Annotated in this window: 55 protein-coding genes, 2 tRNA genes and 3 pseudogenes (1 of these 60 running past the window's edge); 22 read left to right on the forward strand and 38 right to left on the reverse strand. The window is 66.8% G+C overall.

The features are described 5' to 3' along the window. Window positions 1-510 (reverse strand): helix-turn-helix domain-containing protein (locus VL15_RS24910; RefSeq protein WP_048249405.1); only part of this gene is annotated, 510 nt, incomplete at its 3' end. 210 nt (window positions 511-720) lie between these two features. Between VL15_RS24910 and VL15_RS24915 the strand changes: the two genes are divergently transcribed. Continuing rightward, a complete protein-coding gene (locus VL15_RS24915; RefSeq protein ID WP_048249173.1) occupies window positions 721-1473 on the forward strand; it encodes a class I SAM-dependent methyltransferase in 753 nt (250 codons plus the stop codon). A gap of 130 nt (window positions 1474-1603) precedes the next feature. Here VL15_RS24915 and ppc read toward each other — a convergent pair whose 3' ends face one another. Further along, a complete protein-coding gene (gene ppc / locus VL15_RS24920; protein ID WP_048249174.1) occupies window positions 1604-4618 on the reverse strand; it encodes a phosphoenolpyruvate carboxylase in 3015 nt (1004 codons plus the stop codon). A gap of 208 nt (window positions 4619-4826) precedes the next feature. Between ppc and hemC the strand changes: the two genes are divergently transcribed. Genes hemC through VL15_RS24935 form a run of 3 tightly spaced genes read left to right on the forward strand, consistent with a single transcriptional unit; the run spans window position 4827 to window position 8991 of the window. After that, window positions 4827-5831, forward strand: a complete 1005-nt coding sequence (gene hemC / locus VL15_RS24925; protein WP_048249175.1) for a hydroxymethylbilane synthase — start codon at window positions 4827-4829, stop codon at window positions 5829-5831. Next, window positions 5831-7801 (forward strand): fused uroporphyrinogen-III synthase HemD/membrane protein HemX, encoded by a 1971-nt coding sequence (gene hemDX, locus VL15_RS24930; RefSeq protein ID WP_048249176.1) that lies wholly within the window; start codon window positions 5831-5833, stop codon window positions 7799-7801. The genes hemC and hemDX overlap by 1 nt, the downstream gene beginning before the upstream one ends. 2 nt (window positions 7802-7803) lie before the next feature. Continuing rightward, window positions 7804-8991, forward strand: a complete 1188-nt coding sequence (locus VL15_RS24935) for a heme biosynthesis protein HemY (protein WP_048249177.1) — start codon at window positions 7804-7806, stop codon at window positions 8989-8991. Window positions 8992-9123: 132 nt separating this feature from the next. On the opposite strand, the gene VL15_RS24940 is transcribed toward VL15_RS24935, so the two are convergent. The 4 genes from VL15_RS24940 to VL15_RS24955 all read right to left on the reverse strand — a co-directional run bounded on the left by VL15_RS24940 (window position 9124) and on the right by VL15_RS24955 (window position 13246). Next, window positions 9124-9489 carry a DUF4180 domain-containing protein gene (locus tag VL15_RS24940; RefSeq protein WP_048249178.1) on the reverse strand — a complete coding sequence of 122 codons (366 nt, stop codon included), beginning with the start codon at window positions 9487-9489 and terminating at the stop codon, window positions 9124-9126. A 40-nt stretch (window positions 9490-9529) separates the two neighbouring features. Next, on the reverse strand, window positions 9530-10834 hold the full coding sequence (locus VL15_RS24945) for an MFS transporter (protein ID WP_048249179.1): 1305 nt from the start codon (window positions 10832-10834) through the stop codon (window positions 9530-9532). 128 nt (window positions 10835-10962) lie between these two features. Then, on the reverse strand, window positions 10963-11721 hold the full coding sequence (locus VL15_RS24950) for an SDR family oxidoreductase (protein ID WP_048249180.1): 759 nt from the start codon (window positions 11719-11721) through the stop codon (window positions 10963-10965). Between the two features lie 85 nt (window positions 11722-11806). Further along, entirely contained in the window at window positions 11807-13246 is a 1440-nt protein-coding gene (locus tag VL15_RS24955; protein ID WP_048249181.1) for an aldehyde dehydrogenase family protein, read from the reverse strand. A gap of 374 nt (window positions 13247-13620) precedes the next feature. Between VL15_RS24955 and ppa the strand changes: the two genes are divergently transcribed. Next, window positions 13621-14148, forward strand: a complete 528-nt coding sequence (gene ppa / locus VL15_RS24960; protein WP_011352863.1) for an inorganic diphosphatase — start codon at window positions 13621-13623, stop codon at window positions 14146-14148. 55 nt (window positions 14149-14203) lie between these two features. Here ppa and VL15_RS24965 read toward each other — a convergent pair whose 3' ends face one another. Both VL15_RS24965 and VL15_RS24970 read right to left on the reverse strand, forming a co-directional pair. Beyond that, window positions 14204-15037 carry a GIY-YIG nuclease family protein gene (locus VL15_RS24965; protein ID WP_048249182.1) on the reverse strand — a complete coding sequence of 278 codons (834 nt, stop codon included), beginning with the start codon at window positions 15035-15037 and terminating at the stop codon, window positions 14204-14206. Between the two features lie 124 nt (window positions 15038-15161). Continuing rightward, a complete protein-coding gene (locus tag VL15_RS24970) occupies window positions 15162-16340 on the reverse strand; it encodes a GNAT family N-acetyltransferase (protein ID WP_048249183.1) in 1179 nt (392 codons plus the stop codon). A gap of 108 nt (window positions 16341-16448) precedes the next feature. On the opposite strand from VL15_RS24970, the gene VL15_RS24975 reads away from it, so the two are divergent. Both VL15_RS24975 and VL15_RS24980 read left to right on the forward strand, forming a co-directional pair. Then, window positions 16449-18170 carry an NAD+ synthase gene (locus tag VL15_RS24975; RefSeq protein WP_048249407.1) on the forward strand — a complete coding sequence of 574 codons (1722 nt, stop codon included), beginning with the start codon at window positions 16449-16451 and terminating at the stop codon, window positions 18168-18170. 83 nt (window positions 18171-18253) lie between these two features. After that, window positions 18254-18592: a P-II family nitrogen regulator gene (locus tag VL15_RS24980; protein WP_006398637.1), complete on the forward strand. Its 339-nt coding sequence runs from the start codon at window positions 18254-18256 to the stop codon at window positions 18590-18592. 143 nt (window positions 18593-18735) lie between these two features. Here the strand turns inward: VL15_RS24980 and VL15_RS24985 are convergent, their stop codons facing one another. Further along, a complete protein-coding gene (locus VL15_RS24985) occupies window positions 18736-19812 on the reverse strand; it encodes a porin (protein WP_048249184.1) in 1077 nt (358 codons plus the stop codon). Window positions 19813-20365: 553 nt separating this feature from the next. Next, window positions 20366-21292 (reverse strand): LysR family transcriptional regulator, encoded by a 927-nt coding sequence (locus VL15_RS24990; protein WP_048249185.1) that lies wholly within the window; start codon window positions 21290-21292, stop codon window positions 20366-20368. Window positions 21293-21425: 133 nt separating this feature from the next. Between VL15_RS24990 and VL15_RS24995 the strand changes: the two genes are divergently transcribed. After that, entirely contained in the window at window positions 21426-21923 is a 498-nt protein-coding gene (locus tag VL15_RS24995) for a GNAT family N-acetyltransferase (RefSeq protein ID WP_048249186.1), read from the forward strand. Window positions 21924-21975: 52 nt separating this feature from the next. On the opposite strand, the gene VL15_RS25000 is transcribed toward VL15_RS24995, so the two are convergent. The 4 genes from VL15_RS25000 to VL15_RS25015 all read right to left on the reverse strand — a co-directional run bounded on the left by VL15_RS25000 (window position 21976) and on the right by VL15_RS25015 (window position 25167). Then, window positions 21976-22755, reverse strand: coding sequence for an ABC transporter ATP-binding protein (locus VL15_RS25000; RefSeq protein ID WP_048249187.1), 780 nt, complete (start codon window positions 22753-22755; stop codon window positions 21976-21978). An 18-nt stretch (window positions 22756-22773) separates the two neighbouring features. Continuing rightward, complete coding sequence (locus VL15_RS25005) at window positions 22774-23487, reverse strand: ABC transporter permease (protein ID WP_048249188.1); 714 nt, start codon at window positions 23485-23487, stop codon at window positions 22774-22776. Further along, window positions 23484-24173: an ABC transporter permease gene (locus VL15_RS25010; RefSeq protein ID WP_048249189.1), complete on the reverse strand. Its 690-nt coding sequence runs from the start codon at window positions 24171-24173 to the stop codon at window positions 23484-23486. The genes VL15_RS25005 and VL15_RS25010 overlap by 4 nt, the downstream gene beginning before the upstream one ends. 217 nt (window positions 24174-24390) lie before the next feature. Continuing rightward, complete coding sequence (locus VL15_RS25015; RefSeq protein ID WP_048249409.1) at window positions 24391-25167, reverse strand: ABC transporter substrate-binding protein; 777 nt, start codon at window positions 25165-25167, stop codon at window positions 24391-24393. Between the two features lie 372 nt (window positions 25168-25539). Between VL15_RS25015 and VL15_RS25020 the strand changes: the two genes are divergently transcribed. Beyond that, window positions 25540-26238 carry a pirin family protein gene (locus tag VL15_RS25020; RefSeq protein WP_048249190.1) on the forward strand — a complete coding sequence of 233 codons (699 nt, stop codon included), beginning with the start codon at window positions 25540-25542 and terminating at the stop codon, window positions 26236-26238. A 70-nt stretch (window positions 26239-26308) separates the two neighbouring features. Here VL15_RS25020 and VL15_RS25025 read toward each other — a convergent pair whose 3' ends face one another. Further along, window positions 26309-26857 (reverse strand): periplasmic heavy metal sensor, encoded by a 549-nt coding sequence (locus tag VL15_RS25025; protein ID WP_048249191.1) that lies wholly within the window; start codon window positions 26855-26857, stop codon window positions 26309-26311. Between the two features lie 224 nt (window positions 26858-27081). Here VL15_RS25025 and VL15_RS25030 point away from each other — a divergent pair, with 224 nt between their 5' ends. Together VL15_RS25030 and VL15_RS25035 are read left to right on the forward strand one after the other, a co-directional pair. Further along, entirely contained in the window at window positions 27082-27807 is a 726-nt protein-coding gene (locus VL15_RS25030; protein ID WP_009693256.1) for a response regulator, read from the forward strand. Further along, window positions 27791-29107 carry an ATP-binding protein gene (locus tag VL15_RS25035; protein ID WP_048249192.1) on the forward strand — a complete coding sequence of 439 codons (1317 nt, stop codon included), beginning with the start codon at window positions 27791-27793 and terminating at the stop codon, window positions 29105-29107. Before VL15_RS25030 ends, VL15_RS25035 begins: the two co-directional genes overlap by 17 nt. A gap of 45 nt (window positions 29108-29152) precedes the next feature. Here VL15_RS25035 and VL15_RS25040 read toward each other — a convergent pair whose 3' ends face one another. After that, window positions 29153-29419: a hypothetical protein gene (locus VL15_RS25040; protein ID WP_011545926.1), complete on the reverse strand. Its 267-nt coding sequence runs from the start codon at window positions 29417-29419 to the stop codon at window positions 29153-29155. A gap of 453 nt (window positions 29420-29872) precedes the next feature. On the opposite strand from VL15_RS25040, the gene VL15_RS25045 reads away from it, so the two are divergent. Together VL15_RS25045 and VL15_RS25050 are read left to right on the forward strand one after the other, a co-directional pair. Then, window positions 29873-31630: an ABC transporter permease gene (locus VL15_RS25045; protein WP_048249193.1), complete on the forward strand. Its 1758-nt coding sequence runs from the start codon at window positions 29873-29875 to the stop codon at window positions 31628-31630. A 22-nt stretch (window positions 31631-31652) separates the two neighbouring features. After that, complete coding sequence (locus VL15_RS25050; RefSeq protein WP_048249194.1) at window positions 31653-32990, forward strand: AAA-associated domain-containing protein; 1338 nt, start codon at window positions 31653-31655, stop codon at window positions 32988-32990. Window positions 32991-33048: 58 nt separating this feature from the next. Here the strand turns inward: VL15_RS25050 and VL15_RS25055 are convergent, their stop codons facing one another. Together VL15_RS25055 and VL15_RS25060 are read right to left on the reverse strand one after the other, a co-directional pair. Continuing rightward, on the reverse strand, window positions 33049-33543 hold the full coding sequence (locus VL15_RS25055) for a hypothetical protein (RefSeq protein ID WP_048249195.1): 495 nt from the start codon (window positions 33541-33543) through the stop codon (window positions 33049-33051). After that, window positions 33540-34091 (reverse strand): hypothetical protein, encoded by a 552-nt coding sequence (locus tag VL15_RS25060; protein ID WP_048249196.1) that lies wholly within the window; start codon window positions 34089-34091, stop codon window positions 33540-33542. Before VL15_RS25060 ends, VL15_RS25055 begins: the two co-directional genes overlap by 4 nt. A 286-nt stretch (window positions 34092-34377) precedes the next feature. Between VL15_RS25060 and VL15_RS40545 the strand changes: the two genes are divergently transcribed. From VL15_RS40545 to VL15_RS25075, 3 genes are all read left to right on the forward strand, one after another. After that, on the forward strand, window positions 34378-34575 hold the full coding sequence (locus tag VL15_RS40545) for a hypothetical protein (RefSeq protein WP_080970937.1): 198 nt from the start codon (window positions 34378-34380) through the stop codon (window positions 34573-34575). 138 nt (window positions 34576-34713) lie between these two features. Continuing rightward, on the forward strand, window positions 34714-36135 hold the full coding sequence (otsA, locus tag VL15_RS25070; protein WP_048249198.1) for an alpha,alpha-trehalose-phosphate synthase (UDP-forming): 1422 nt from the start codon (window positions 34714-34716) through the stop codon (window positions 36133-36135). After that, window positions 36128-36727: an AAA family ATPase gene (locus tag VL15_RS25075; protein WP_048249199.1), complete on the forward strand. Its 600-nt coding sequence runs from the start codon at window positions 36128-36130 to the stop codon at window positions 36725-36727. Before otsA ends, VL15_RS25075 begins: the two co-directional genes overlap by 8 nt. A 19-nt stretch (window positions 36728-36746) precedes the next feature. Here VL15_RS25075 and VL15_RS25080 read toward each other — a convergent pair whose 3' ends face one another. Together VL15_RS25080 and VL15_RS25085 are read right to left on the reverse strand one after the other, a co-directional pair. After that, the gene (locus tag VL15_RS25080) at window positions 36747-38114 is read right to left on the reverse strand and encodes an MFS transporter (protein ID WP_048249200.1); all 1368 of its coding nucleotides are present in this window, start codon (window positions 38112-38114) and stop codon (window positions 36747-36749) included. Between the two features lie 185 nt (window positions 38115-38299). Further along, window positions 38300-38680 (reverse strand): DUF5594 family protein, encoded by a 381-nt coding sequence (locus tag VL15_RS25085; RefSeq protein ID WP_048249201.1) that lies wholly within the window; start codon window positions 38678-38680, stop codon window positions 38300-38302. A 117-nt stretch (window positions 38681-38797) separates the two neighbouring features. On the opposite strand from VL15_RS25085, the gene VL15_RS25090 reads away from it, so the two are divergent. Further along, window positions 38798-39199: a hypothetical protein gene (locus tag VL15_RS25090; RefSeq protein WP_048249202.1), complete on the forward strand. Its 402-nt coding sequence runs from the start codon at window positions 38798-38800 to the stop codon at window positions 39197-39199. A gap of 201 nt (window positions 39200-39400) precedes the next feature. On the opposite strand, the gene VL15_RS25095 is transcribed toward VL15_RS25090, so the two are convergent. Further along, complete coding sequence (locus tag VL15_RS25095; protein WP_048249203.1) at window positions 39401-39718, reverse strand: hypothetical protein; 318 nt, start codon at window positions 39716-39718, stop codon at window positions 39401-39403. A 143-nt stretch (window positions 39719-39861) separates the two neighbouring features. Here VL15_RS25095 and eco point away from each other — a divergent pair, with 143 nt between their 5' ends. Further along, window positions 39862-40362, forward strand: a complete 501-nt coding sequence (eco, locus tag VL15_RS25100) for a serine protease inhibitor ecotin (protein ID WP_048249204.1) — start codon at window positions 39862-39864, stop codon at window positions 40360-40362. Between the two features lie 36 nt (window positions 40363-40398). On the opposite strand, the gene VL15_RS25105 is transcribed toward eco, so the two are convergent. Continuing rightward, the gene (locus VL15_RS25105) at window positions 40399-41013 is read right to left on the reverse strand and encodes a TetR/AcrR family transcriptional regulator (RefSeq protein ID WP_048249205.1); all 615 of its coding nucleotides are present in this window, start codon (window positions 41011-41013) and stop codon (window positions 40399-40401) included. Window positions 41014-41128: 115 nt separating this feature from the next. Here VL15_RS25105 and VL15_RS25110 point away from each other — a divergent pair, with 115 nt between their 5' ends. Next, window positions 41129-41869, forward strand: a complete 741-nt coding sequence (locus tag VL15_RS25110) for an SDR family NAD(P)-dependent oxidoreductase (RefSeq protein ID WP_048249206.1) — start codon at window positions 41129-41131, stop codon at window positions 41867-41869. A 46-nt stretch (window positions 41870-41915) separates the two neighbouring features. On the opposite strand, the gene VL15_RS25115 is transcribed toward VL15_RS25110, so the two are convergent. The 16 genes and pseudogenes from VL15_RS25115 to VL15_RS25185 all read right to left on the reverse strand — a co-directional run bounded on the left by VL15_RS25115 (window position 41916) and on the right by VL15_RS25185 (window position 50633). Then, window positions 41916-42248 (reverse strand): hypothetical protein, encoded by a 333-nt coding sequence (locus VL15_RS25115; RefSeq protein ID WP_048249207.1) that lies wholly within the window; start codon window positions 42246-42248, stop codon window positions 41916-41918. A 201-nt stretch (window positions 42249-42449) separates the two neighbouring features. Further along, window positions 42450-42526, reverse strand: a tRNA-Met gene (locus tag VL15_RS25120). A 420-nt stretch (window positions 42527-42946) separates the two neighbouring features. Then, window positions 42947-43183 (reverse strand): annotated as a pseudogene (locus VL15_RS25125) (IS30 family transposase); the annotation flags it as partial. 560 nt (window positions 43184-43743) lie between these two features. Beyond that, on the reverse strand, window positions 43744-44118 hold the full coding sequence (locus VL15_RS25130; protein ID WP_048249208.1) for a copper resistance CopC family protein: 375 nt from the start codon (window positions 44116-44118) through the stop codon (window positions 43744-43746). A gap of 2 nt (window positions 44119-44120) precedes the next feature. After that, window positions 44121-45029, reverse strand: a complete 909-nt coding sequence (locus tag VL15_RS25135; RefSeq protein ID WP_419188692.1) for a hypothetical protein — start codon at window positions 45027-45029, stop codon at window positions 44121-44123. A gap of 103 nt (window positions 45030-45132) precedes the next feature. Then, a complete protein-coding gene (locus VL15_RS43830; RefSeq protein ID WP_080970938.1) occupies window positions 45133-45543 on the reverse strand; it encodes a DUF2946 domain-containing protein in 411 nt (136 codons plus the stop codon). Between the two features lie 174 nt (window positions 45544-45717). Next, a complete protein-coding gene (locus VL15_RS40555; RefSeq protein ID WP_080970939.1) occupies window positions 45718-46173 on the reverse strand; it encodes a four-helix bundle copper-binding protein in 456 nt (151 codons plus the stop codon). Window positions 46174-46401: 228 nt separating this feature from the next. Continuing rightward, a complete protein-coding gene (locus VL15_RS25145) occupies window positions 46402-47271 on the reverse strand; it encodes a DNA-binding domain-containing protein (RefSeq protein ID WP_053077703.1) in 870 nt (289 codons plus the stop codon). After that, complete coding sequence (locus tag VL15_RS25150; protein ID WP_080970940.1) at window positions 47255-48151, reverse strand: DUF692 domain-containing protein; 897 nt, start codon at window positions 48149-48151, stop codon at window positions 47255-47257. Before VL15_RS25150 ends, VL15_RS25145 begins: the two co-directional genes overlap by 17 nt. Before the next feature lie 37 nt (window positions 48152-48188). After that, window positions 48189-48443, reverse strand: coding sequence for a DUF2282 domain-containing protein (locus VL15_RS25155; protein ID WP_048249211.1), 255 nt, complete (start codon window positions 48441-48443; stop codon window positions 48189-48191). Window positions 48444-48659: 216 nt separating this feature from the next. Continuing rightward, window positions 48660-48833: a hypothetical protein gene (locus VL15_RS42790; RefSeq protein WP_196319623.1), complete on the reverse strand. Its 174-nt coding sequence runs from the start codon at window positions 48831-48833 to the stop codon at window positions 48660-48662. A 31-nt stretch (window positions 48834-48864) separates the two neighbouring features. Next, on the reverse strand, window positions 48865-49026 hold the full coding sequence (locus VL15_RS43250) for a hypothetical protein (protein ID WP_048249417.1): 162 nt from the start codon (window positions 49024-49026) through the stop codon (window positions 48865-48867). A gap of 2 nt (window positions 49027-49028) precedes the next feature. Next, a pseudogene (locus tag VL15_RS25170) lies at window positions 49029-49466 on the reverse strand (hypothetical protein); the annotation flags it as partial. Next, window positions 49457-50094 (reverse strand): annotated as a pseudogene (locus VL15_RS25175) (tyrosine-type recombinase/integrase); the annotation flags it as partial. The pseudogenes VL15_RS25170 and VL15_RS25175, both read right to left, overlap by 10 nt. A 148-nt stretch (window positions 50095-50242) precedes the next feature. Continuing rightward, window positions 50243-50317: transfer RNA gene (locus VL15_RS25180), tRNA-Arg, on the reverse strand. A 133-nt stretch (window positions 50318-50450) separates the two neighbouring features. Further along, window positions 50451-50633 (reverse strand): rubredoxin, encoded by a 183-nt coding sequence (locus VL15_RS25185; RefSeq protein WP_034190709.1) that lies wholly within the window; start codon window positions 50631-50633, stop codon window positions 50451-50453. Between the two features lie 199 nt (window positions 50634-50832). Between VL15_RS25185 and VL15_RS25190 the strand changes: the two genes are divergently transcribed. The 3 genes from VL15_RS25190 to VL15_RS25200 all read left to right on the forward strand — a co-directional run. Beyond that, window positions 50833-51237 carry a DUF4399 domain-containing protein gene (locus tag VL15_RS25190; protein WP_048249213.1) on the forward strand — a complete coding sequence of 135 codons (405 nt, stop codon included), beginning with the start codon at window positions 50833-50835 and terminating at the stop codon, window positions 51235-51237. A 166-nt stretch (window positions 51238-51403) separates the two neighbouring features. Further along, a complete protein-coding gene (locus VL15_RS25195) occupies window positions 51404-53389 on the forward strand; it encodes an ATP-binding cassette domain-containing protein (protein ID WP_419188693.1) in 1986 nt (661 codons plus the stop codon). A 234-nt stretch (window positions 53390-53623) separates the two neighbouring features. After that, window positions 53624-55544, forward strand: partial view of a DNA topoisomerase IV subunit B gene (locus tag VL15_RS25200; RefSeq protein WP_048249215.1) — the 5' portion only. The gene runs 62 nt beyond the window's last position; the window shows 1921 of its 1983 coding nt (coding positions 1-1921); it begins with the start codon at window positions 53624-53626; its stop codon lies beyond the right edge, outside the window.

Genomic DNA, 55544 nt, shown 5'->3' on the forward strand with positions numbered 1-55544 from the left:
CATGAACGTGAAGCGCAGCAGGTTGCGGTCGTGCTCGCCGTCGAGCCAGCCGGAAAACAGCGCGGCGGCCGGCGCGTTCCACGCGAGCGCGTTCCATTGCCGGTCGAGCACGTACGCGGGCGTCGCGATCGCCGCGACGGTCGCGGCGAGCGTCGGCGGCAGGTCGCCGCCCGCGACGTCGGGCTCGGCCGGGTCGCGCTGCGCGGCCAGCTCGAACAGGTACGCGCGCTCGGCCTTCGACAGTTGCAGCGCGACGGCGATCCGCGCGAGCGCGTCGGCCGACGCCGACACGGGGCGGCCCTGTTCGATCCACGTGTACCAGGTCGGGCTGACGCCGCACAGTTGCGCGACTTCCTCGCGCCGCAGCCCCGGCGTGCGGCGGCGCGGGCCGGGCGGCAGGCCGACGGCCTGCGGCGACAGCCGCTCGCGATGGGCACGGATGAATTCGCCGAGCGCGCGGGCGGGCGTGGCGTCGAGCGGCGGGACGGGGGCGGAGGACGGGTGGTTCATGCGGAAACGGCGAAGTGGAAGCGAGGACGCGGCAAAAATCAGACAGGTGTATCGAATACCAGAATAACTGCTTAACTTGTACTGGTACAAACGCAGGCCTATTGTAGCGGCTCGCGCGCTGGCAGGCAGCGGGCGTCCCACAAAACGCGTGCATGGGGCCGGAGCGGCGCTGAAGCGCTTACTCCGGTCGACTGCACAAAGGAGCGAACGATGAAACACCACGACCAGGTCGCCGACGCATTCGGCACGACGGCCGCCGCCTATCTGACGAGCACGGTCCACGCGACGGGTGCCGATCTGCAGACGCTCGCCGACGCGGTGCGCGCGACGCCCGATGCCGCGGTGCTCGACCTCGGCTGCGGTGCCGGTCACGCGAGCTTCGCGGTCGCGCCGCACGTGCGCGACGTGGTCGCATACGATCTCGCCGCGCCGATGCTCGCGACCGTCGACGCGGCCGCGCGCGAGCGCGGGCTCGCGAACATCCGCACGCAGCAGGGCCCGGCGGAACGGCTGCCGTTCGACACCGCGACGTTCGACTGGGTCGTGAGCCGGATGAGCGCGCACCACTGGCACGACATGCACGCGGCGCTCGCCGAGGTGCGCCGCGTGCTGAAACCGGGCGGCCGCGTGCTGATGATCGACATCGCGGGCAACGATCATCCGCTGCTCGACACGTACCTGCAGGCCGCGGAAGTGCTGCGCGACGCATCGCACGTGCGCGATTACCGCGCCGACGAGTGGCTCACAATGTTCCGCGACGCGGGCTTCGACGCACAGGTGCACAGCCGCTGGCGGTTGCCGATCGATTTCGACACGTGGGTCGAGCGCATCCGCACGCCGGCCGACAGCGTCGCCGGCATTCGCGCGCTGTGGGCGCATGCGCCCGACGAGGTGCGCGGTTATTACGCGGTGCGGCCCGACGGTTCGTTCGAGCACGACGCGCTGCTGATCGACGCGCGCTGACCGGGCGACGCGGCTCGCCGGCGCGTTTCACGTCCGATGAAAAAAGCCGCGATACGCACCGTAGGCACGGTGGCGTATCGCGGCTTTCGCGATGCCGGTTGGCGCGGTGCAGGCCCGCGCCGCATGCGGATCAGCCCGTGTTGCGCAGGCCGGCCGCGATCCCGTTGATCGTCAGGTGAATCCCGCGGCGCAGCCGCGCGTTCGTGTCGCCCGCGCGGTGACGCTTGATCAGCTCGACCTGCAGGTGATTCAGCGGATCGAGATACGGGAAGCGGTTCGTGATCGAGCGCGCGAGCAGCGGGTTGGTCGCGAGACGGCCTTCGTGTCCCGTGATTTCCGCGAGGGCCTGCGACGTGCGCTCCCATTCCGCGACGATCCGCTCGAACACGTGCTTGCGCAGCTTGCGGTCGGCGACGAGTTGCGCGTAGCGCGACGCGACCGCGAGATCGGTCTTCGCGAGCACCATGTCCATGTTCGACAGCAGGTTCGCGAAGAACGGCCAGGTCTTGTTCATCTTCTTCAGCAGCGCGACGCGCTTCGTGCGCTCGGCGTCGTCCGGCGCGCCGTCGAGATACGCGCTCACGGCGCTGCCGAAGCCGTACCAGCCCGTCAGCAGCAGCCGGCACTGGCCCCACGAGAAGCCCCACGGAATCGCGCGCAGATCCTCGATCTTGCGCTGCTTCGGATCCTGCAGTTTGCGCGAGGCCGGACGGCTGCCGATGTTCAGCTCGGCGATCTCGGTGATCGGCGTCGACGAGAAGAAGTAGTCGGTGAAGCCCGGCGTTTCGTAGACGAGCGCGCGGTACGCGGCCATCGCCGAGTCGGACAGCGTCTGCATTGCGGCCTCGAACGCGGGCAGTTGCGCGGGGGCGTTCGATTGCGGCAGCAGCGATGCCTCGAGCGTCGCGGCGACGACCGTCTCGAGGTTGCGCCGGCCGATCTCGGGGTTCGCGAACTTGCTCGCGATCACCTCGCCCTGTTCGGTCAGGCGGATCTGGCCGTTCACGGTGCCCGGCGGCTGCGACAGGATCGCCTGGTAGGTCGGGCCGCCGCCGCGGCCGACCGTGCCGCCGCGGCCGTGGAACAGCCGCAGCGTGATCTTGCGGTCGCGGAACAGGTCGACGAGCGCGAGTTCCGCGCGATACAGCTCCCAGTTCGACGTGAGGAAGCCGCCGTCCTTGTTGCTGTCCGAGTAGCCGAGCATCACTTCCTGCTCGGCACCCTGGTGCGCGATCAGCGCATCGATGCCCGGCAGCGCGAAGTATTCGCGCATGATGCGCGACGCATCGCGCAGGTCGGGGATCGTCTCGAACAGCGGGATCACCATCAGGCTGTTCCTCGCATGGCTGCCCGGTACGCCGAGCGTGCCTTCGAGCAGCCCCGTCTCCTTCTGCAGCAGCAGCACCTCGACGAGGTCGCTGACGGTTTCCGTATGCGAAATGATGTAGTTGCGCACGGCGCGGGCGCCGAATTGCGCGCGCACGTCGCGCGCCTTTTCGAACACGCCGAGTTCGCTCTGCGCGAGCGCCGAGTATTCGATGTACGGCGAGCGCAGCGGGCGCGGATCGGCGAGCGCGGCGAGCAGCACGCGCAGCTTGTCTTCCTCGGCGAGCGCCGCGTAGTCGGCCTCGACGCCCGCGCGCGCGAACAGCTCGGCGACCACGGCTTCATGGATGTCGGAGCTCTGGCGCAGGTCGATGCTCGCGAGATGGAAGCCGAATACTTCGGCCGCACGCACGAGCGGCGCGAGGCGCGGCGCGGCGAGCGACGTGCCGTGGTGTTCGTCGAGCGACGCGGTCAGCACCTTCAGGTCGGCGACGAACGCTTCGGAATCCGCATACGGGATCGCGCGCACGGGCGGCGCGCCGCGGCCCGCGCTGCGCACGGGCACCGTGCCTTCGCCCACACGCACGCGCGCGCTCGCGGCGAGCCGCGTGTAGATGCCGATCAGCGCGCGGCGATACGGTTCGTCGACACGGTGCGGCGACTGGTCGGGCGATGCCGCCGCGAGCGCCTTCACGGCGTCGTTCGCGCCGACGAGCAGGTTCGACACCGACAGCTCGGCGCCCAGCTTGTGCACCTGTTCCAGATAGTGCTCGAGGATCACCGCGGCCTGGCGGTTGATCGCCTCGTCGAGCGTCGGCGCGGTCACGTTCGGGTTGCCGTCGCGATCGCCGCCGATCCAGCTGCCCATCTGGAAAAACGCGGGCACCCGCGCGGACAGGCCGTGCTCGGCGAGCGCGGCCTCGATGTCGCCGTACAGCGCGGGCAGCTCGTCGAGGAAGGTCGCGCGGTAGTACGACAGCGCGTTCTCGATCTCGTCGCCGACCGTCAGGCGCGCGTCGCGCAGCATGCGCGTCTGCCACAGCGCGGTCACGCGCGCGCGCAGCATCGATTCGTTGTACTGGCGCTCGCGCGCGGTCAGCTCCTGGTCGCGTTCGGCGAGCAGGCGCGCGATGTCGTGCTGCGCGTCGAGGATGCTCTTGCGCTGCACTTCGGTCGGGTGCGCGGTCAGCACCGGCACGATCAGCGCATCGTCGAAGAAGCGCTGCAGCAGGCGCTTCGACGCGTTGCCGGTCGTCTTCAACTGCTCGAGCGCGTACGCGACCGTGCCGGGCTGCGGCGCGGAGCCGGCCAGCGCGTGGATGCGGCGGCGGCGGTTGTGGTGGCGGTCTTCCGCGATGTTCGCGAGATGCGAGAAATAGCTGAACGCGCGCACGACGCTCACTGTCTGCTCGGGCGTCAGCTTGCGCAGTTTCTTCTCGAGCGTCTGCGCGGCTTCGCTGTCGTCCTCGCGGCGGAACTTGACCGCGGTCTGGCGGATCGTCTCGACGACGTCGAACACGGTGTCGCCTTCCTGTTCGCGCACGACGTCGCCGAGCAGGCGGCCGAGGAAGCGGATGTCCTCGAACAGCGGGCCGTCCTTGTCCTCGCGCGTGCGCGTGCCGGACTTCGGCGCGCCGGCCGTGCGGGCAGCGGGGCCGGCGGTTTTCGTCACGCGTTTTGTCTGACGTATCGGGTCTTTCGGTTTCGTTGCCGTTTTCGCACGGCCGTTCGCGGCGGTGGCGACAGTGCCCGTCGGGGCGTCGGAGGAGGACTGGGCAGCATTGCGGCGCGCCGTACGCGCCGATCCGGAAGACTTCACGATGGGTTTCCTTGGGAAAGCTCGAGTCAAAAGGAACTGCGAAAACTGCGGGAACTGCGGTCAAGCAACCAGCTACGTGCGGCACATCCGCACATCGGCGCCGCGACCCGCGCAGGGGCCGGTCGGGCGCAGGCTCCGGGCCCGGGCGGGCCGGGGCGTGCGTGCTACCATTGTTCGATCTTCAATCCCGTCCTTCGATGTTCCAGCAATGAATTCCGAGACCCTTGCGGCCGGGCCGCAACAGGCACAGCCGCCCGCGACGTTGACGATTGCTTCGCGCGAGAGCCGCCTGGCGATGTGGCAAGCCGAACATGTGCGTGATGCGCTGCGCGAATTATATCCAGCTTGTGACGTGAAAATCCTCGGGATGACGACCCGGGGCGATCAGATTCTCGATCGCACGCTGTCGAAGGTCGGCGGCAAGGGCCTGTTCGTGAAGGAACTGGAGAGCGCGCTGGCCGACGGCCGCGCCGATCTCGCCGTGCATTCGCTGAAGGATGTGCCGATGTCGCTGCCCGACGGCTTCTCGCTCGCCGCGATCATGGAGCGCGAGGATCCGCGCGACGCGTTCGTGTCGAACGACTACGCGTCGCTCGACGCGCTGCCGGCCGGCGCGGTCGTCGGCACGTCGAGCCTGCGCCGCGAGGCGATGCTGCGCGCGCGCTATCCGCATCTCGACGTGCTGCCGCTGCGCGGCAACCTCGACACGCGCCTCTCGAAACTCGACCGCGGCGACTACGCGGCGATCATCCTCGCGGCCGCCGGCCTGAAGCGTCTCGGCCTCGAAGCGCGGATCCGCGCGCTGCTCGACGTCGATGCGAGCCCGCCCGCGGCCGGCCAGGGCGCACTCGGCATCGAGATCGCGGCGCACCGCGACGACGTCGCGGCCTGGCTCGCGCCGCTGCACGACCGGCAGACCGCGCTCGCGGTCGAGGCCGAGCGGATGGTGTCGCGCGCGCTCGGCGGCAGCTGCGAGGTGCCGCTCGCCGCGCACGCGGTGTGGCGCGCGGGCGAACTGTATCTGACGGGCCGCGTGTCGACGACCGACGGCAAGCGCGTGCTGACGGCCGAGGAGTGCGGTGCGGTCGTGACCGTCGCCGATGCGCTCGCGCTCGGCCGCGCGGTGTCCGACGATCTCGAGGAGCAAGGTGCGCTCGACATCGTCCGCGCACTGCTCGCCGCCGGCTCGCCGGCCGGCAAGGGCGACGCCTGATGGTGGGCGGCGCGCGCGCGTTCACCGCCGTCCTGACGCGCCCGGACGGCCAGTCGGACACGCTCGCCGCGCAACTGGCCGACGCCGGTTGCGACGTGCTCGAATTCCCGCTGATCGACATCGCGCCGGTCGACGATCCGGCGCCGCTCGACGCCGCGTTCGCGGCGCTTGCCGACTACGCGCTCGTGATTTTCGTGTCGCCGAACGCGATCGACCGCGCGCTCGCGCAGTACGGCGCGATCTGGCCGAACGCGCTGCCAGTCGGCGTGGTCGGGCCCGGCAGTGTCGCGGCGCTCGAGCGTCACGGCATCGCGGCGCCCGCGCATCGCGTGATCGCGCCGCAGGCGCCGGCCGACGGTGGCGTGCCCCATTACGATTCGGAAAGCCTGTTCGCGTGCATCGAGGCTGCATTCGGCGGCGCGCAGGCGCTGGCAGGCAAGCGCGTGCTGATCGTGCGCGGCGACGGCGGGCGCGAATGGCTCGCCGACCGGCTGCGCGAGGCCGGCGCGGACGTGACGCTGGTTGCCGCGTACCGGCGCGTCGTGCCCGAGCCGCGCGTCGGCGCATGGGAGCGCGTGCATGCGCTGCTCGACGGCGCACCGCATGCGTGGCTCGTCACGAGCTCGGAAGGCGTGCGCAACCTGCACGAACTCGCGCGGGCGCACCTGAACGATGCAGAGATCGATGCGCTGAAGCATGCGCCGCTCGTGACGCCGCACCCGCGCATCGAGCAGACCGCGCGGACATTGGGTTTTGATAGGATTACGCTGACCGGCGCGGGCGATGAGCGCATCGTCCGCGCGTTTCGAACGATGGCCGCCGAGGCCGTCCAACCGGCGACAGCCGCACCGGTGACTAAACGCATGACAGATACCAACGATTCCAAAAGCGTCGCTTCCCAGCCGGCCGCTGCATCCGCACCGCCGTCTCGACCCCCGTACATGGCGTCCGAACCGCCCGCGCGCCGCGGCGGCAGCGCGCTGCTGTGGTTCGTCGTCGTCGTGCTCGGCTGCGCGGCGGGTGTCGGCGGCTATGCGCTGAACCGCAAGATCGACCGGCTCGACGGCTCGTTCGTCACGCGCCAGAAGGCGCTCGACGCGCAGACGGCCGAAACGCGCATGAAAACCGAGCAGGCGCTCGCGAGCACGCATCAGGTCGACACACAGCTCGCGCAGCTCGACGGCAAGCTCGCCGACGCGCAGAGCGCGCAGCAGGCGCTGCAGCAGCAATACCAGGACCTGTCGCGCAACCGCGATGCGTGGATGCTCGAGGAAGTCGACCAGATGCTGTCGAGCGCGAGCCAGCAGCTTCAACTGACGGGCAACACGCAACTCGCGCTGATCGCGCTGCAGAACGCCGACGCGCGTCTCGCGACGTCGCAGAGCGCGCAGGCCGTCACGGTGCGCAAGGCGCTCGCGCTGGACATCGAGAAGCTGAAGGCCGCGCCGGCGGCCGATCTCACCGGCCTCGCGATCAAGCTCGACGACGCGATCGGCAAGATCGACGCGCTGCCGTTGTCCGGCGAGGCGATCGTGCCGCACGAGGCGCCGAAGGCCGCACCGGTCGACGCCGCGGCGTCGGCCGTGGCCGGCGAGCCGCGCTGGAAGGTGTGGTGGCACGACTTCTCGGCCGGTCTCGGCCAGCAGTTGAAGGGCCTCGTACAGGTGCGCCGGATCGACAACGCGGACGCGATGCTCGCGTCGCCCGACCAGGGCTACTTCGTGCGCGAGAACGTGAAGCTGCGCCTGCTCACCGCGCGGCTGTCGCTGCTCGCGCGCAACGACAGCGCGATGAAGGCCGACCTGCACGCCGCGCAGGCGTCGCTCGGGAAGTATTTCGATCAGGCATCGAAGGACACGCAGACCGTCGAGGATCTGCTCAAGCAGGTTGACGGCGCATCGCTGACGGTCGCGGTGCCGAACCTGAACACGAGCCTGAACGCCGTTCAGCAGTTCAAGAGCCGGGGGTAACGATGACGCTTCGAGGAATCGTCTGGCTCGCGGTCCTGTTCGCGATCGCCGCGGCGCTCGCCACCGTCGGGCATTTCGACGCGGGGCAGGTGCTGCTCGTCTATCCGCCGTACCGGGTCGACGTGTCGCTGAACCTGTTCGTGATCGCCATCGTCGTGCTGTTCATCGTCGTGTATGCGCTGCTGCGCATCGTGCGCAACATCTGGCGCATGCCGCAGCGGGTCGCCGCGTATCGCGCGCGTTCGCGCAACGAGAAGGCGCAGGCGTCGTTGCGCGATGCAATCGCGAACCTGTATGCGGGCCGTTTCTCGCGTGCGGAAAAGGCCGCGCGTGAGGCACTGTCGGTCGACGCGAACCTAGGCGCGGCGAGTCTCGTCGCGGCCACCGCCGCGCACCGGATGCACGAGTACACGCGCCGCGACGACTGGCTGTCGAAGGTCGACGCGCCCGAGTGGCAGGATGCACGGCTGCTCGCCGCGGCCGACATGCGCGCGGACGCACGCGATGCCGACGGTGCGCTCGCCGCGCTGGCCGACTTGCAGGCGGGCGGCAAGCGCATCCATGCGCAGCAGGTTGCGCTGCGCGCACAGCAGCAGTTGAAGAACTGGGCCGAAGTGCTGAAGCTCGCGAAGGCGCTCGAGAAGCGCGAGGCGCTGCATCCGGCCGCGGCCGTGCGGCTGCGCCAGCAGGCCGCGGAAAACCTGCTGCGTGAACGCCGGCACGACCCCGACGCGCTGCTCGAGGTGTGGCAGTCGCTGTCGCCGGTCGAGCGCCAGTCGCCGCGTCTCGCCGATCTCGCGGCCGACCTGCTGGTGGCGCTCGAGCGTCGCAACGAAGCGCGCCGCATCGTCGAGGAAGCGCTCGCGCACAACTGGGACGCGCGCCTGCTGCGTCGTTACCCGGACACGGCCGGCGCCGATGCGCTGCCGCTGATCCAGAAGGCCGAAGGGTGGAAGAAGGATCACCCGGAAGATGCCGACCTGCTGTTCGCGCTCGGCCGCCTCTGCCAGCAGCAGCAGTTGTGGGGCAAGGCGCAGTCGTTCCTCGAATCGGCGCTGAAGCTGGCCGACAACGAAGCGCTGAAGGTGCGTGCGCACCGTGCGCTCGCGCGCCTGTTCGAGCATCTCGGCGAAACCGACAAGGCCGCGAAGCACTACCGCGAAAGCGCGCTTGCGATCACCGTGGTCTGACGCGGGCGGCGCGGCTGCTTGCCGCTCCGCGAAAAAAGCCCCGAACGCCTTCTGGCTTCGGGGCTTTTTTATCCTGCTGCCGGCGGTCGGCCGGCATCGGACGACGGATGCGATCCGCCGCGTGCAGTATCGCTACGCGTCGAGCTTGCGCAGCAGGTCGTCTTCGGACGCGACGAACCACACCGACCGCCCGCGATTGGATTCGCGCACGAGGGCATGGAACGCTTCGCTGCGCGCGACCCAGCGGTCGATGTCGCCGATCACGCCGAGTCGCAAGCCGTAGTTGACGAATTTCTGCAGCATTGCGCCCGCGAGCCCGCTTTCGAGCCGGTAGAAATCGTCATGCAGCGCGTCGGCGGGGACCGCGATCCAGTCGACTTCATGTTCGTGCGCGAGCGCGACGAGGTCCAGCGCATCGCTTTCCCGCTGCAAGACCTGGGCGGACGTGTCCCGGACCAGCACGCGGGTGCCGGCTGCTTCAATGATTCGGTGGTGCATGCGGGTTGGCTCCGTCGAGATGATCATTAGGTGCAGTGCGTCACTTGTCCACGAGCTGTTTCGGCACCGACAGCGCGAGCAGCCCGCCGAGCACGAGGAACCCCGCGAGCATATACATGCCCGCGTCGTTGGCGCCCGTCGCCTGCTTGAGCCAGCCCATCAGGTAGGGGCTCAGGAAGCCCGCGAGGTTGCCGATCGAGTTGATCATCGCGATGCCGGCCGCGGCGGCCGCACCGCCGAGGAACGCGGTCGGCAGGCTCCAGAACAGCGGCAGCGTGGTCAGGATGCCGATCGTCGCGAGCGTGAGGCCGAGCATCGCGAGCGCGGTCTGATGCGCCCAGATCACCGACAGCACGAGCCCGACCGCGCCGATCGCGGCGGGAATCGCGAGGTGCCAGCGGCGTTCGCGGTGCTTGTCCGCGCTGCGCGCGATCAGGATCATCGCGATCACTGCAGCCGCATACGGAATCGCCGACAGCAGGCCGATCGCGACCGTGTCGGTGACGCCTGTCGCCTTGATGATGGTCGGCAGCCAGAAGCCGACGCCGTAGAGCCCCATCACGAACGAGAAGTAGATGAGCGCCATCAGCAACACGCGCGGGCTGGCCAGTACGGCGCCGAGCGGCAGGTCTTGCTTCGTCGCTTCTTCCGCGTCGACGTTGCGCGCGAGCAGTGCCTTTTCCTCCTCGGTCAGCCAGTTCGCCTTCGAGATCCGGTCGTCGAGCTTGAGGAACACGACGACGCCGACCAGCACCGACGGGATGCCTTCGAGCAGGAACAGCCATTGCCAGCCGTGCCACCCGCTGATGCCGTCGAACGCCTTCAGGATGAAGCCCGAGAGCGGCCCGCCGATCACGCCGGACAGCGCGACGGCCGTCATGAAGAAGGTCGTCATCCGGCCGCGCCGGTGCGCGGGATACCAGTAGGTGAGGTAGAGGATCACGCCGGGAAAGAAGCCTGCTTCGGCGACGCCGAGCAGGAAGCGCATCACGTAGAACATCGTGGGTGTCGTGACGAACATCGTCAGGATCGAGATCACGCCCCACGTCGCCATGATCCGAGCGATCCACACGCGCGCGCCGACCTTGTGCAGGATGATGTTGCTCGGCACCTCGAACAGGAAATAGCCGAAGAAGAAGATCCCGGCGCCGAGCCCGTAGACGGTGTCGCTCAGGTTCAGGTCGCTTGCCATCTGCAGCTTCGCGAACCCGACGTTCACGCGGTCGAGATACGCGACCACGTAGCACAGCAGCAGGAGCGGCGTGAGCCGCCACGACACCTTGCGGTAGGTTGCTTCCTCGAACGCGCCGGACGAGCCCGGCAGCGACTGCGTCGATGTTGCCATGTTGTCTCCTGTCCTTATAGTAGTCCGGAGCCGGCGCATCGGCGCCCGATCCGGTTTCGTGAGAAGCAATACGTGAATGCCGTGCCGGCCGGTGAATCGCGACGCGGCGTGCGAACAGCCGGGTGCGGCTAGATGCAGCGCCCGCCGTCGACCTCGAGGCAGACGCCCGTGATGAATTCGGCCTCGTCGGACGCAAGGTAAAGTGCCGCGTTCGCGATGTCCTGCGGCGTCGAGAAGCGGCCGAGCGGGATCGTCGCGAGGAAGCGGCGGCGGTTGTCGGGCGTGTCCTCGCAGCCCATGAACTCGGTCATCAGCGCCGTTTCTCCGAGCACGGGGTTGATGCAGTTCACGCGGATGCGGTCGGCGCCGAGCTCGGCCGCGAGCGACTTGCTCGCGGTGATCATCGCGCCCTTCGTGCTGTTGTACCAGACGAGGCCCGGGCGCGGCCGTACGCCGGCCGTCGACGCGACGTTCACGAACACGCCGCCGCCCTGTTCGCGGAAGTACGGAACGAAGGTCTGCACGCACCAGAACAGGCTCTTCATGTTGACGGCGTACACGCGGTCGAATTCCGCTTCCGTGACGTCGAGCACCGGCTTGTTGCGGTGCGTGGTGCCCGCGTTGTTCACGACGATCTGCACCGAATGGAAATCGTCGAGCGCGGCCTGCAGCAGCGCGCGCCAGTCGTCGTCCTTCGACACGTCGCCGGGCACCGCGATCGCCTTGCCGCCGGCGAGCGCGATCTCGCTCGCGACGCGCTCGGCCGCCGCGCCGTTCAGGTCGTTGACGACGACGTTCGCGCCTTCGCGCGCGTAGGTCTTCGCGATGCCTTCGCCGAAACCCGAGCCGCCGCCCGTGACGATGGCCGTCTTGCCGCTCAACCGCATGGTGTGTCTCCTGTGCTGGTTATGAGAGTCGTCGTGTATCGACAGGCGGCCAACCGCTGCCGGCCGCGTTTCGCGTGCCGAGCGTTCAGCCGTGCCGGATCGCGATCGTCTTCAACGCCGTGAAACCGTACAGCGCCTCGAAGCCTTTCTCGCGGCCATGGCCCGAGTGGCCGACGCCGCCGAACGGCAGTTCGACGCCGCCGCCCGCGCCATAGTTGTTGATGAACACCTGGCCCGCGCGCAGGCGCCGCGCGAGACGCATCTGACGTGCGCCGTCGCGCGTCCAGATGCCCGCGACGAGGCCGTACGGCGTACCGTTCGCGAGCGCGATGGCTTCGTCTTCGTCGACGAAACGCATCGCGGCGAGCACGGGGCCGAACACTTCCTCCTGCGCGAGCCGGTGCGACGGCGGCACGTCGCGCAACAGCGCGGGTGCCTGGTAGAAGCCGCTTTCGGGCGCGTCGGCGACGACCTGCCCGTGCGCGGCCATCGGAATGCCGTCGTGCTGCGCGTCGGACAGGAAATCCCACACGCGCTGCTGCTGTTTCGCGTTGATCAGCGGGCCGCAGTCGAGATCGGCGCGGCTCGGGCCGACGCGCAGCCCGTTGAACGCGGTGGCGAGCCGTTCGACGAGCGGCTCGTACACCGCGCGCTCGATCAGCACGCGGCTGCCGGCCGAGCAGGTCTGCCCGCCGTTCTGCACGATCGCCGATACGAGCACCGGCAGCGCAGCTTCGAGATCGGCATCGGCGAACACGATCTGCGGCGACTTGCCGCCGAGTTCGAGCGTGACGGGTACGTGGTTCTCGGCCGCCATCTGCGTGACCAGCTTGCCGGTGGCCGGCGAGCCCGTAAACGAGATGTGGTCGATGCCCGGATGGCGCGCGAGCGCGGCGCCGGCTTCATGGCCGTAGCCGGTGACGATGTTGAGCGCGCCGGCCGGCAGCCCGGCCTCGGCGGCCAGCTCGGCCACGCGCAGCACCGACAGGCACGCATCCTCGGCCGGCTTGACGACGCACGCGTTGCCGGCCGCGAGCGCCGCGCCGACGCTGCGCCCGAAGATCTGCATCGGGTAGTTCCACGGCACGATGTGGCCGGTGACGCCGTGCGGTTCGCGCACCGTCAGCACCGTGTAGCCGGCCTGATAGGGAAGGGTTTCGCCGTGCAGCTTGTCGGCGGCGCCCGCGTAGAACTCGAAGTAGCGCGCGAGCGCGGCCGCGTCGGCGCGCGCCTGCTTCAGCGGCTTGCCGGTGTCGCGTGCCTCGATCGCCGCGAGTTCCTCCAGCGAATCGGTCACGCGCGCCGACAGCCGCATCAGCACGCGGCCGCGCTCGGCGGCGCTCGCGGCGCCCCATGCGCCCGCGAATGCGTCCCGGGCCGCGGCGACCGCGCGCTCGATGTCGGGCGCGGTGCCGCGCGCGATCGTCGCGAACGGCTGGCCGTCGGACGGATCGACGACCGCGATCGTTTCCAGTTGCGCGGGCAACGTCCATTCGCCTGCGATGAAGTGCTTAGCCTCTTCCATGCCTGCTCCTGTCGACCCGAGTTAGCGCTTCAGCGCTTACTCGGGTCCCATGCTTCGCGGTCGACCCGATGTCGACCGGACTTTGCGCTTCAGCGCTTAGTCCGGTCCCACGCAAAGCTGTTAGCGCTTCAGCGCTTACTCGGGTCCCATGCTTCGCGGTCAACCGGCGACGGCGCTTCAGCGCTGCCGCCGATCCCATGCAACGCCGCCTGTCGTTCGACGGCCGGACATCCGGAACCGATTATCGCGCCGATCGTCACCCGGATGCCACCGGTCGATTGGCTATAATGGCGCATTCCCTTGGGGGACGCCCGCGGCGCTGCATCGGTCGCGGCGCCCTGTCCCGAATTCCCATCGACCTACAGAGAGCGCTCATGAGCTTCAATCATGTTCCGGCCGGCAAGGACCTGCCGCAAGATTTCAACGTGATCATCGAGATTCCCGCCCAAAGCGATCCGGTGAAGTATGAGGCGGACAAGGAGCTGGGTCTCCTCGTCGTCGACCGCTTCATCGGCACGGGCATGCGCTATCCGGTGAACTACGGCTACATCCCGCAGACGCTGTCGGGCGACGGCGATCCGGTCGACGTGCTGGTGATCACGCCGTTCCCGCTGCTGGCCGGCTCGATCGTGCGTTCGCGCGTGCTGGGCATGTTGCAGATGACCGACGAGTCGGGCGTCGACGCGAAGCTGGTCGCGGTGCCGCACGACAAGGTCTGCCCGATGACGGCGAACCTGAAGTCGATCGACGACGTGCCCGAGTACCTGAAGGACCAGATCAAGCACTTCTTCGAGCAATACAAGGCGCTCGAGAAGGGCAAGTGGGTGAAGGTCGAAGGCTGGGCCGGCATCGAAGCCGCGCACAAGGAAATCACCGACGGCGCCGCGAACTACAAGAAGTAAGCAGCGTGCCGGCCCGACGGCCGGTTCGTGCGAAACGCAAACCGCGCGTGTCTCCTCAGGAGGTCGCGCGGTTTTGTTTTGTGCGCGCGGTTTTCTTGCGCGCGGAAGTGGAAGCGGGCGAGGCGGTAGTGGTTAGCGTGTCCTTTGCACCCTGCGTGCGCTTGGCGCGGCGAGGGGCAACGGAAACCACGGTGGCTTCGTCGGATTTCGTGGCCGACGGACGACGGCGGGCCGGTGCGGAAGCGTCGTTGTCGCGCCCGTTCGCGACGGACTTTCCGGCAACGGCCGGTGCTTTCCTTTTCGACGCAGGGGATGCGGACGGCTTGTCGTTTTTTGCCGGTGTGCCGCGCGACGCGGTCTTTTTCGCGACTGCATCGCCGTCGGTCTTTGCGCGTTTCGCGACCGGTGCGGCTTTGGCTGCCTTGGTGGCTTGTTTGGTCTTTGTGGCCTTGACGGCTTTCTCGCCCTTGCCGGTCTTCGCGGTCTTCCCGGCAGCCTTTTCCGTTTCCGCCGTCTTCGTCGCGCGCTCGACGTTCTCAGCCTTTGCTTTCGCCTTCTTCCGCCCACGCGTGCCCGCCTGCAAACCGGCTGCTTCGCCGCTCTCGTCGAGCGTCACCACGACCGGCAGCACCGATTCCAGCGTACGCAACCCGGCCGCCAGTTCACGCTTCTGCACGGGCGTGAGCCGCTTCACCCAGTATTCGGCGCGCGACGCGCTCGACCGGTCGGGCAGCGGAAACGATGCGAGCACCGCGCGCGGCTTGCGCGAGCGCGTGTAGCGCGCGCCCTTGCCGGCGGCGTGCTCGTCGAAGCGCGCGGCAACGTCGGTCGTGATGCCCGTGTAGACGCTGTCGTCGGCGCATTCGATCAGATACAGAAACCAGGACATGGCAGGGCGGCGGGATGCGAAGCCGCCAGTGTCTCAGAAAACGCGTGCGTCAACGCCACCGGTCGCCGCGTCCGTCGCGGAAGCGGCGCTGCGAGGCGCCGGGTTCGCGCGTGGCCTGCCGCCACTACTCGGTGCCGCGCCGGAACGGATCGTGTTCGCGCAATTCGTCGACGTACGCGTGGATATGCTCGGTCTCGCGTTCGAGAAAGCGCGCGACCGCGTCCGAGAACGCCGGGTGCGCGAGCCAGTGCGCGGAGTGCGTGACGGTCGGCAGGAAACCGCGCGCGAGCTTGTGCTCGCCCTGCGCGCCGCCTTCGAAGGTGTCGAGCCCGGCCTCGATGCAGAATTCGAGCAACTGGTAGTAGGCCGTTTCGAAATGCAGGCAGGGCACGTGCTCGATCGCCCCCCAGTAGCGGCCGTACAGCGTGCCGCCGCCATGCTCGCCACGCCGGTAGACGGCGAGCGCGCTCGCGATCGGCTTTCCGTCGGCTTCCGCGATCACGAGCAGCAGGTTCTCGGGCATCGACGCGCCGATCGCGCGGAAGAAGTCGAGGTTCAGGTACGGGCTCGAAAAGTGCTCGCGATAGGTCTGCCGGTAGCAGCGCGAGAAGAAGCGCCAGTCGGCGTCGGTGATCCGGTCGCCGGTGAGCCGCCGGAACGTCACGCCCGCGTCGTGCACCTTGCGCCGTTCCGCGCGAATGTTCTTGCGCTTCTTTTGCTCGAGCGTGGCGAGGAAATCGTCGAAGTGGCGGTAGCCGTCGTTGATCCAGTGGAACTGCACGCCTTCGCGCAGCATCATCCCCATCGATTCGAGGAGCCGCGCTTCGTCGCCGGTGGGGAACAGCACGTGCAGCGACGACACGTCGCTCTGCTCGGCGAACGCGAGCAGCGTGGCCGCGAGCCGGCGGCGCGCGTCGTCATCGGCCGCGAGCAGGCGCGTGCCCTGCACGGGCGTGAACGGCACCGCGCACAGCAGCTTCGGGTAGTAGGGCAGGTTGTTGCGCTGGTACGCGTCGGCCCACGCCCAGTCGAACACGTATTCGCCGTACGAATGCTGCTTCGCGTAGACGGGCGCGGCGGCCGCGAGGCGGCCGGTGCGCTCGTCGGTCAGCGTGACAAAGTGCGGCGACCAGCCGGTATCGTCGACCGCGCAGCGCGCGACGTGCAGCGCGTCGAGGAATTCGTGGCGCAGGAACGGCGTCGGCTGCGCGTCGCGCGCGAGCAGCGCGTTCCATTCGTCGGCCGGCACCTCCGCGGGGGACGACAGGATGCCCGTGCGATAATCGATGCGTTCGTGTTTCAAGCGTGAATCCGTACGTTGGATGTTGCCGGACGCGTGCCGCCGTGGCCCGCGCCCGGGACGATTTCGTCAGCCGTTCAGGGCGCGCCGCCGGGCTGCGCCGATCCCGTCATGAAGACCCGACTCGCTCTCGCCCAGATCAACGTCACCGTCGGCGATTTCGCCGGCAACGTCGCACGGATCGTCGCGGCCGCGCGCGCCGCGCACAACGATGGTGCGCAGCTGATGGTCGCGCCGGAACTCGCGCTGTCCGGCTATCCGCCGGAAGACCTGCTGCTGCGGCCCGCGTTCTACGCGGCGGCAGCCGCCGCGCTCGACGCGCTCGCCGATGCGCTGAAGGCGTTCGACGGGCTCGCGGTGCTGGTCGGCCATCCGTTGCGCGGCGCGGGCGGCGATCCGCCGGGCGACGCTTCGCGCGCGCCAGCCGTCGATGGTAATGCAAACCGCCCGATCGAGCGCGGCGTGCCGCCCACCGACACCTTCAACGCTGTGTCGCTGATCGTCGGCGGCGAGATCGCCGGCACCTACCGCAAGCAGGATCTGCCCAACGCCGAGGTGTTCGACGAGAAGCGCTATTTCGCGACGGACGCCGAGCCGCTCGTGTTCGAGCTGAACGGCGTGAAATACGGCGTGATCATCTGCGAGGACGCGTGGCATGCATCGGCCGCGCAGATCGCGAAGGCGGCCGGCGCGCAGGTGCTGCTGATCCCGAACGGCTCGCCGTACCACATGAACAAGGAAGCGGTGCGCATCGACATCCTGCGCGCGCGGATCCGCGAGACCGGGCTGCCGATGGTGTACGTGAACCTCGTCGGCGGCCAGGACGAGCTCGTGTTCGACGGCGGCTCGTTCGTGCTCGACGCGCAGGGCGCGCTCGTCGCGAAGCTGCCGCAGTTCGACGAAGGGCACGCGATTGTCGAATTCGACGGCGCGCGGCCGTTGCCCGGCGCGATCGCACGCGAGCTGTCGACGGATGCGCAGGTGTACCGCGCGCTCGTCACGGGCGTGCGCGACTACATCGGCAAGAACGGTTTTCCCGGCGTGCTGATCGGGCTGTCGGGTGGCGTCGATTCGGCGCTGGTGCTGGCCGTCGCGTGCGATGCGCTCGGGCCGGAGCGCGTGCGCGCGGTGATGATGCCGTCGCGCTTCACGGCCGACATCTCGACCACCGACGCGGCGGAGATGGCGCGGCGCACCGGCGTGCGCTACGACGAGATCGCGATCGCGCCGATGTTCGACGCGTTCCGCGCGTCGCTCGTGGGCGAGTTCGCGGGCCGTGCGGAAGACGCGACCGAGGAGAATATCCAGGCGCGCATCCGCGGCACGCTGCTGATGGCGCTGTCGAACAAGTTCGGTTCGATCGTGCTGACGACCGGCAACAAGAGCGAGATGGCGGTCGGCTACTGCACGCTGTACGGCGACATGGCCGGCGGTTTCGCGGTGATCAAGGATATCGCGAAGACGCTCGTGTACCGGCTTTGCCGCTATCGCAACGAAAGCGCCGACTATGCGCTGCGCGACGTGATTCCCGAGAGGATCCTGACGCGCGCGCCGTCGGCCGAGCTGCGCGAGAACCAGACCGACCAGGACAGCCTGCCGCCGTACGACGTGCTCGACGCGATCATGCGGATGTACATGGAAGAAGACCGGCCGCTCGCCGAGATCGTCGCGGCCGGTTATGCGCAGGCCGACGTCGAACGCGTGACGCGGCTCATCAAGATCAACGAATACAAGCGCCGCCAGGCGCCGATCGGCATTCGCGTCACGCATCGCGCATTCGGGCGCGACTGGCGCTACCCGATCACGTCACGTTTTACCGAGCGCCTCGATTGAGCCGCGTCGAGCCGTGCGCGGCTCGCGGGCTTACAATCGGGGGCGCGATTTTTCATCCATACGAGCATTGGGGGACAACCATCATGAAACGCATCACCGCCATCATCAAGCCGTTCAAGCTGGACGAAGTCCGCGAAGCGCTCGCCGAAGTGGGTCTCACGGGCCTGACCGTGACGGAAGTGAAGGGCTTCGGCCGCCAGAAGGGGCATACCGAGCTGTATCGCGGCGCCGAGTATGTCGTCGACTTCCTGCCGAAGATGAAGATCGAGGTGGTCGTCGCGGAAGCGCAGGTCGACCAGGTGATCGACGCGGTGATCGGCGCGGCACGCACCGGCAAGATCGGCGACGGCAAGATCTTCGTGTCGGACGTCGAGCGCGTGATCCGCATCCGCACCGGCGAAGAGAACGAAGCGGCCGTCTGAGCGCCGTATTCGGCAGCGGGCCTTGAGTGCCAAGCCCGCCCGCCAATAAAAAACGGTGCGATACCCGGTTGGGTACCGCACCGATACGCGCCTCTCGCAGCAGCGTGGAAAGTGTTGTCGAATCGTTGTCCGGCAGCGCCCGATCAGAACAGGTGCTGGATACCGGCGTAGACGCCGGTCTGGCTGCCGCCCGGGTTCGGGTTGCCCGTCGACACGGCCGTACCTGCGCCGTTGGCGTTCAGGCCGAAGTTCGCGTTCTTGCTGTTGCGCACCGTCGCGACCTGCAGATCGAACAGCGTGCGCTTCGAGATGTTGTACGAACCGCCGACCGTGTAGATGTTCGCGTTGCCGCCGCCGTGGTTCGCGTTCACGTGATAAGCGGCCGCGATCAGCGCTGCTGCCGGCGTTGCTTGCCACGTCACACCGCCCCAGACCTGCTGGGTGCCGGTAACGCCGGCGTTCACTGCCGGGCCGCCGCTGCCGTCCGCGCGCGATGCCTGGTAGGCCGCCTGCACCTTGAACTGGCCCAGGAACACGTTTACGCCCGCGAAGTATTCACGCGAGTAGTTGAACACGTCCGAGAAGCGGCCGTTGCTGTCGCGCGTTTCGTCGTAGATGCCGCGCAACTGGAACAGCGAGTTCGTATAGGTGACCTGACCGCCCATTGCACGGCCCGGTTGGCCGGCCGTCGTGTTGCCGTTGAAGCTGGTCGAGTTCGAGAACGAGAACTGGCCGTAGAAGTCGAGGCCGTAGAACTGCGGCGACTGGTACGACACGTTGTTGCTGGTCTTGTTCCAGTTGCGGCCGCGGACGAGCGATGCGGTCGACCAGGCCGACTGGCCGAACGGGTCGAAGTCCCACACGCCGTTGGCGATCGCGAGCTCACGACCCAACAGCAGCGTACCGTAGTGGTCGTTCGAGATGCCGACCGTCGCAAAACGATCCCAGATCGAGCCGCTGAAGCCGCCGGTCATCGTGTTGAACGCGCCTTCGAGGTGGAACAGGACCTTGTTGCCGCCACCGATGTCCTCGCTACCCTTCAAGCCCCACAGGCTCGTGCCCCAGTCGCCGCTTTCCGCGCGCACTTGGTGGCCGTTTTGCAGGCCGTTCATGTACTCGATGCCTGCATCCAGGCGGCCATACAGCGTGACGCTGCTCTGCGCGTGCGCCGTCACCACCCCAGCAGCCATCAGCGCGGCCGCGACCAAAGCTTTCTTCATCGTCTCCTCCATACCCTGTCAAAAAGTCAACCCAGAACTGCACGAGATGCCCGAAGCGACGAGCGCCGGGCAAAAGCGGGATAACCAGGGAGACCTCGTGCAGGGCCGGTAAGCGCAGCACGCGGGCAAGCGGACGGAAATGCCGTTGAGCGGTCCCGCGCACAGCCGGGTCGGCCTGCGGGGTCTCCTTGTAGTGTCGTGAAGCTAAACTACATTTCACGAACTTCGTTTTGCTACTTTGGTTACTAATTTAGCAAAAATACAATTTTGTGGCGACGGAAATCGTTGTTTGACTAACACCTGTCGCCAAATTGCCATGCAACACAGTGTGCAACAGGTGCGCCTAGGGTTCGCAACTACCGGAAAACCCTTGTCCCATAAGGGAGACACGAATTTTTCGAGCATGGGTCAAGGATTGCCACTATTGACGTTGCAAAAGTGTGGGCGTAAGCGCGAAAGATGCGAAATTGGTAAGTAATTCGTAATGAATCGGCGGCCGGTTGCGGCGGCTTTCCAAGGCCTGCAACGCCCGTCCTGCAACGCGCGCCGGGTTTCAGCCGGGGCCCGGCCGTGCGTCGAGCAATTGCGCGCGAATCCAGCGGTGCGCGTCGGTGCGCGCATGCTTCGCGTGCGAGTAGACCTTCACCGTGTAGCGCGGAATCTCGAACGGCGCGGGGAAGATGCGGATCGGCGCCGCGTGCCGCAGCGCCTGCGCGGCGCGGTTCGGCACGGTCATCAGGAGTGCGGATTCCGCGATCACGAACGGCGCGGCGAGCACGGTCGGCAACTGCACGGCGACCTGCCGGGCGAGGCCGAGCCGGTCGAGCACGTAGTCGACGACGCCGCGCGATTCGTTCCACGGCGTGACGACCACGTGGCGTGCCGCCAGGTACTGGTCGAGCGTCAGCCGCCGGCGGATGTCCGGATGCGCGGCGCTCGCGATCACGACGTAGTCGTCGGAGAACCAGTCGAAATCCTCGATCCCCGGCGCGTCGGCTGCCGATTCCTCGTGATAGCCGAGCGCGAAATCGATGCGGCCGGCCGCGAGTTCGTCGACGGAAATCTTCCGGTCGGAATGGACGACCCGAATCCGCAGCTGCGGCGCGACGTGCTGAATGCGCGCAACGAACGCCGGCAGCACGGCGAACGCCGTGTAGTCGGTCGCGGCGAACACGAACGTGCGGTCGCTTTGCGCGGGATCGAAGCGCCGCGCGCGGGCGAGCCCCTTCGACATCGCGTCGAGCGCGTCGCCGGCCCACGTGGCGATATCGTCGGCGCGCACGGTCGGTTGCATCTCGTTGCCGAGCCGCACGAACAGCGCGTCGCCGATCGCATCGCGCAGCCGCGCAAGCGCATGGCTCAGCGCGGACGGGCTCATTGCGAGCTCGTGCGCGGCCGCGGCGACCGACCGGTGGCGGTACAGCGCGTCGAACACGAGCAGCAGGTTCAGGTCGAGACGGCGCAGGTCGGGATGCATCATGTTCAGGTCTAGATGAAGAAACTGCACTTCCTGCAGGCACCGCGTGAACGTAGCATGACGGTCTGATTGGCGCCAGCGCGGTTGCGCGGCGGCGCCTTCCGTTTCGAATCCGGGCCGGAGGAGGGCTCAACCCGTGCAAATCGACATCCGTTCCGCCACCGTCGCCGACGTGCCGCTGATCCTGCGTTTCATTACCGAGCTGGCCGTCTACGAGAAGGCGGAGCACGAAGTGGTCGCGACGCCCGCATCGCTCGAGCGCAGCCTGTTCGACGAGGGATCGCCGGCACGTGCGCTGGTGTGCGAGGTCGACGGCGAGCCGGCCGGCTTCGCCGTGTATTTCTTCTCGTATTCGACCTGGCTCGCCCGGCAGGGGCTGTATCTCGAGGATCTGTACGTGTCGCCGCGCTTTCGCGGCGCGGGCGCCGGGCTGCGGCTGCTGAAGACGCTCGCGCGGATCGCGGTCGAATCGGGCTGCGGGCGGTTCGAGTGGAGCGTGCTCGACTGGAACGAGCCGGCGATCCGTTTCTACGAGAGCGTCGGCGCGGCGCCGCAGAGCGAGTGGGTGCGTTACCGGCTCGCGGGCGACGAACTGCGCGCGTTTGCCGACAGCGCGCCGGTGAGCGTCGCGTAAACGCAAAACGGGCGCCGCGGGGCGCCCGTTCGCACGTTGTGCGTGTCGTGCGTTACTTGAGGCTGCCCGACAGGAATCCGCGCAGGCGCTCGCTCTTCGGGTTGGCAAACACCTCGGCCGGCACGCCTTCTTCCTCGACGCGCCCCTGGTGCAGGAACATCACGTGGTTCGACACGTTGCGCGCAAAGCCCATCTCGTGCGTGACGACGATCATCGTGCGGCCTTCCTCGGCGAGCTTCTGCATCACCTTCAGCACTTCGCCTACCAGTTCCGGGTCGAGCGCCGACGTCGGCTCGTCGAACAGCATCACGTCGGGATGCATCGCGAGCGCGCGCGCAATTGCCACGCGCTGCTGCTGGCCGCCCGACAGGTGCGACGGATACTGCTTCTCGACGCGCGGTGCGAGGCCCACTTTCTCGAGATACTCGCGCGCGCGATCCTCGGCTTCCTTCTTCGGGATGCCGAGCACGTTCACGGGCGCTTCCATCACGTTCTCGATCACGTTCATGTGCGACCAGAGGTTGAAGTGCTGGAACACCATCGAGAGCTTGGTGCGCACGCGCTGAAGCTGTTTCGGATCGGCCGCGCGCAGCGCGCCGGTCTTGTCGGCTTTCGTGCGCACTTCCTCGCCGTCCACGACGATGCGGCCGGCATTCGGCTGCTCGAGGAAGTTGATACAACGCAGCATCGTGCTCTTGCCGGAGCCGGACGAGCCGATCACGCTGATCACGTCGCCCGAGTTCGCCTTCAGCGACACGCCCTTGAGCACCTCGTTGTCGCCGTACCGCTTGTGCAGATCGTCGACGAAAAGCTTTTGAGTCTGGGAATTCATCAATAGTCCTGCGAAAACTTACTTGCCTTGCGGGCGCAGATACGCGAGCCAGCGGCGCTCGGCCTGGCGGAACAGCCACACGAGCGTGAACGAGATCACGAGGTAGAGCAGGGCGGCGATGCCGAACGCGTGGAACGACATGTAGGTCGCCGAGTTCACGTCGCGGGCGATCTTCAGGATGTCGGGCACGGTCGCGGTGAAGGCCACCGTCGTCGCGTGCAGCATCAGGATCACTTCGTTGCTGTACAGCGGCAGCGCGCGGCGCAGCGCCGACGGCAGGATCACGCGGCGATACATCGTGAACGGCGTCATCCCGTACGCGCGCGCGGCTTCGATCTCGCCGTACGACGTCGCCTTGATCGCGCCCGCGAAGATCTCGGTGGTGTACGCGCAGGTGTTCAGCGTGAACGCGAGCAGCGTGCAGTGCATCCCGTCGCGGAAGAACGCATCGAGCAGCGGCGTGCCGCGCACGACCTGGAGGCTATAGAGGCCCGTGTAGCAGAGCAGCAGCTGCACGTAGAGCGGCGTGCCGCGGAACACGTACGTGTAGAGCCACACGGCGCTCGACAGCCACTTCCGTTTCGACACGCGCGCAACCGCGAGCGGCACCGCCAGGCAGAAGCCGAGGCCGATCGACACGACGAGCAGCCACAGCGTGATCGCGACGCCGGTGATGCGGTAGCCGTCGGTGAAGAGATAGTTGCGCCAGTATTCTTGGATGAGTTCGATCATAGGTCAGCCTTGCGGACACCGGTCGAGTAGCGCTTTTCGAGCCATATCAGCACGAAGTTCGAGATCGTCGTGATGGCGAGGTAGACCGCTCCCGCGATCAGCGTGAAGAAGAAGAACCGCAGCGTGCCCTTGCCGGCGTCCTGCGACGCCTTCACGACGTCGGCAAGGCCGATGATCGACACGAGCGCGGTCGACTTCACCAGCACCTGCCAGTTGTTGCCGATGCCCGGCAGCGCGAAGCGCATCATCTGCGGGAACATGATCCGCGTGAACACCTGCCAGTTCGTCATCCCGTATGCACTGCCGGCCTCGAGCTGGCCACGCGGCACCGACAGGAACGCGCCGCGGAACGTCTCGGTGAAGTACGCGCCGTAGATGAAGCCGAGCACGAGCACGCCGGCGAGGAACGGGTCGATGTCGATCTGATCCCAGCCAAGCGCGTCGGTCGCCATGTTCAGCCAGATCTGCAGGCTGTAGAACAGCAGCAGCATCAGCACGAGGTCGGGTACGCCGCGGATCAGCGTCGTGTAGACGGTGCCGATGCCGTGCGTCACGCGGTTGCGCGACAGCTTCGCACCCGCGCCGAGCAGACCCAGCAGGAACGACAGCGCAAGCGAAAGCACCGCCAGTTTGACGGTTTGCCAGGTGCCTGCGAGGATCAGCGGGCCGTAACCTTGTAGAAACATATGTGGTCCTTGACGGCGCACGCGGTGCGCCGCGAAAGACGCGCCCGCCAAGCTGCGCGGAACGCCCCGTGCGTATCATGACCGTCCGCCCCGGCAACGATGCCGGGCCAGCCCGTCGCGCGAGCGGCGGGCAAGGGGGCGGGCGGCGCGTGGTTGACTGCCTGTACTGCCCGGACGCGGGGCCGCCCCCGCATCCGTTGCTTCTCAAGGTCGGCGCTCAGCGGGCCGAATAGACGCTGAACGAGAAATACTTGTGCGACAGCCGGTCGTACGTGCCGTCCTTGTGCATGTCGGCCAGCGCCTGGTTGATCTTGAGCTTCAGGTCCGTATCGTCCTTGCGCACGCCGATCGCGGTGCCGTCGCCGATCGTCTTCGGATCCTTCACTTCCGGTCCGGCGAACGCGAAACCCTTGCCGCGCGGCGTGCGCAGGAAGCCGTAGTCGGCCTGCAGCTCGTCCTGCAGCGTCGCGTCGAGGCGGCCCGAGCCGAGATCGGCATAGACCTGGTCCTGGTTCTGGTAAGGAATGATCGTCACGCCCTGCGGTTCCCAGTACGCCTTCGCGTAGGTTTCCTGCGTCGAGCCCTGCTCGACGCCGACGCGCTTGCCCTTCAGCGACGCGACCGTCGGCAGCAGCGGCGAGCCGGTCTTCGCGATCATCCGCGCCGGCGCGTCGTACACCTTGTCGGAGAAGTCGATCTGCTCGCGGCGCTTGTCCGTGACGGTCAGCGACGACACGATGACGTCGTACTTCTTCGCCTTCAGCGCCGGAATGATCCCGTCGAGATCCTGCGCCACCCACACGCATTTCACGTTGATCCGTTTGCAGATCTCCTTGGTGAGATCGACGTCGAAACCGACGATCTCGCCGCTCGGTGCGGTCGACTCGAACGGCGGGTAGCTGGCATCGACGCCGATCCGCACGGTCTTCCACTCCTTCGCGAAGGCGCTGCCCGCCACGAGGGCGAGGGCGGCGCACAGGGCGGCCTTCTTCATTTCCATCCTTCTGTTGCTGACTTTCCGGGGCGCGCGCGGCCGGTCGGACCGGGCACCGCGGCGTATTCTAGACGGCCAAAATTCGCCGATCGGCGCTCTGGCGATGGCGGCCGCCGAAAGGGCGATCGCCAAAAGGGCGGTATTTTACCCGAACGCGATACCCGGAAAACGGCAATCCGGCGCGATCGATCGATTCTTCGACTCTTCGATTCGGCTGTTGCGGCAATCGTGGTATTCGCAACGAGTATTACGGTGATTGGGCGCGCGAGTGCAACGATGCGGTGCGCCGGTGGCGGATTGTGGCGCCATCGGCGCCCCCCTACAGTGGAGGTAAACCCGCAAAGAGAACCCGCCTCCCGGAGTGCCCGCCCCATGTTCCAGATCCGCCGCGCCGAAGACCGCTGCCACACGGGCCACGGCTGGCTCGAGTCGCGTCACAGCTTTGCGCCCGCCGGCCGTGCGGCGAACGCGCATCCGCCGGTCGGCGCGCTGCACGTGCTGAGCGAGGACCTGATCGCGCCGACGCGCGGCTTCGGAATGCAGCCGCGCCGCGACGTGGAGATCGTCACCTATGTGCTGGACGGCACGCTCGCGCACCGCGACAGCCTCGGCTGCGGCGCGATCGTCCGTGCCGGCGGCATCCAGCGGATGAGCGCCGGCACGGGGCTCATGCACAGCGAAACCAACGCGTCGCGCGACCGGCCGCTGCATCTGCTGCAGATCTGGCTGCAGCCGGCCGAACGGGGCGGGCGGCCCGGTTATGAGGAACGGCGCTTCGCCGACGACGAGAAACGCGGTCGGCTGCGGCTGGTCGCGGCGCCGGACGGCGGCGACGGTGCACTGTCGATGCGTGCGGACGCTCGCATTTTCGTGGGACTGATCGACGGCGGCGAGGCTGCGGCGTTCGACCTGCCGGCCGGGCGCAGCGCCTACGTGCACGTGGTGCGCGGCGACGTCGAGGTCAATGGCCATGCGCTGGCCGCCGGCGACGGCGCGCGGATCGGCGGCGCGGACGCGGTTGCGTTCGCGCGCGGCCGTGCGGCCGAGGTGCTGCTGTTCGACGTCGCCTGAAATGAAAAAAGGGGACGCGGGCCGGTGCCCGCGTCCCCTTCGGCACCGCTCCGGGGAGCGGCCGGCCGGCTTACTGCGCCGGTGCCGACGCGGCCTTGGCCGCGCGATGCTGCTCCCAGCGTTCCTTCATCTTCTCGTGACGCTGTTCCATCTTCGCGAACTGCTGCTTGAGCGCCGTGCTGACCGTGGTCTTCTGCTGGTCGTTCAGCCCGTTGTAGAACGCGAGCCACGCGGCGGACGTCTGCTCGCGCAGTTGCGCGTTCTGCTGCTCGGCCTGCTGGCGTGCGGCGTGCATCGCGTTCAGGTCGAGAATCGGCTGGTTCTGCTGCGCCTTGAACTGTTCGCCCATCTGCTCGTGGCTCTTGCGCATCGCTTCACGGTTCTGCTTCATCGTGTTGATGGCCGTCTGCCATTGCTGTTCCTGCGACGCGTTGAGCTTCAGCTGGTCGTGCAGCTTCATGATCACGCCGAACGGGCCGCCGTCGTGCCCGTGCATCTGGTGGGCGCCGGGGCCGCCCGGCGGCGGCATGTCGTTGGGCTGCGCGGCATGCGCGGTGCCGAATGCGAGAGCGAGCACAGTGGCGGCCGCGATGGCCACGCGGGAAGTCTTCTTATACATTTCAGAAACTCCTTGTATCCAAAGGGTCCGGCGATGCGGTATTTGGAAAGCCGCGTACCGCATCCGGTAAGACGGAGGTTAGCGATGCAGGCCCCGGCCGGTGTTACGCGGGGAGGTGGCCCGGTTACGGTGCATTACAGTTCCCTTGCGCGGTAACCCGCAGTAACCCTTTCGTCCCTTTGTTTCGTTCTTTGACCCCGCCCTCGCGCGGTAAACTTCGAGCCATGACTACCCAGATCCTCATCGTCGACGACGACCAAGAACTCCGAGACCTGCTGCGCGACTATCTCGTGCGCCAGGGGATGGAAGTGTCCGTGCTGCACGACGCGGCGACGCTCGAGAAGCGCCTCGAGCGCGAGCGCCCCGACCTGATCGTGCTGGACCTGATGATGCCGGGCGTGGACGGCCTGACCGCGCTGCGCCAGTTGCGCGCGGCCGGCGACGACATTCCCGTGATCATGCTGACCGCGCGGGCGGACGACGTCGACCGGATCGTCGGGCTCGAGCTCGGCGCGGACGACTACCTCGGCAAGCCGTTCAACCCGCGCGAGTTGCTCGCGCGCGTGCAGGCCGTGCTGCGTCGCCGCCGCGCGACCCCGTCGGCGGCCGCGCCCGAACAGCGCGAACCGTTCGCGTTCGGCCGCTTCGTGCTCGACTTCCAGGCGCGCACGCTGTCGGTCGACGGCAAGCCGGCCACGCTGTCGAGCAGCGAATTCGCGCTGCTGAAGATCTTCGTGAACCATGCGCTGCGCACGCTCACGCGCGAGCGGCTGCTCGAGCTGCTGCACGGGCCCGAGTACGACGGCACCGACCGCGGCATCGACGTCCAGGTGTGGCGCCTGCGCCGCATCCTCGAAACGGATCCGTCGACGCCACGCTTCATCCAGACGGTGCGCGGGCGCGGCTACGTATTCGTGCCCGACGGCGAGGCCCATGCGCAAACCCATTGATTCACTGTTCGGGCGGCTGGCGCTGCTCGTCATCGGTGTGCTGCTCCTGTCGCACTTCGCGTGGTTTTTCGCGATGCGGCTCGAGCGCAACCAGATGCAGACGCGTTACGCGGTCGAAGAGGCCGCGTTCCTGGTCGACGCGGTGCGCCAGCACGTCGAGCGCACGCCCGACCAGCCTTTGCCGTCCCGCGTGCGGCTCGTGACGCCGGACAGTGCCGACGTGCCGAAGAACGACGTGTCGAACCTGCCGGCGGCGCTCAAGCGGTTCCGCGACGACGTGAGCGAGCGGATGCCGCCCGGCACGCGCGTCGAGATCGGCGCGCCCGGCCATCCGCCCGTGCTGTGGGTCAAGGAGCCGGCCGACCGCAACTGGATCGTGGTGCCCGTGCAGCCGCTGCGGCCGCCGCGCTCGCTGGACCGGATGCTGCTGTGGCTCGGCACGATCTTCTCGGCCGGCGTGATCGCCGCGCTGTTCGCGGCCTGGCAGCTGCAGCAGCCGCTGCGTTCGCTGGCGCGCGCGGTTGCGCGCTTCGGCCGCGGGCAGCCGGTGCCGCCGCTGCGCGAGCGCGGCCCACGCGAGCTGCGCCAGCTCACGCATGGTTTCAACCAGATGGTGGAACAGGTGTCGCAGGCCGAGAGCGACCGCGCGGTGATGCTGGCGGGCGTCGCGCACGACCTGCGCACGCCGCTGGCGCGGATGCGGCTGCGTGCGGAAATGATGGACGACGTACGGTTGCGCGACGGTGTCGTGCGCGACGTCGACTCGATGTCGCACATCGTCGACCAGTTTCTGGTGTTTGCGCACGGCGGGTCCGACCGCAGCGAGCCGGTGCCGGTCGATCAGGCGTGCGAGCGGATCGCGCGCAGCTATCGTGCGGTCGCGCCGAACGCGCCGACGGTCCAGACGCGGCTCGACGCCGATCCGGGCTTCCGGCTGCCGACGGCGACGCTCGACCGGATCCTGTCTAACCTGCTGGACAACGCGCATGCGTACGGCGCGCCGCCCGTGCTCGTCGAGACGGAGCGCACACCGACCGGCTATGTGCTGTCGGTCAGCGACAGCGGCGGCGGGATTGCACCCCGCGACCTCGCGGCCGCCACCCGGCCGTTCGTGCGGCTCGACCCGGCCCGCGGCGGCAACGGCCACAGCGGGCTCGGGCTCGCGATCGTCGAGCGGCTCGTGCTCAGGCTGGGCGGGGCGTGCGACATCGGCAACCGCCCGGAAGGCGGCCTGCGCGTCGCGATGACGTTCCCGTTCGAGGTCGTGCCGAAGGACGAACCCCACGCACAGGCTGCGTAAGGGTTGCATGCGGCGCCTGCCCGGCCGGGCGGGCGCCGCGCGGCATCATTCGCCGAACAGCGTGCCGAGCGTCTCGGCCGCGTTGCTGTCGATCGTGTTGTAGGTCACGGTGGTGGCCTCGAAGATGTACACGGTCGTATATCGGCCGAGGCGCTCCAGGATTTCCTCCTGCAGCGATTCCGGCACGACGTTCATGTTCAGGTACCACGCAGTCGACGACAGCCGCGTCTGGAACGATCCATACTCCTGCATCAGTTCGTAGAACGCGTCGGCATCCTGATCGCGGCAGACGATCACCAAGTTTCCTGCCATTCCCTTCCTCCCGCTCGTCGATCGATCCCCAAGGGGCTAGCCCCGATCATACCCGCTTCGCCGTTTCCGGCTGCTGACGCCCGACACGGTTTGCGCCCGCGTGCGGCTGGCGGGTTCACGGCCGGCCCGGATCACGGCATAATTCGGGCCTGCATGCCGGCCGAAGGACTGCGGCCGGGCTGCTCCTACCGCGCACCCGCCGTCCGCCCGCGCGCCGGGCACGATCCGTGCGCCGGCTGGCCGTCCCCGGACGGTTGTACCTGAAATACAGGTTGGTGTAGTGTCGTGCCGTCGCGGGCCGACTCGACCGGGACCGTGCGGGAGGCAGCTTGCACGCACGGCGCATCGCGCCTGCGCGAGATCGTCAGTCAATCGAATTACCGCGCCCGTGCGCTTTGCCATGAATCAACATCGACTGCCGGCTTCGTTCGGCCTTACCGGGGAGGGCGCCTGATGGACGTCGGATTCTTCAATCCGAACCGGACCGCCAACGCGTCCGCATGGCGCGTTTTGCCGAACCGGTGGGACTTCATCGCGTTTCCGCTGATCATCTGCCTGTTGGCGATGGCAATCGTCGGTTTCCACGAAACGATGGCGCCGATCGGCGTCCTGCAGACGCAGAAGATCTCGCTCGACCCGTCGAACCTGCCCGAATACGCGTTGCGCACCACGCTGCGGATGCTCGCCGCGATGGTCGCGTCGCTCGTGTTCACGCTCGTCTATGGCACGCTCGCGGCCAAGAGCCGTCGCGCGGGCATGGTGCTGATCCCGATCCTCGACATCCTGCAGTCGGTGCCGGTGCTCGGCTTCATCTCGTTTACGGTCACGTTCTTCCTCGCGCTGTTTCCGAGCCGCGTGCTCGGCGCCGAGCTCGCGGCGATCTTCGCGATCTTCACGAGCCAGGCGTGGAACATGACGTTCAGCTTCTACCAGTCGCTGCGCACGGTGCCGCGCGATCTCGACGAGGTGTCGCGGAGCTTCCACCTGACGTCCTGGCAGCGCTTCTGGAAGCTCGAGGTACCGTTCTCGATGCCGGGCCTGATCTGGAACATGATGATGTCGATGTCGGGCGGCTGGTTCTTCGTCGTCGCGTCGGAGGCCATCACCGTCGGCAACCAGACGATCACGCTGCCGGGGATCGGTGCGTATCTCGCGCAGGCGATCTCGGACAAGAACCTCGGCGCGATCGGCTGGGTGATCGTCACGATGACGGTCGTGATCCTCGCGTACGACCAGTTCCTGTTCCGCCCGCTCGTCGCGTGGGCCGACAAGTTCCGGATGGAGAACACGAGCTCGGGCAACGCGCCGGAGTCGTGGCTGCTCGACCTCGTGCGCCGCACGCGCCTGATCCATCAGCTGCTCGTGCCGGCCGGCTGGTTCTTCGCGAAGGCCGCGCGGATTCCGCTGCGCCTGCCGCTGTCGGGCGCGATGCGCTTCGCGCTGCCGCGCGTCGAGAAGAAGGCGTCGCGCACGGTCGACATCGCGTGGGCGATCCTCGTGCTGATCGGCACGGCCTATATCGTGTGGCGCGTCGTCACCTTCGTGTCGACCGGCGTGACGATGGCCGAAGTCGGCCACGTGTTCGTGCTCGGGCTCATCACGCTGCTGCGCGTGGTCGTGCTGATCGCGATCGCGTCGGTGATCTGGGTGCCGATCGGCGTGTGGGTCGGGCTGCGCCCGAGGCTGGCCGAGAAGCTGCAGCCGCTCGCGCAGTTCCTCGCCGCGTTCCCGGCCAACCTGCTGTTCCCGGTGTTCGTGATCGTGATCGCGCGCTTCCACCTGAACGCCGATATCTGGCTGTCGCCGCTGATCGTGCTCGGCACGCAGTGGTATATCCTGTTCAACGTGATCGCCGGTGCAACGTCCTACCCGAACGACTATCGCGAAGCGGCGACGAACTTCCGCATCCGTGGCTGGCAGTGGTGGCGGCAGGCGATCCTGCCCGGCATCTTCCCGTACTACGTGACCGGCGCGATCACCGCATCGGGCGGCGCGTGGAACGCGAGCATCGTGTCGGAAGCCGTGCAGTGGGGCAACACCAAGATCGAGGCGCACGGCCTCGGCGCGTACATCGCGCAGACGACCGCCGCCGGCGACTTCCCGAAGATCATCCTGGGCATCGCCGTGATGTCCCTGTTCGTCACCCTGTTCAACCGCCTGCTGTGGCGCCCGCTGTATGCCTTTGCCGAAGCGAAGCTGCGGCTCGACTGAGACCGATTGAGAGCGAAACGCGATGCACAATCCGAATGCTGTAAACGCCCCCATCCAGACGTCCCAGCCACCGCGCCTCGGCGAGGAAATCCTGCGCGTCGATCACGTCTGCCGCGGCTTCAACAAGACGCAAGGCGAACTGCTCGTGCTCGACGACGCGAACCTGTCGCTGCGCGAAGGCGAGATCGTCGGGCTGCTCGGCCGTTCCGGCTCGGGCAAGTCCACGCTGCTGCGGATCATCGCCGGCCTGATCGAGCCGACCGGCGGTGAAGTGAGCTATCTCGGCAAGCCGCTGAGCGGCCCGGCCGAAGGCGTCGCGATGGTGTTCCAGACCTTCGCGCTGTTCCCGTGGCTCACCGTGCTGCAGAACGTGGAAGCCGGCCTCGAGGCGCTCGGCGTCGGCGCGCGCGAGCGGCGCGAGCGTGCGCTCGCGGCCATCGACCTGATCGGTCTCGACGGCTTCGAAAACGCGTACCCGCGCGAGCTGTCGGGCGGCATGCGCCAGCGGGTGGGCTTTGCGCGCGCGCTGGTCGTCGATCCGACGATCCTGCTGATGGACGAACCGTTCTCGGCGCTGGACGTGCTGACGGCCGAGACGCTGCGTACCGACCTGCTCGACCTGTGGACGCAGGGCCGGATGCCGATCAAGTCGGTGCTGATCGTCACGCACAACATCGAGGAAGCCGTGTTCATGTGCGACCGGATCCTCGTGCTGTCGTCGAACCCGGGCCGCGTGATCGCCGAGATCAAGGTGCCGTTCAAGCACCCGCGCAACCGTCTCGACCCGGCGTTCCGCAAGCTGGTCGACGACATCTACGCGAAGATGACCGCGCGCCAGACCAACGAGGCGACTAAGAAGGGGCTCGAACTCGGCAGCTGGCTGCCGCAGGTGTCGACCAACCTGATGGCCGGCCTGATCGAAACGCTTGCGATGGCGCCGTACCATGGCCGCGCGGACATGCCGGAAATCGCGCGCACGCTGCACCTCGAGGTCGACGACCTGTTCCCGATCGCCGAAGTGCTGCAGTACCTCGGTTTCGCGGACGTGCGGGAAGGCGACGTGTTCCTGACGCCGCCGGGGCGCGTGTTCGCCGAGTTCGGCACGCAGGAGCGCAAGCTGATGTTCGCGGATCACCTGCTGAAGCATGTGCCGTTGGCTGCACGGATCAAGAAGGTGCTGAACGAGCGCCCGGGGCACCGCGCGCCGCGCGTGCGCTTCGAGCAGGAGTTGGAGGATTCGCTGTCGGACGGCGCGGCCGAGGAAACGCTCGACGCGGTGATCGACTGGGGCCGTTACGGCGAGATCTTCTCGTACAACGACCAGACCGAGATCTTCAGTCTCGAGGACGTCGAGTCCTGATCGATGCGCCGGGCCGCGAGGCCCGGCATCCGCGCGCGCTGCGCAGTGCAGCGCGCCGTTACTGCAGGTTGCCCCAGCGGTCCACGGTCGGTTCGGCCGACGCCCACTTCCAGTGCATGCCTTGCTGGCATGCATTCGCGAAATACCAGTCGGCCTTGTCGCCGTCCTTCACCGAGAACGCGAATTCCTTGCACAGCGCGAGCGCCGATGAATACGCGCGCGTGACGCGCACTTCGCCTTCGCCGTTTTCCAGCGGCAGCGTGTTCTTCACCTTCCACGGTTTCACTTCGCCGACGGCCAGGCCACCGGCCACCTTCGCGATCGCGTCCTGCTGGTTCTGATGGAGCTGCTTCATCGTGCGGTTGACGGCCTCGTCGGTCGCGGCCTGCACGGCAATCCCGACGCCGACGCCGACCGCCGGGTTCGCGGTAACGAGGCCCGTCGCCGCGCCGGCAAGCGCGCCGCTCGCCGCGCCGACCGACCCGCAGCCCGACAGCGATGCTGCCGCCGCGCACAGCGCGCCGATCGCCGCGATACGGATCGCGACGCTCATTGCAGCGCGCCCCAGCGTTCGGTCGCGGGTTCGGCCGACGCCCATTTCCACACGGGGCCGTCGCGGCAGATCGTGGCGACGTAGAACGCCGCTTGCGCGGCCTTGTCGGGCTTCGCGGGCGTGTCGACCGCGAACACGATTTCCTTGCAGTCGAGCGGGCCGATGCTGATCATCCGGCTGACCGTCACACGACCCTGCTCGTCGTCCTCGATCGGGAACGAGTGGTGCGTCGACCACGGCGCGACCCCGCCGACGTCGAGCGGGCCGGCCGCCTTCGCGATCTGTTCCTGCGTGTAGCGGTGCGCGACGCGCTGCGAGTACTGGACGCCCGCCCGTGCGCCGGCGACGGCGCCGAGGCCGATGCCCGTCGCGACGGCGGCGTTGTTGGTGACCTTGGAAGCGATCGCGGCGCCCGCGATACCGGCGCCGGCTGTCGCGCCTTCGCTGTACAGCGAGTTACAGCCGGACAACAGTGCGGCCGTGGCGATCGCGGCCAGCACGACGCGCGCCGGCATGGCCCGGCGCGTCGATTCGAAACGAATGTTCATCCCTGAGTAAAAGTCCTGTCTGGGTGAGCGGCGACGCATGCGCGCCTCCATGCCGCGTCATTGTTTCGCAATTGTCATAGGAAAAATGCAAAGCTTTGACAAATCGCCGAACGGCTTGTCGCGCGGGCGCGCGGCGCTATTCTCGGGCAGATGGCTGACGAAGGGTCGAAACGTTACAAATTGAAGGTAATTGTTACCTCGGCGTGCGAGGAACCGACCTAGACTGTTTTGTTATGGAATGTTTCTACGACGGCCTTGAGCCGCACCGAATATGAGACACCCAGCCATGCGCCGTTCGAAACGGTCGTCACCGCGGTCACCCGACGCGGAGGTCGACCGTGCGCGTCCGCAGACCGACGCGCCACTTGCACCGCCTGCCGGCGTGCCCGGCGAGTCGCCATCCGACGGCGATCACAACCAGGGCGGCGCCCGCCCGGAAGGGCTCGACTATCAACGCGACCTGGGTCAGGAGCAGGACGCTTGATCCCGTCGTCGTCGCATTCCGCTGTCGCATTTCACTGCATTTCTCAGATCTGAATTGCCGCGCGGCTGCCTTCGGGCCGCTGCGTCAGCCTTGGCGTGCGCCGCGCGCCAGTCAATCGAATCGAGGAGGGGAAGCCGGATGAGCAGATTGATCGTGGTATCGAACCGGGTCGCCGCCGGAGAGGACACGCGCCCCAGCGCGGGCGGCCTCGCCGTCGGCGTGATGGACGCGCTGAAGGAAACCGGCGGCGTCTGGTTCGGCTGGAATGGCGAGATCGTCGGTGCGCCCGACGCCGAACCCGTGATCCAGCGGGAGGGCAACGTCACGTACGCGACGGTCGGGCTGCCCCGGCGCGATTACGACCAGTACTACCGCGGTTTCTCGAACGCGACGCTGTGGCCGGTGTTCCATTACCGCGGCGATCTCGCACGCTTCGACCGGCAGGAATACGCGGGTTATCTGCGCGTGAACGCGATGCTCGCGAAGCAGCTCGCCGCGCTGCTGCGGCCCGACGACCTGATCTGGGTGCACGACTACCACCTGCTGCCGTTCGCGCATTACCTGCGCGAACTCGGTGTGAAGAACCCGATCGGCTTCTTCCTGCACATCCCGTTTCCGTCGCCGGACATGCTGCGCCTCGTGCCGTCGCACGAGGAACTCGTGAAGTTCATGTGCGCGTACGACGTCGCGGGCTTCCAGACCGAGGCCGACAAGCAGTCGTTCACCGACTATATCGAGCGGCGCGGGATCGGCGCGGCGAGCGACGACGGGATGCTGCATGCGCATGGCCGTGTCGTGAAGGTCGCCGCCTATCCGATCGGCGTGCATCCCGATGCGATCGCGCAGGCGGCCATCCAGTACGGCACGCGCAAGCCGGTGAAGATGCTGCGCGAGGCGCTCGACGGCCGCAAGCTCGTGATGAGCGTCGACCGTCTCGATTATTCGAAGGGGCTCGTCGAGCGCTTCCAGTCGTTCGAGCGGATGCTCGCGAACGCGCCGGGCTGGCAGGGGCGCGTGTCGCTCGTGCAGATCGCGCCGCCGACCCGCTCCGACGTGAAGACCTACCAGGACATTCGCGAAACGCTCGAAGGCGAGGCCGGTCGCATCAACGGCCGCTTTTCGCAACTCGACTGGACGCCGATCCAGTACCTGAACCGCAAGTACGAGCGCAACCTGCTGATGGCGTTCTTCAGGATGTCGCAGGTGGGCTTCGTGACGCCGTTGCGCGACGGGATGAATCTCGTCGCGAAGGAGTATGTGGCGTCGCAGGATCCGGCCGATCCGGGCGTGCTTGTGCTGTCGGAGTTCGCGGGCGCGGCGGCCGAGCTGACCGGCGCGCTGCTCGTCAATCCGTACGACCTGTCGCAGATGGCCGAGGCGCTCGAACGCGCGCTGTCGATGCCGCTCGCGGAACGGCAGGCGCGTCACGAGGAGAACCTCGCGCGGCTGCGTGAGAACGACCTGTCGGTCTGGCGCGATACGTTCGTCGCCGACTTGCGCAGCGTCGCGGCGGCCGCGTCGGTCACGCGGCGTGCGGGCCGACGGACTGCGCATGTGTGAGTTCGCGCAGGGGGCCGGCGCCAGTGCCGAGGACGACGCGACAGACGACGCAACCGGCCGTTTCTTCGTCGTGACGGGTGGCCCGGGCTCGGGAAAGAGCACGTTGCTCGATGCGCTCGAGCGTGCCGGTTTTGCGCGCTCGCAGGAAGCCGGGCGAGGCGTGATCCGCGACCAGATGGCTGTCGACGGCCACGCGCTGCCGTGGCGCGATCCGGCCGCGTTTGCCGAGCTGATGCTGAGCTGGGAGATGCGTTCGTACCATCTCGCGCGGCAGGCGCGCGGGCCGGTGTTCTTCGACCGCGGTGTACCGGACGTGGTCGGCTACCTGCGCTTGACGGGGCTGGCGGTGCCCGCGCACGCGGAAGCCGCGGCCCGCCGTTTCCGTTATCACCGGCGCGTGTTCATCGCGCCGCCGTGGCCCGAGATCTATGCGCAGGACACCGAGCGCCGGCAGGATTTCGCGGAAGCCGTGCGCACCTACGACGCGATGGTCGAGTGCTACACGTCATACGGCTATCGGCTGATCGAGTTGCCGTGCGTGAACGTGAAGGCGCGCGTGCGCTTCGTGATGGACGCGCTCGACGCCGCATGACGTGCGGTGCACGGCAGTATCAGGTTGCTGCGTCCGGCCGCGGCGATGTGATGCGCAGCATGCTCACGACCGCGGCCACCGCCGCGAATGCCGTCGCGACATAAAGCGCGATCGTCGGCCCGCGATCGGGCGCGAGCCCGAAAATCAGCGCGACGAGCGCGGCGCCGAGCGTCTGGCCCGTCAGCCGCGCGGTGCTCAGCATGCCGCCGGCGCCGCCGCTGCGCTCGCGCGGCGCGGACGACAGCATCGCGCGGTTGTTCGGCGACTGGAACAGCCCGAAGCCCGCGCCGCACAGCGCCATGCGCCACACGATGTCGACGGTGCCCGGGTGCGCGCCGATCGTCGCGAGCGACAGCAGCCCGGCCGCGAACAGCGCGAGCCCGATCCCGCCGAGGATGCCGGCCGAATAGCGGTCCGACAGCACGCCCGCGAGCGGCGCGGCAAACACGATCACGAGCGGCCATGGCGTCATGTAGAGGCCCGTCTCGACCTGCGAGAAACCGAGCGAGTTCTGCAGCCAGAACGGTAGCGCGACGAACGCGAGCATCTGCGACGTGAACGACGCCATCGACGTGTAGATCGACAGCGCGAACATCGGGATGCGCATCAGGTCGACGGGCAGCAGCGGGGCCGGTTGCGACAGCTGGCGCTTCACGAAGAAATAACCGACGACGAACGCGATGCCCAGCTCGGCCGCGACGTACGCATGGCCTTCGCCGTGGCCGAGCCCGTCGACCGCCGTGATCAGCAGGCCGAACACGCACGCGTTCATCAGCGCGCTCGGGAAATCGTACGGCGCGTCGTGCAGCGGGTTGGCCGGCAGCGCGCGCAGGCTGCCGAGTACCGCGGCGATGCCGATCGGCACGTTGACCGCGAACAGCCACGGCCACGACGCGAACGACAGGATCGCGGACGCGACCGTCGGCCCGATCGCCGACGACAGTGCGACCACCATCGCGTTGATCGACAGCCCGCGCCCGAGCATCGACGACGGGTAGATCATCCGTACGAGCGCCGCGTTGACGCTCATGATGCCGGCCGCGCCGAATCCCTGGATCACGCGCATCACGGCCAGCATCGGCAGCGAACCGGCGAGCGCGCAGCCGAGCGACGCCGCGGTGAACAGCGCGAGCCCGGCGATGTAGATGCGGCGATAGCCGATGCGCTCGCCGAGCGACGCGAGCGGCAGCAGCGTGATCGTGACCGCGAGCTGGTAGGCGTTGACGATCCAGATCGATGCGGCGTCGGACGCGTGCAGGTCGCGTGCGATCGTCGGCAGCGCGACGTTCGCGATGGCGCCGTCGAGCACGGCAAGCGTGATGCCCAGGGCGACGCAGACGATCGCCCAGTAGCGTTGCGGAAGCGGCAGGCCGGTATCGGCGTTCATGGCGGGAACGAAAGCGTGGTTGTCCGCGCGCCCGGTTGCCGGTTGCGTGCGCAACCATGCGGAAGGGTGGAGGCGGCGATGAACGGCCCGGCCGGCGCGGCTGCACTGGAACGGGGCCGGTCGAGTGTATCACCGGGCCGAATTGCGCGACGCCGGCACGCCCGGCTGCCGGCCGGCACGGACACTCAGCCTTCGAAGTCGAGGCCGCCGAGCCGCACGAGCGGGTCGCCCTGCGTGCGTGACGCGAGATCGATGTCGCGCGCACTCTGCCACGCGCCCAGCTTTTTCGGCAGCGCGGCCAGGTAGTGCTCGAAGCGCTGCGAGCCGTCCGGCTCCATCAGCCGCTCGATTTCGTCGGTGTCCCAGGTCAGCTCGAGATTCAGCGGATGCACGAAGCCGCTCACGTGCTCGTGCGGCGCGCTGCGGATCTGCACGCGCGTCGGGTGCCCGTGCCCGCCGTACGGGACGACGTCGGTCAGCACGTGATCGGCGAAGAAGGCGGCGATGGCCTGCGCGATGCGCGGCGCGAATTCGGTATCGAAACGGCGGGCGGTTTCGGGCTGCATGAAGGCGTCTCCTGTGTGCCGAAAATCGTAGCACGGCGACGCCGCGTTTCGACACGCGTGACACGCGTAATGGCGCGTTACCACTTGCTGCATCTATTACGGCCGCGTGCCGCCACAATGCATCGCATCCAGTACCACTTCGCGTGGGAGTCCATCATGAAAAAGATTGCCGCAGTGTGTGTTCTCGCCGGTTCGCTCGCCGTGGCGGGCCCGGCGTCCGCGCATGGCCACGACGGCGGCGCCGTCATCGGCGCATTGATCGGCGGCGCGGTGCTGGGCGCGATCGTGACGTCCGCGATGAATCCGCCCGTCGTGTATCAGGCGCCCGCGTACCAGGCACCGGCCTATCAGCCGCCGACGTACTACCAGGCGCCCGCGTACCAGCAGCCTGCCTATCCGACCTATCAGCAGGCGCAGTACCAGGACGACGGCCCGAACTATTGCTACGATCGTTACCAGCGCGCGTATGTGTGCGGTGCGCCGGTGTCGGGCGGCTACGCGCAACCGGCCGGCTGGTAAGCGGACGGGCGCGCGACGCGTGAGCGGGTTCGGTGCCGGACGCCCGGCACCAATCGGAGTGCGCTTCGCCCGACCGGACGACAAAAGGCCCTCGCTTCGTGCGAGGGCCTTTGTCGTTTGCGCGGCCGTCCGTTCGTTCGTCTGCGTGACGCATCGGCCGTCGGCGGGCCGTGCGTGGATACAAACGGTTGCAATTGCACGTCAGTGGCGATGACCGCCGCCACCGTCGCCGCGGCCGCCGCCATCGTTCCAGTCGCCGCGGCGTCCGCCGCCGTGCCATCCGTTGCCGCCGCGATTGCCGCGATCGCCGTCCCAGTGGTGGTAGTCGCGTCGGCCGCGATCCCAGTCGCGTCCGCCGCCACCACCCCAGATGTTGACCGTGCCGTACACGGGCGACGGGCCGTACGCGTAGCCGGGACTGGAATAGTAGGGCTGCCCGTAGCCGTATCCGGCGTCGGGAGCGACGACGCAGCCGGCCAGCAGGGTCGCGACGCCGGCGGCGGTGATGAGCTTCAGCATGATGTTCTCCGTTGGTTCCCCTATAAGTACCGCGCAAGGGGATTGCCGGCTGTTCGGAATTGTGTCGTCAAATTACAGCGCCGTAAGGTCCCGATGCGAAAGTGTTAGCATCCGGGGCTCATTTGTTTTTCAGGAGCACATCGATGAAAATCGCGATCCGGGCCGCGCTGGCCGCCTTCTGCGTGACGACTGCTGCCGCGTATGCGGCCGGGCCGGCGTCCGCGCCCGCCGTGCCGGCCGAGTCGATCAAGATGTTTCCGCAAGCAGCGGCAGGCCAGCAGCGCGTCGTGATCGCGCTGCCCGCGCTCGAGAACGAGGGCGATGCGCGTGTCGAGCTGATGATCGGCAAGACGCTGCAGACCGACTGCAACCAGCAGTGGTTCGGTGGCGAGCTGACCGCCGAGGATGTGAAGGGGTGGGGCTATACGTACTACCAGCTCACCGACGTGAAGGGGCCCGCGTCGACGCTGATGGCGTGCCCGGGCCAGGCGCCGCAGCAACGCTTCGTGCAGGTGCGCGGCGACGGCCAGCTGCTGCGCTACAACAGTCGCCTGCCGCTCGTCGTCTATGTGCCCGATGGCTTCGAGGTGCGCTATCGCGTGTGGCATGCGTCGAAGGACGTGCAGCACGCAGCGAAGCAATAACGTGCGGGCTCGGCCGCGCGCGGTGGCGTCTGGCTGCTACGCGCCGCTTGCGCCGACGAGCGCAGGCCACGCGGCCAGCGCGGCTTGTGCGATGGCCTCCAGATCGCGACGGTTCGCGCCGTCGCGCGCCTGGATCGACATTCCCTGCTGAACCGTCACGTAGTACCGCGCGATCGCGTCGAGGTTCGCATGCGCCGCGATCTCGCCGGTTGCGACGCCTTGCCGGAGGCGCTCGCGCAGCGCGTCGACCGTGCGCTCGCGCATCGCGATCAGCGTTTGCCGGACGGTATCGGAACGCTCGGCCGGGTGTAGCGCCGACAGCACGATCAGGCAGCCGGCCGGCTTCGAGCGCCGCGTGAACACGCGCGCGGTATCCATCAGGTAGTTCCTCACGGCGTCGTGCGCGCTGCCGGCCTGTTCGACACCATCCCAGATTTCCCGTCCCTCCGTGGCGCGGTAGTGCTCGAGCGCCTGCCGGAACAACGTTTCCTTGCTGCCGAACGCCGCATACAGGCTCGGTGACGCAATGCCCATCGCGGCCGTCAGGTCCGCCATCGACGCACCCTCGTAGCCGAGGCGCCAGAACACCTCCATCGCGCGATCCAGCGCCGCTTCCTTGTCGAAGCTTCTCGGTCGGCCCCGTTCAGCCATGGCGTCCAATCCTTCGTCGATATCTGTATCGATCGATAAAATAAATCAATTGACTGTGTCGCGCAACTTGCTACATTCTGTGTCGACCGTTACATAAATGAGGAAAGGAACGAACATGAATCGACTTCAGGGCAAGCGTGCACTCATCACGGGCGGCAGCCGCGGCATCGGCGCGGCCATTGCGAAACGGCTGGCGGCCGACGGTGCGGACGTCGCGATCACTTACGAAAAATCGGCCGAGCGGGCGCAGGCCGTCGTTGCCGGTATCGAGGCGCAGGGCCGTCGCGCGGTCGCGATCCAGGCCGACAGCGCCAATCCGGTTGCCGTGCGCGCCGCGGTCGATCGTGCCGCGGAGGCGTTCGGCGGTCTCGACATCCTGGTCAACAACGCGGGGATTTTCCGCGCCGGGACGCTGGAAACGATGACGCTCGACGATATCGACACGACGCTGAACGTGAACGTGCGCGCGGTGATCGTCGCGTCGCAGGCGGCGGCGCGGCATCTTGGGGAGGGCGGGCGCATCGTGTCGACCGGCAGTTGCCTCGCGACGCGCGTGCCCGATGCGGGGATGAGCCTCTATGCGGCGAGCAAGGCCGCGCTGATCGGCTGGACGCAGGGGCTCGCGCGCGATCTCGGTTCTCGCGGCATCACAGTCAATATCGTGCATCCGGGTTCGACGGATACCGACATGAATCCGGCCGACGGCGACCATGCAAGTGCGCAACGTTCGCGGATGGCGATCCCGCAGTACGGCAAGGCCGATGACGTGGCGGCGCTCGTGGCGTTCGTCGTCGGGCCGGAAGGGCGGTCGATCAATGGGACCGGGTTGACGATCGATGGCGGCGCGAATGCGTGATCGCCGATGCCCGGCAGCGTGATGCGGCCGGGCGGCGTGACGTGTGTTATCGGCAGCCGAGCTGTTGATGCTCGGCTTCGAGCTCGGCCCGCTTATCGTAAGGGCGCAGTTCGTTGCGCGGCTTGCCGTCCGGGCCGAATCCAGGCACGAGCTTCTGGCCGCGGTCGGGGGTATGCGTTACCGCATCGATGCCGGCGGCCAGTTCCCGGCAGCGTGCGTTGGGGGATGCGTGTTCCGTGCGCGGTGCGGCTGCGCCCGTGACGTTGGCGATGCCGGGGCTGACATAGCGTTGCTTGGGGGGCGTGGTGCCGGTATCGGCGGCGTTCGCCGTGCCCGTTATGGCGGAAAGCGCGGCCAGTGCCGCGATCGCTCGAATCATTGTCTGAATCCGTATGCTGACGAAGGTTCGGAATTCTACGCAATGTGCGGCGCTGGTTCGGGGTGATCGGGTGAGGTGCGATCGCGTGTCGCATGTCGTGGTGGCGACTGGTGTGACGTGCTTCTCGTGCGCGACGGTGCACGCGTGCAGGGCCCCAGACAGCAAAAAGCCCGCTTGCTTTCGCAGAGCGGGCTTCGGTATTGGTTGCGGGGGTAGGATTTGAACCTACGACCTTCGGGTTATGAGCCCGACGAGCTGCCAGACTGCTCCACCCCGCGGCGCGAAGTGTATCGTGCATCGCTGCGGAAAGTCAATCAATCCCGTGATTCGTTTTGAACGGGGCGTGGGGTTCGCGGGGTTCTGCGGCTTGATTGTGGATGTGTGCGTTGAATGCTTGCGCTTCTCGATCTGCTTCGACGTCACGCGCTTGTGGTTGCCGTCGGTGGGGTAGCTGATCGTGGGAAAGTGGGTGAAGCCATGGAGAATTTTTGGTCCCGACAGAATTCACGTGTCAATCCTGGCGGGTGGTTGCGGATAGATTTTCGTAATTTATACCCCCCAAAAACACCCCTAAAAAATGGTTCATCGCAGGAAACCGTGGAGCCGTGGGGAGCGATTGCGTAACCTGGCGCCTAACTTTTGGTTATTCGCGGATTTCCGGGGAACGCGGGGCAGACTGTCGGCGTTCAGCTGCGGATTCAACTCGTCGATGCAACGAATTGATGAAATCGCTCAGCCGGTGTATCGAAGTCTAGTGTCTTTCGAGGGCGTTCATTGAGCCGCCTGGCTACGGCGTTGAGCTTGGCCTGCGAATAGGCTGAGAGATCGATCCCCCTGGGGAAGTACTGCCTCAGGAGCCCATTTGTATTCTCGTTTGAGCCACGTTGCCACGGGCTCTGCGGATCGCAAAAGGAGACTTTCATATCGGTGGCCACGACTTCGCCGGGCGAGTCGGCGAGAAGCATGGGTAGCGCCGATAGTCCACTTGCGATGACCAGGCCGGCCCACGCAGCGGTTGCGCAAAGATGCGTCCAGTGAATCCACTCTGGTAGCGAAAAGTCCCCCGCGTCGGCTGCGTGGCTCGATGCCGCCTTACTGAATGCGAAGACGGCTGCGGTGCAGAGTGCGGCGCCTGTCCGGGCCGGTCGCCCGGATTCCCGTGACCCGACCAGCAGGCCCGTCCAGACGATCAGGGCGGCAAACCCCGCGGACCACACCGCCCCGAAATGCGACTGCGTCAGCACCGGGACAATCACCTCAAATGCGGTGTCCGCCGTTAACCCGCTCATCAGCGCGGCCTCCAGCAACAAGTTGACGGTATCGGCAACGATCAGGGTAACCACGCAGCCGGCGGCGAGCCGTCGCATCCGACTGCTTGCGGGCGGTGATGCATCGCCCAGCATCAGCCCCGCCAGACACGCACCCACCGCGCACGCTAACGATACGTTGGCGATGGCAGCCACCACGATCGATGCGAATACCGTCGCCGGGTCCATTACTTCACCGTGAACGAATAATCGCCATGCGTGCGATGTCCATCCGAGGCCACTGCCACCCAATGCACGGTGTACCGGTCGGTAGGCAACGGTGGCAGCGCAATGCTGATCGACTTCCTGTTGTCGGGATTGACCTGCGCTTTCGCGGTGTTCATCTGCTTACCCGCGGAATTGCTGACGGTCAGCGAGCTGAATGCGGGTTCGAGCGGCCCGTCGAACACGATCGTCACGTTTGCCGGCGCTGCCACTTCGGCGCCCGCCGACGGTGTCTGCGTTTGCGGGAACACGTGCGCGAATGCCGGCGATACGGTCAGGATGCACATTGTGATGGCCACGGCGCATGCGCCGCGCCAAAGGCGATTGAATTGACGCATCGCTATTCTCCTTTTCCGAAGAGCGGTTTGCCGACCGTATTTGGAAACACGTCATCCAGGTAAAGATGCGCCTGCAGCAGCACGCCTACGCCCGTTCCACTCGCATGATTGACCGGAATCTGTGCCTCGACGCCGAACTGCCCCCAGCGATTCACCCACATCACGCCGGGATTGATCGTTCCGGTCGTGTGGCCCGAGCATGGGCTGGCGGTGCACGTACTCATTGGAAATTCGACGACCGGGATCAGGTTGTTGAACGGCGCCTTGAGCCCGACGTCCTGCACGAAGTTCTGCAGGTACGGCAGGCTGTATTGCACGGTGACGCCCCAGCTCAACGAATTCGGATCGGCACTGTTCAACGTCAGGTGCGGACCGACGGTGCCCGTGATCGCCAGCGGCTTCAGGTATTTCAGGCTGTCGGGCAGGTCGCCGAAACCCTTGCCGAAGTAGAGTGTCGGCGTGATCGCCGAGTGCGGATTGGCGATCGACTGCGCGCCGGTCCCGCCCAACTCTGCGATCGCGCCGACCGATGCCATGAACTCGTGCTTTTCGTTGACGTAGAAGCGGTACTTGGCGCCGACCTGCCAGTTGTCGAAACCGCGTGCCGAGCCGCCGTTCGGCGCGTTCAGATTGACGTAGGTGCCCGTCAGGGAAAGCTGGAAACTGGGTGTGATCCGCTTGTCCCATTCGAGCGTCGTCGTATTGGTGTTCTGCTTGTCACCGTCATCCGTGTTGGACTGGAGGTGGCCGAAGCTGAGGTTCAGTTCGTCGCCGACGCCGGGGTCATCGACGGCCATCGTGGCAGGAAAAACGCGATTGCCGGCCACGGCATGGGCCGACGCATCGACCGAGAAGAGGCACGGCGCGAGTGCGCACAGTGCCACCGCGCCCTGTTTGAGAGTGGTTCGCATGTTCATGTCCTGGTTGGTTGTGACGGTGTCGCCGCAACAGGCGCGCGACGTCACCGCGATGCCGTTTAATGCGTCGGCATCGCGGGATAGCCATCAGCAGGGATCAGGACAATACGGGTGGGGCGCGTGGCTTCGCGAGTGTCAGAACCGTGTATGGTCGAAACGCCGCAACCACAGCCGAGGCTGCAAGCCTGGCCGGTTGCGCAGGGATGCCGAATGCCACGACCGCGCCAGGCAGCGTGGGTGTGTGTGCAATCAAGCTGCAATACGGGCACGCGTCGCAACCCGGCCACGAATCGGAACCATGATGGTGTGCGGCAGACCCGACTTCGGCGAGATGAGCGACTTCCGCCGCAGGATGCACGTGATGCGCGTGATGCGCGTGAAGGGAATGATGCGCGCCTTCGGCCGACGCGCCACGCAGCGTCTGGGATATCGTCGGCGCGACCACGCTCAGCAGGATCGCAAAGATCCCGAGGAGAGCCCCGATCTTCTGACGGCAACGGCTGGACATGGCAGACCAACGAGACGTCGATACAAACAGTATGTGGAAAATCTGCGACGGGATGGTTGAACTTTGGGTTAGGTGGAAACCCGCGAAGAGGCCGAATCGGAGATGGCGGCCGCTGGTTGCGGCCGCCGGGCGAAAGCGGTTCTGCTATCGGACGAGGGAAGAACCCACCGCGGCTCAGGTTGCCAGCGCGGCACGGCACTCGTTGGCGCACGCGCGACACGACTCCATGCACGCCTTGCACGGCGCATGCCTGTCAGCGTGCTTCTTGCACTCCGCTTCGCAATCGCGGCATGCATCCAGCGCGACCTTGGCTAACGCCGGAAGATAGCGCGAATTCTGGTTGGCTAGACCTTGCAGGGCGCCGCAAATGGAAAGCATTTGCGAAACGCTGGTTGCACAGGCGGCAAGGTCCTGGTTCCCCTTGCCCAAAAGGCCGATGCAATGGCTCACGCAGACCTGCCCGGTTGACACACACTCGCCCGCCGCATCGGCGAGTGCGCCGTAGTGACCGCCATGATGCAGGTGAGGGGCTTCCGCAGGCGGGCTTTCCTGGGCTGAGACCCGTTCCATTGTCGCCAGTGTGGAAAGCGCCAGCAGCCCGGTACCGAATAATGCGTCACGTCTGTCCATGTGAGAATCTCCGAAAAAATTCACTGGAATGACAATACGTTTGAAAGCGCGCATTCGCAGCCGCCGGAGTAAGGGGCTGGAACCGTCAAATCCTAACATCAAGGAACTGCAAAAAAACTCGATCCGGCCGGCAATAGATGCGTAACGAATCTACTCATATACGCGGGGCGTACAGTTGCGAAAAAGGATAAAGTTGCGGCAATAGATTCGCCATCACGCAAACACCCGTCAACCCGATCGTGACACCGTGCTTGAAGTTGCGCCGGTAATCGCCGATGCGGTGATCCACGCGTGCCATTGCGTCGCGAAATCGAATGCCGGATCGATCGCAAACGCAGCGTCGAGCGCATCGGCCAGGATCCTTCCGTTTTGCAGCGCGATGAAGGCTGCGTGCGCGGCCTCGGAGTGAACGCATACCGTGGGGCGCCACACTGGACGCACGACGAGCGTCCAGGTGGGGCCGTCGAGCCGTTGTGGAAAGGCGCCTCCTAGTTGATGTGCCCGCCAGATGTCGGCAATGGCGTAATCAGAGGTGATAGCCGTGCAGGCTGGATGTATCGCGAGTTTCGCATCCAGCAGACGCTCGTCACCGAGTTCGAGCCATTGCTGCGCCGTGAATACTGAAACGTCAGCGGCGAAGCAGGCAACGTGCAGCGCCCATTCAAGGCGCGCAACATCTGCAAAATATCGAAAGCGCGAATCTCGCTCGTATTCTCCAATGAAGACCGGCAAGGCATCGCCAAAGCGATTGAGGTCACCGCTTCGGGACGGATGCACCCGCGCGTACGCAAGTGACAACGCATCGAAATATGCATCGCCGACCAGCGCCAGCAACACGGGATAGGCGTTCGCGAGCGCGCCGCGCCAATGCGATCGGGCGTTGCCGCGGTAAAGTCCCACGCGCTGATGCAAAACCTCGTCGGGTTCTGCGGTTGCCGCAAGCGGCGATTCACGCACGTCATTTTCACCGGCTCGACCGGGTGCGTTGCCGGTGACCGGTGACGACGGCTTCACGAGTTCGAGCAGCAGCTCCTCCTGCTCCGGATCGTCAAGTGCGCTCGCGAACATTCGCTGGAACGATTCAAGCTGCATCGCCATCACTTGCCCTGCCTGCTGCAGTCTTCAATTGCTGTCGCGCGATCTGTCGCACCCGGACCTGTGCTGCACGCGCGAGCCGGGCTTCGTTGATCAGCACGCTCAAAGGCGGAATGGCCGTGTCCCATTCGATCAGCGTCGGCACGTCGCCGAAGCGGCGCAGCGCATGTTCATGGAGGCTCCAGACAGCGGGCGCAACCCGTGAGCCGTGATCATCGATGACAGCCGCGCCGGTCACACGATGGCCGGCCAGATGGATCTCGCCGACCACGCCGGGAGGCAACGCGTCCATCGCTGAAATCGCGTCCTCGCCGTGATTGCACTGGTTCACGTACAGATTGTTGACGTCGAGCAGCACGCCGCATCCGGTGCGCCGAGCCAGCTCGGAAAGGAATGCTGTTTCACCGTACCGGTCATCGTTGAACCGAAGCAGGCTGGAAACGTTTTCGAGCAGGATCGACCGGCCAAGTGTCTCCTGCACCTCGTGGACGCGCGCCGTGAGGTGAGCGAGTGCCGCGTCGGTCAGCGGCATTGGCAACAGGTCGTTCAGATGACCGGCAGCCGTCGCGCCCCAACACAGATGTTCGGAGACGACTGCCGGTTCGATCCGCTCGACCAGGCGCTTGAGCCTGTCCAGATGGCCCACGTCAAGCGGAACGCCCGAGCCGAGCCCGAGGCCGACGCCATGCAGGCTGACCGGCAGATCGCGTCGCACGGTGTCGAGCACGTGCAGGTCATACCCGCCGTCGCCGAAATAGTTCTCGCTGTGCACTTCCACCCAGTCCACCGCGGGCGGTGCCTCGAGGAAGTTAGCGTAGTGGGCCTGGCGAAGGCCGATGCCAATGCCGGATGGCGCGCCAGCACCCGGACCGGTTGCCGTCATGAGAACCCCGGCGTGCTGCGACAATCGCTTCGCAGCATCAGGATTCAGTCGTGCCGCCCAGTTTTTCGCAGGTACCGACTGGCACGATCTTGAAGTCGCCCTTGTCGTTGTCGACCTTCGCCTTGCTCGCGCAATCATGCACGCCGGTCTTGCTCCCGCAATCGTTCTGGCCGGCCTTGGCGACGCCATAGCACTGCACCTTCGCCTCCTCCTGCGTAGCCGCGACGGCGGCGGCGGCCACGCCGGCGAGTGTCAGGGCAAGCAGGGCCTGTCGGCTGAGATTCGGTTTCATGGGCTTCTCCAGGGTAGGGGCGGCAAGGTTGTCGACGGTGTCGCGGCCACGCATCGCCCGGATAACCGACGCTTGCAGGCGCCGGGCTGACACAACACCGTTTGCACAATCCTGCCACTAACAGAACGAGCCTGATACAACATCTTTATAGATGCAGCGGGGCCGGGGCCTACACCTTCATGGGGACAATCCCGCTGCGCCGTTGCTCCTCGCACGTCAACGCACGGAACTCACGCAGCTCGGGGCACTCACTGCCGGAACGTCGATGTTTCCAGGCCGCGTCATCCAGGCGATCCAGGCTACCCAAAGGCCGCAGGCAATCAAGCCGGCGATTTTCAGATGCGTCTTGTAGCGGACGATCAGGTCGATCAGGGAGGGTCGGTTTTTCACGGTTGTCTCCATCATTCAGCGTGAGCGCCAACTAACCGGCCATCGTCACGTTTGCCGGCGTCGCCACTTCGGCACCCGCCGAGCGCAACTGGGGTTGCGGGAACACATACGCGAATGCTGCCGACGGGATCAGCATGGTCGTCGCGATCGCAGCCGCGCCTGAGAGGTGACGAAGTTGGTTGAAGGCACGCATGACTATTCCCCTTTACCGAAGAGCGGCTTGCCAAGCGAGTTCGGCATGACGTCATCCATGTAAAGCTGCGCCTGCGGCAGCACACCGACGCCGGTGCCGCTCGCATGATTGACCGGAATCTGCGCCTCGACGCCGAACTGGCCCCAGCGATTCATCCACATCACGCCGGGATTGATCGTTCCGGTCGTGTGGCCCGAGCATGGGCTGGCGGTGCACGTACTCATCGGAAATTCGACGACCGGGATCAGGTTGTTGAACGGCGCCTTGAGCCCGACGTCCTGCACGAAGTTCTGCAGATACGGCAGGCTGTATTGCACGGTGACGCCCCAGCTCAACGAATTCGGATCGGCACTGTTCAACGTCAGGTGCGGACCGACGGTGCCCGTGATCGCCAGCGGCTTCAGGTATTTCAGGTTGTCGGGCAGGTCGCCGTCGCCTTGACGCGGGCCATGTGCTGTACGCCCGGACCTTTCTTCAAGACCGTCTGCGCGTCGATGTCGGCCGCCGGATTCCTGGAGCATCGCCCGGTCATGTTCCGTACTGGGAGACCGCGCGAGAGCGTTGGAGGATTCGCTTCGCCGTCTCGCGTACGCCGCGCGCCTCGACCTCCCGCACGATGCTGAGCATTTGCGGTGAGTCGATCTCCGCGATCGGGCGAGGGCCGATCTTCGGGAGCACGTCGACCTCAAGCGAATTCAGCACCTTCTCCGCGTAGCCGTCGCTCCAGCCCGGACGCTGGGAGTCGTACCACTCGCGCGCTACCGCTTCGAACGCGTTTGCCGCCGCGATTTCGGTGGCCCGTTTCGCATCCTTCTTCGCTTCGCCCGGATCGACGCCGGTCGCGATCTGCTCACGGGCCTCGTCGCGCTTCTTCCGTGCTGTCGCGAGCGTGACGGCCGGATAGACGCCGAGCGCGAGCGTCTTCTGTTTGCCAAGGAAGCGGTAGGACAAGCGCCAGTACTTCGCGCCGTTCGGTTGGACGAGCAAGAACATTCCGTTGCCGTCCGTGAGTTTGTACGGGGCCGCGCTGGCCTTCGCGTTCCGTACCGGCACGTCAGTGAGAGGCATTGTTGGTATCGGCTAATACCAACAAAAATACCAACACTTTCTCCGGCTGTCACTGAGCAACCTTGGGTAACGATAGGAGCTAGAGGGCTGCCAGACGGGCGTGAGCGGGGGATTTGTTGTGAATCTTGGGGGAGGTTTGGGGCTTGGCTGGTCCCCCCGACAGGAATCGAACCTGTATCTAGCGCTTAGGAGGCGCTTGTTCTATCCATTGAACTACGGGGAGAGCCATGTCCGGATGATCGCGGGAAAAATCGCGAACCGGACGGCGATGTGGACAGCGCGCAGAGTATAACAAACGCGTGGCGCATCGGCGGGCGGAATGCGCGCCGACGCGCTTGTCGCGCGGTCAGCCGCGATCAGAAATCGACGACGACGAAATCTTCCTTGCCCACGTCGCACAGCGGGCACCGCCAGTCGGCGGGAATGTCGGCGAAACGGGTGCCGGCTGCGATGCCCTCGTCGGGCAGCCCTTCCGCTTCGTTGTAGACCCACCCGCAAATCAGGCAGACCCAGCTTTGGTATTCGGTCACTTCGCTCATGTGGTGCTCGGGATATTGGAAACTAGGTGATGCCGTCCGCAGCCTCGCCGGCGGACGAAAGGCGCAATGGTACCGGAATTTCGCCGAACGCCTGCGCAACGTCGTTTTAAACGTACGCATCGCGAACAAGGCAACCGAAACACGCATGCCGCGTGTGCGGTGTATCCTTCCCGGGCTGTCCAATCATAAGGAGAATGCGATGCTGAACAGAAAGTGGATCGCGGGTGCGGTGTGCGTGGCGGCGATGGCCGTGTCGACGGTCGCGCGGGCCGAGGCGCGCGTGTTTTTCGTCGAGCCGTCGGACGGCGCGACGGTGTCGAACCCGGTGCACGTGAAGTTCGGTCTGGAAGGCATGGAGCTTCGGCCAGCCGGCGACATGACGCCGAACACCGGTCATCACCACTTGCTGATCGACGGCCGGCCGATCCCGAAGGGCGACGTGATTCCCGCGGGCGAACGTTCGCTGCACTTCGGCAAGGCACAGACCGAAACCGACATCAAGCTGCCGCCGGGCCAGCACACGCTGACGCTGCAGTTCGGCGACGGCGCACATCGGTCGTACGGCCCCGAACTGAGCCAGACCATCAGCGTCAACGTCAAGTAAGCGGTCACACCCGCGCGGGCGTCCCGGCCATCCCTGCAACAGGGATACGCCCGCCCGCTGCCGGGTGCCTGCGACCCGCGCGCGGCGGCCGCCCACCGGCCGTCGCGGCCGGTCTTGCGGCATTATCCGTCCGGCCATGCCGGTGGCGGCGTCCGCGACCGGTACAATGGGCGCTTCCGATTCCTCTCTCCGCCGTCTCCCCATGTCGCTCTACTCCATTACCGGCGCGCAGCTCGCGTTCGGTCACGTCGCGTTGCTCGATCACGCGGATTTCTCGCTGGAAGCCGGCGAGCGCGTCGGCCTGATCGGCCGCAACGGCGCGGGCAAGTCGTCGCTGCTGAAGATCGTCGCTGACCTTGCGAAGCCCGACGACGGGCTGGTTACGCGCCAGCAGGAACTCGTGACCGTCTATGTGCCGCAGGAGCCCGAATTCGAGCCGGGCGCGACGGTATTCGACGCGGTCGCGTCGGGGCTCGCGCACACGCGCGAACTGCTCGAGGAATACGATTCGATCGCGCACCGCCTCGCGGATACGCCCGAAGGCGCCGAGCACGATGCGCTGCTCGCGCGGATGAATGCACTGCAGTCGTCGCTCGACGCGCACGACGCGTGGAGCTGGCGTACGCGTGTGTCGATGACGCTCGCGCAGATCGGTCTGACGGACGGCGATGCGAGCGTCGACGCGCTGTCGGGCGGGATGCAGAAGCGCGTCGCGCTGGCGCGCGCGCTGGTGCTGCAGCCCGACGTGCTGCTGCTCGACGAACCGACCAACCACCTCGACTTCGACGGCATCCGCTGGCTGGAAGAATTGCTCGTCGCGCAGCGCGCGGGCCTGCTGTTCATTACCCACGATCGTGCGTTCCTCGACCGTGTCGCGACGCGCATCGTCGAGCTCGATCGTGGCCGGCTGCTGTCGTACCCGGGCAATTTCTCCGCGTACCAGACGCGTAAGGCGCAGCAGCTCGAGGTCGAGCGCGTGGAAAACGACAAGTTCGACAAGCTGCTCGCGCAGGAAGAAGTGTGGATCCGCAAGGGCGTCGAAGCGCGCCGCACGCGCAGCGTCGGCCGCATCGCGCGGCTCGAGCAGATGCGTCACGAGCGCGCGGAGCGCCGCAATTCGCAGGGCAACGTGAGGCTCGACGTCGCGCAGGGCGAGAAGTCCGGCAAGATCGTCGCGGAGCTGACCGACGTGACGAAGTGCTACGGCGGCCGCGCGGTCGTCGACTGCTTCTCGACAACGGTGATGCGCGGCGACAAGATCGGCTTCGTCGGCCCGAATGGCGCGGGCAAGACCACGCTGCTCAAGCTGATTCTCGGCGAGCTGAAGCCCGACGAAGGCACGGTGCGCACCGGCACGAACCTGCAGGTCGCGTATTTCGACCAGATGCGTGCGCAGCTCGACCAGGAGAAGAGCCTCGCGGATACCATCAGCCCCGGCAGCGAATGGGTCGAGATCGGCGGCGTGCGCAAGCACGTGATGAGCTATCTCGGCGATTTCCTGTTCGCGCCGGAACGCGCGCGCTCGCCGGTGAAGTCGCTGTCGGGCGGCGAGCGCAACCGGCTGCTGCTCGCGCGCCTGTTCGCGCGCCCGGCCAACGTGCTGGTGCTCGACGAACCGACCAACGACCTCGACATCCCGACGCTCGAGCTGCTCGAAGAGCTGCTGGCCGACTACGACGGCACGGTGCTGCTCGTCAGCCACGATCGCGCGTTCCTCGACAACGTCGCGACGTCGGTGATCGCGGCCGAGGGCGACGGCAAGTGGCGCGAATATGTCGGCGGCTTCTCCGACTGGCAGATCCAGAGCGAGCGCTCGCAGCAACTCGCGCAGCAGGAAGCCGCGAAGCGCGCGGTCAAGGAAGCGGCGCCCGTCAAGGAAGAGCAGGCGAAGAGCGCCGCGGGCCGCAACGCGCAGCGCACGGTGAAGCTGTCGTTCAACGAGCAGCGCGAACTGGATTCGCTGCCGGAGAAGATCGCCTCGCTCGAAGAGGAGCAGAAGACGATCAATGCACAGCTCGAGGACGGTTCGATTTTTGCGAAGGACCCGCAGGAAGGCACGCGCCTGACCGAGCGGTTCGCGGCGATCGACGACGAATTGCTCGAGGCGCTCGAACGGTGGGAAACGCTCGAGGCGAAGCGCAAGCCGGCGTGACGCGTCGCGCGGCCGGCGGCGGCCGTGCACCAATCTCGCGATTGGCGCGCCACGCGGAACCAGTAGAATACCGCGCGTCCCGGGCCGCGTAGCGCATGCCGCGCGCCCGCTTTCGGAGCAGTCCAAGCACACCGTTGTTTCGATTCGCTTTTTTACGGAACTCAACGTTTTGTCCACGACGTTATCCACACGAGGTGTGGACAACGTCCCGATGAATGACGAAATTCAGCGCCTATGTCAACGAAGAAACCCAGCGCGGCCTATAGCGAAGCATCGATCAAGGTGCTCAAGGGTCTCGAGCCGGTCAAGCAGCGGCCCGGCATGTACACCCGTACCGAGAATCCGCTGCACATCATCCAGGAAGTCATCGACAACGCGTCCGACGAGGCGCTCGGCGGTTACGGCAAGCAGATCGTCGTCACGCTGCATGCCGACCAGTCGGTGTCGGTCGACGACGACGGCCGCGGCATCCCGTTCGGCATGCATCCGGAGGAAGGCGTGCCGGTCGTCGAGATCGTGTTCACGCGCCTGCACGCGGGCGGCAAGTTCGACAAGGCCGCGGGCGGCGCCTACACGTTCTCGGGCGGCCTGCACGGCGTCGGCGTGTCGGTGACGAACGCGCTCGCGACGCGCCTCGACGTGACGGTCTGGCGCGACGGCAAGATCGCCGAGCTCGGCTTCGCCGACGGCGATGTGGTGAAGCCGCTCACGACGCAAGGCGCGGGCCGCGGCGAGAAGAAATCCGGCACGCGCGTGCAGGTCTGGCCGAATCCGAAGTATTTCGATTCGCCGAACCTGCCGCTCGGCGAGCTGCAGCGCCTGCTGCGCTCGAAGGCCGTGCTGCTGCCGGGTGTCGAGGTCGTGCTCGTCAACGAAAAGACGGGCGAGCGCCAGACGTGGAAATACGAGGACGGCCTGCGCGGCTACCTGCTCGACGAAATGAACGGCAGCGAACTGCTGATCCCGCTGTTCGAGGGCGAGCGTTTCGCCGATTCGCGCTCGGGCGACGATACCTTCGCCGAGGGCGAGGGCGCATCGTGGGTCGTCGCATGGTGCGAGGAAGGCTCGCTCGTGCGCGAGTCGTACGTGAACCTGATCCCGACGCCGGCCGGCGGCACGCACGAGTCGGGCCTGCGCGACGGCCTGTACCAGGCCGTGAAGAGCTTCGTCGAACTGCACAACCTGCAGCCGAAGGGCGTGAAGCTGCTCGCGGAAGACGTGTTCGCCCGCGTGTCCTTCGTGCTGTCCGCGAAGGTGCTCGATCCGCAGTTCCAGGGGCAGATCAAGGAACGCCTGAACAGCCGCGACGCGGTGAAGCTCGTGTCGTCGTTCTCGCGCCCCGCGCTCGAACTGTGGCTGAACCAGCACGTCGAGCACGGCAAGAAGCTTGCCGAACTCGTGATCAAGCAGGCGCAGGCGCGCACGCGCGCGGGCCAGAAGGTCGAGAAGCGCAAGAGCTCGGGCGTCGCGGTGCTGCCCGGCAAGCTGACCGACTGCGAGACCGAGGACATCGCGCGCAACGAGCTGTTCCTCGTCGAGGGTGACTCGGCGGGCGGCTCCGCGAAGATGGGCCGCGACAAGGAATACCAGGCGATCCTGCCGTTGCGCGGCAAGGTGCTGAACACGTGGGAAACCGAGCGCGACCGGTTGTTCGCGAACAACGAAGTACACGACATCTCGGTCGCGATCGGCGTCGATCCGCACAGCCCGGACGAAAGCGTCGACCTGTCGAACCTGCGCTACGGCAAGATCTGCATCCTGTCGGACGCGGACGTCGACGGCTCGCACATCCAGGTGCTGCTGCTCACGCTGTTCTTCAAGCATTTCCCGCAACTGATCGAGCGCGGCCACGTGTGCGTCGCGCGACCGCCGCTGTTCCGCGTCGACGCGCCGGCGCGCGGCAAGAAGGCCGCGCAGAAGCTCTATGCGCTCGACGACGGCGAACTGGAAGCGATCCTCGACAAGCTGCGCAAGGACGGCGTGCGCGAGACCCAATGGAGCATCAGCCGCTTCAAGGGTCTCGGCGAAATGAGCGCCGAGCAGCTGTGGGACACGACGATGAACCCCGACACGCGCCGCCTGATGCCCGTGAAGCTCGGCGAGCTCGACTACGAGGCGACCGTCGCGCGAATGACGATGTTGATGGGCAAGGGCG

This window comes from Burkholderia cepacia (assembly GCF_001039005.1).
Classification (GTDB): Bacteria; Pseudomonadota; Gammaproteobacteria; order Burkholderiales; family Burkholderiaceae; genus Burkholderia; species Burkholderia theae.

Coding starts and splice junctions, on each gene's coding strand:
- VL15_RS25030 (WP_009693256.1), top strand. CDS start 27,082: ATGACTACCCAGATCCTCATCGTCGACGACGACCAAGAACTCCGAGAC.
- VL15_RS25050 (WP_048249194.1), top strand. CDS start 31,653: ATGCACAATCCGAATGCTGTAAACGCCCCCATCCAGACGTCCCAGCCA.
- VL15_RS24940 (WP_048249178.1), bottom strand. CDS start 9,489: ATGCACCACCGAATCATTGAAGCAGCCGGCACCCGCGTGCTGGTCCGG.
- VL15_RS25060 (WP_048249196.1), bottom strand. CDS start 34,091: ATGAACATTCGTTTCGAATCGACGCGCCGGGCCATGCCGGCGCGCGTC.
- otsA (WP_048249198.1), top strand. CDS start 34,714: ATGAGCAGATTGATCGTGGTATCGAACCGGGTCGCCGCCGGAGAGGAC.
- VL15_RS25085 (WP_048249201.1), bottom strand. CDS start 38,680: ATGCAGCCCGAAACCGCCCGCCGTTTCGATACCGAATTCGCGCCGCGC.
- VL15_RS25035 (WP_048249192.1), top strand. CDS start 27,791: ATGCGCAAACCCATTGATTCACTGTTCGGGCGGCTGGCGCTGCTCGTC.
- VL15_RS25010 (WP_048249189.1), bottom strand. CDS start 24,173: ATGTTTCTACAAGGTTACGGCCCGCTGATCCTCGCAGGCACCTGGCAA.
- VL15_RS24985 (WP_048249184.1), bottom strand. CDS start 19,812: ATGAAGAAAGCTTTGGTCGCGGCCGCGCTGATGGCTGCTGGGGTGGTG.
- VL15_RS24990 (WP_048249185.1), bottom strand. CDS start 21,292: ATGATGCATCCCGACCTGCGCCGTCTCGACCTGAACCTGCTGCTCGTG.
- hemC (WP_048249175.1), top strand. CDS start 4,827: ATGAATTCCGAGACCCTTGCGGCCGGGCCGCAACAGGCACAGCCGCCC.
- VL15_RS25055 (WP_048249195.1), bottom strand. CDS start 33,543: ATGAGCGTCGCGATCCGTATCGCGGCGATCGGCGCGCTGTGCGCGGCG.
- VL15_RS24975 (WP_048249407.1), top strand. CDS start 16,449: ATGAAGACCCGACTCGCTCTCGCCCAGATCAACGTCACCGTCGGCGAT.
- VL15_RS25090 (WP_048249202.1), top strand. CDS start 38,798: ATGCATCGCATCCAGTACCACTTCGCGTGGGAGTCCATCATGAAAAAG.
- ppa (WP_011352863.1), top strand. CDS start 13,621: ATGAGCTTCAATCATGTTCCGGCCGGCAAGGACCTGCCGCAAGATTTC.
- VL15_RS24955 (WP_048249181.1), bottom strand. CDS start 13,246: ATGGAAGAGGCTAAGCACTTCATCGCAGGCGAATGGACGTTGCCCGCG.
- VL15_RS25135 (WP_419188692.1), bottom strand. CDS start 45,029: ATGCGAACCACTCTCAAACAGGGCGCGGTGGCACTGTGCGCACTCGCG.
- VL15_RS25075 (WP_048249199.1), top strand. CDS start 36,128: ATGTGTGAGTTCGCGCAGGGGGCCGGCGCCAGTGCCGAGGACGACGCG.
- VL15_RS25105 (WP_048249205.1), bottom strand. CDS start 41,013: ATGGCTGAACGGGGCCGACCGAGAAGCTTCGACAAGGAAGCGGCGCTG.
- VL15_RS25150 (WP_080970940.1), bottom strand. CDS start 48,151: ATGACGGCAACCGGTCCGGGTGCTGGCGCGCCATCCGGCATTGGCATC.
- VL15_RS25005 (WP_048249188.1), bottom strand. CDS start 23,487: ATGATCGAACTCATCCAAGAATACTGGCGCAACTATCTCTTCACCGAC.
- VL15_RS25110 (WP_048249206.1), top strand. CDS start 41,129: ATGAATCGACTTCAGGGCAAGCGTGCACTCATCACGGGCGGCAGCCGC.
- VL15_RS25020 (WP_048249190.1), top strand. CDS start 25,540: ATGTTCCAGATCCGCCGCGCCGAAGACCGCTGCCACACGGGCCACGGC.
- VL15_RS25045 (WP_048249193.1), top strand. CDS start 29,873: ATGGACGTCGGATTCTTCAATCCGAACCGGACCGCCAACGCGTCCGCA.
- hemDX (WP_048249176.1), top strand. CDS start 5,831: ATGGTGGGCGGCGCGCGCGCGTTCACCGCCGTCCTGACGCGCCCGGAC.
- VL15_RS24935 (WP_048249177.1), top strand. CDS start 7,804: ATGACGCTTCGAGGAATCGTCTGGCTCGCGGTCCTGTTCGCGATCGCC.
- eco (WP_048249204.1), top strand. CDS start 39,862: ATGAAAATCGCGATCCGGGCCGCGCTGGCCGCCTTCTGCGTGACGACT.
- VL15_RS43830 (WP_080970938.1), bottom strand. CDS start 45,543: ATGTCCAGCCGTTGCCGTCAGAAGATCGGGGCTCTCCTCGGGATCTTT.
- VL15_RS24980 (WP_006398637.1), top strand. CDS start 18,254: ATGAAACGCATCACCGCCATCATCAAGCCGTTCAAGCTGGACGAAGTC.
- VL15_RS25130 (WP_048249208.1), bottom strand. CDS start 44,118: ATGCGTCAATTCAATCGCCTTTGGCGCGGCGCATGCGCCGTGGCCATC.
- VL15_RS25000 (WP_048249187.1), bottom strand. CDS start 22,755: ATGAATTCCCAGACTCAAAAGCTTTTCGTCGACGATCTGCACAAGCGG.
- VL15_RS25185 (WP_034190709.1), bottom strand. CDS start 50,633: ATGAGCGAAGTGACCGAATACCAAAGCTGGGTCTGCCTGATTTGCGGG.
- VL15_RS25190 (WP_048249213.1), top strand. CDS start 50,833: ATGCTGAACAGAAAGTGGATCGCGGGTGCGGTGTGCGTGGCGGCGATG.
- VL15_RS25080 (WP_048249200.1), bottom strand. CDS start 38,114: ATGAACGCCGATACCGGCCTGCCGCTTCCGCAACGCTACTGGGCGATC.
- VL15_RS43250 (WP_048249417.1), bottom strand. CDS start 49,026: ATGCGTGCCTTCAACCAACTTCGTCACCTCTCAGGCGCGGCTGCGATC.
- VL15_RS24915 (WP_048249173.1), top strand. CDS start 721: ATGAAACACCACGACCAGGTCGCCGACGCATTCGGCACGACGGCCGCC.
- VL15_RS24950 (WP_048249180.1), bottom strand. CDS start 11,721: ATGCGGTTGAGCGGCAAGACGGCCATCGTCACGGGCGGCGGCTCGGGT.
- VL15_RS25155 (WP_048249211.1), bottom strand. CDS start 48,443: ATGAAACCGAATCTCAGCCGACAGGCCCTGCTTGCCCTGACACTCGCC.
- VL15_RS24965 (WP_048249182.1), bottom strand. CDS start 15,037: ATGTCCTGGTTTCTGTATCTGATCGAATGCGCCGACGACAGCGTCTAC.
- VL15_RS25025 (WP_048249191.1), bottom strand. CDS start 26,857: ATGTATAAGAAGACTTCCCGCGTGGCCATCGCGGCCGCCACTGTGCTC.
- VL15_RS25115 (WP_048249207.1), bottom strand. CDS start 42,248: ATGATTCGAGCGATCGCGGCACTGGCCGCGCTTTCCGCCATAACGGGC.
- VL15_RS24945 (WP_048249179.1), bottom strand. CDS start 10,834: ATGGCAACATCGACGCAGTCGCTGCCGGGCTCGTCCGGCGCGTTCGAG.
- VL15_RS25095 (WP_048249203.1), bottom strand. CDS start 39,718: ATGCTGAAGCTCATCACCGCCGCCGGCGTCGCGACCCTGCTGGCCGGC.
- VL15_RS25040 (WP_011545926.1), bottom strand. CDS start 29,419: ATGGCAGGAAACTTGGTGATCGTCTGCCGCGATCAGGATGCCGACGCG.
- VL15_RS40545 (WP_080970937.1), top strand. CDS start 34,378: ATGCGCCGTTCGAAACGGTCGTCACCGCGGTCACCCGACGCGGAGGTC.
- VL15_RS25145 (WP_053077703.1), bottom strand. CDS start 47,271: ATGGCGATGCAGCTTGAATCGTTCCAGCGAATGTTCGCGAGCGCACTT.
- VL15_RS25015 (WP_048249409.1), bottom strand. CDS start 25,167: ATGAAGAAGGCCGCCCTGTGCGCCGCCCTCGCCCTCGTGGCGGGCAGC.
- VL15_RS25195 (WP_419188693.1), top strand. CDS start 51,404: ATGGGCGCTTCCGATTCCTCTCTCCGCCGTCTCCCCATGTCGCTCTAC.
- VL15_RS40555 (WP_080970939.1), bottom strand. CDS start 46,173: ATGGACAGACGTGACGCATTATTCGGTACCGGGCTGCTGGCGCTTTCC.